This is a genomic window from Aeromonas sp. MdU4 (assembly GCF_041929505.1).
Taxonomy (GTDB): Bacteria; Pseudomonadota; Gammaproteobacteria; order Enterobacterales; family Aeromonadaceae; genus Aeromonas.
On the sequence record NZ_JBHFMW010000008.1, the window covers coordinates 55,120 to 105,007 of the forward strand.

Sequence of the window (49,888 nt, forward strand, 5' to 3'; positions counted from 1 at the left end):
ATGTCAAAGAGCCAGGCTGAAGCTTGGGCTCAGAACCCCGAGGGAAGCGACATTAACGGGCGGCCCGGAGAGTTTTCGGCGCTGCATTGGGCATTGCAGGCCCAGAAGTGGGCGCAGGCCATCACATCACAGCTTGTTTGGGCCGGTCCTTGGAACGCATCAGCAGGTGCGCCGATAGCGCCAGCGCCCCATCAAGGGATCCCGTTTTATCGGATCTCACATCCCGGGGTCATCGCCAGCGAGTCCTATGTGGTAGGGGATTACCTGCACTGGGATCCTACGACTCTTTCCTGGTTCAAAATTGATGGCACCGATGCGGTGATCTCCATTAATGGTATGACCGGTGCTGTCGTGCTGAGTGCGGCGGATGTCGGTGCTCGGCCTGCCAGTTGGGTTCCCGGGTGGGCGGATATCGCGAACAAACCGGTGACCATGCCGCCGTCCGAGCACAACCATCCTTGGTCTCAGCTTTCGAATATCCCTGTTTACGCTTCACGTTGGCCCACGATTGCAGAGATTGATGCGGCAGCCGCTAGTCATACCCATGCCTGGTCACAACTGACGGGTATCCCAGCTTATGCGGCCCGTTGGCCTGCGTGGGGTGAGGTGACCGGTAAACCTGACTTTGCGGCAGCAAGCCACCGTCACGTATGGGGACAAATTGATCAGGTCCCTGTGACGGCTTCCCGTTGGCCCAGCTATGCCGAGGTCACGGATAAACCTGATTTTGCTCCAGCCAGCCATACCCATCCCTACATGGCAGATGGTGGTAGCTATAACACGCTGTACCTGAACAGCTGGTTCCGCTCGACCGGTAACACAGGCTGGCTCAACGAGACCCATGGTGGTGGTATTTATATGGAGGATGCTACCTGGGTGCGGACCTACGGTGGCAAGAAATTCAATGTCACCAATACCGATAGTGACGCGTTGAATACTGCAGGTGGTGTTTATGCCGGAGGAAACGGCAATTTCAACGATGTCTATATCCGCTCTGATCGCCGCCTCAAATCCAACATCACACCTATCACCGATGCTCTTGCCAAGTTGCAACAGCTCACTGGCAATCTGTATGACAAGGCTGGCCAGCGGGAAGCTGGGCTAATCGCTCAGGAGCTGGCAGAGGTTCAGCCAGAATCAGTCTTTTTGAACAAGGATGGCACCTTATCTATCGCTCACGCCGGGGTGTTGGCCTTGTTGGTTGAGGCGGTGAAAGCCCTTGATGAGAAGTTGGAGGTGTTCAGTGGCGGTACCCGATAAACCGTTTTGGCTATCTGCGGCTTATAGCGAGTTTGGGGGGGATCGGTGGTCTTCCAATATTTTGAGCAAGGCGGGGCTATCGCTTCCCCGGTTTGCTGGTGAGCTGGCAGGTAAGAGCTCGTCTGTTGTTCTGAACTTAACTATCGGCGAATACAGCCCAGGTTATGAGACAGAGCTTGGGTATCGGCGAGGACAAATGGGGGCAATCTCGATAGGCCAGTATGAAGGCAAGAATATTAACGCGATCAGCTGCTACGACGATCTGCCGAACAAGCTCTATTTGTTTGTTGAGGGGGACGCGGGGAAATCCATTCGCGTCACTATTTCTGGTCTGGGTACTGCCGTTATCTCGTCGGGTTCAGGCACGTTCAACTCGATTTACAGCTATTTCAATGCAATGCGTGGTTCAGTTGTCCAGGTGACGCTGGCTGCCGCATAAGGAGTCAACATGAGTAACCGAGTCACCCGATATTTCTTCCGTATCGTGGTTTCCGTCGACCAACTTGCAAATACTTTATTGGGTGGCCGGCCGGATGAGACCATCTCGGGCAACGTAGGCTACAACGCAAAACAGGGAAAACGTTGGGCGCTGAGAACGGAGATGGTTATCAATTTTCTATTGCGCAGCCCTACCCATTGTCGTGACAGCATTGAGTATGATGAGCGGAAAATTCCACTCAGGAATGCTTGGTAAGCGAGCCCTTAGCATAACCCCAACATAGCCCTGCTCTCACGAGTGGGGCTTTTTCGTTTCAAGAGGGTGAGGAAGCACCATGACCCTGATCGACATTGTGACCATGCGCGGGATGGTACCGCGGGTGGCAGACCACCTGTTGCCTGATGAAGCGGCCACCTTGGCACAGGACTGTCATTTCGATCGTGGTGTCGTCGCCCCATTGATGAGTGACAAGCGGGTGGGTGTGACGTTGCCTCTGGTACCTCAAACCCTGTTTCACTACTACGGCGATCGCTGGTTTGCCTGGGACAAATTGGTCGAGGTGATGCGTTCACCCATCGCACAGGATCAGTACAACCGGGTTTATTACACCGACGGTGAATATCCCAAGCTGACGTATGACGCTATCGCTACCGGCGGCACGCAAAAGCCTACTGCCTGGTACCGACTTGGTGTTCCGGTCCCGGCGACACCTCCGAATATGCAGTCAGTCACGCCACCGAGCGGCAGCAAGGATGATGACCCTACCGATGATGAAACGCGTTTCTATGTCGAGACTTATGTCACTGGCTTGGGGGAAGAGGGCCCCCCGGGGCCTGCCAGCGGGAAAGTCACCATTACCATCCCAAACTCCACCGTGCTGGTGGGATTGTCTCCAGCCCCAACCAACAACAGCAATATCACCCGGCGCCGGCTCTATCGATCGGTATCTGGTGGTGGGATGGCGGATTACCTGCTGGTTGCCGATCTTCCCATTGCGAGCGTGACGCACAGTGACAGTAAGAAGGATGGTGAGCTTGGACCGGTGCTTGAGACCTATGGCTACATCATGCCCCCGGACAAGATGCGCGGTATCTGCCAGATGGCCAACGGCATCTGTGCCGGGTTCATTGGTAATGCGGTGCTGTTTTCCGAGCCGTTTTTGCCTTACGCCTGGCCGGAAAAGTACAAGCTGACCACTGAGCATGACATTGTGGCCATCGTCGCTATCGATACAGCCTTGGTTGTGGGCACTAAGGGTTACCCCTATCTGTTTCAAGGTGTATCTCCCTCCGCCATAACTGGCCAAAAGCTCTCCTCGGTCCAACAGGCCTGCGTCAGTGCGAGGTCTATGGTGGCACTGGATGGTATGGTTCTTTACGCAGCGCCTGATGGACTGATTGGTGTGGGGGCCGATGGTGGAACCTTGATCACCGAGGGGATCATTACCCGTGAGCAATGGCAGGTGATGAAACCTGACACGCTGCGTGCCTGGTACAGCGAAGGAAAATATGTAGCACTGACCGACAGTCATGGGTTTGTGTTCGACCCGAAATCGGGAGATCTGCGTTGGTTATCTGACCGATGGGATACCGCAGTACCAGACATGCAGCTTGATGCGTTGATGTTGGTCAAGGGCCTTGAGCTTTATCAGTGGCGGGGTGAGGCTACTACCTTGTCGATGATCTGGCGTTCAAAAGAGTTTGTGCTGCCGCCCGGCGTCAGGCTGGGTTGTGCCCGGGTGACCTGCGACTTGATCAGCCAATGTAGCTTCACGCTGATCATTGATGATGTTCGGGTATTTTCGCTTACCGAGGGTCAGATCCCAGTTGGCGTCTTCCGGTTGCCCCCCTTGCGTGGCCGACGCTGGCAAGTTGAGGTGGCCGGCACTGCGGTGATCGAGCGCATTACTCTGGGCTCCAGTATTGCTGAGGTCGCAGCGCAATGAGTAAGAGCTCCTTTCGTGCCAGCGGTACCCCACAGGGACTGACTGAAAACATGCAGATCCTGACTGGCCAGAAAGGAGACCGGCTGGATAAAGCGCTGACTCTGCGCGAAGCAGCAGCCATTGGCATGATCAACCTGCGTCGCAACAGCAGCGGTGCTGTGGTGCCAGAAGTGCCACCAGATAAGTCAACTGATCCTGTGTGGTCTGGTGTGCAACCGCCAGTTGCTCCGACGAGTGTTACCGCTGACGAAGCATTTCATACCATCACCCTAACTTGGGATATCCCAGGGTATAAAGGACACTCATACGCTGAGATATTGCGGGCAGAGGTGGACAATCCCGCCATCGCAGTGGCGATCGGTACAACTCTGGCGAATGTCTACTCTGACTCCGTAGGTAAGGGATATAGCGCCTATTACTGGGTGCGTTTCATCAACAAGAATGGACTGACAGGACCACTTCATAGCACTGCAGGCTTGAAGGCCAAGACTAGCCCTGACGTGGATGAGATCATTGCCTCAGCCACCAAGTTTGCAATCTATAACCCGGCAAACCCGAGTGCGAAAGAGATCATATTCGGGGTTACTGATGATGGCCGGGTTGCCATCAAAGAGGCGGTCATCAAGGCTGCCACCATCCAGATCCTTCACTCAGAGAAGATCACCGCCGACTACATCAAGGCAGGGGTCAGTATCAGTGCTCCCTTGATCACTGGCGGCCAGCTCGATATGGGGGATTCCTTCATGGCTGGAGGCTCTGCAGGTTTTGGCAAGGGCGGGCCATATGCTGGTTGGGGCTGGGGTTGGTACACCATGATCTACTCCGATGGCAGCCTGTTCACCAACCGCCTGCGGGCGGAGGGCGGATATGTCAAAAATATCACCCTGGGTAATTGCACGATTGAGCAAGATTGTGTTGTTAAAGGCACAGTTTACGCAGAGAAAATAGTAGGTGACGTAGTCAGGATTTATGACGCATCTGGTGGCGGAAATATAGTTATTGAAACGCAAACTTTCGCTAGGAATGTCATTTTTACAATAATTCTTAACTCTGGTTCATATTATCGAGAATGCCAGGTGATGCTTGATGGAGTAGTTATTGGCAGTGGTAGAGTTCAAGCATTCTCTATTACCAGCGGCTTTGCTCCAAATTCAAAGTCACTTTCAGTAGCTGCGCTATTGTCTGCCAATGTTGACCATACAATCAGATTTAATAGCTGGGGTGAGGGTAATGAAACATCTTCATCATGCATGGTTGTTATTGCCAAGGCGTAAACATGAACTCGGAAAAAATTAACTGTATAGCTACGGCATGTGGTGATTTAGAAATGCCATCAAGCATCGCGAACGCCATCCAAGAACGGAGGGCGTTTTTGTTTGTGCGTGGCGATGATGGCTTTGTCCTCAAGCCACTGGCTGAGAATGGCGTCACCGGTGTGCTGGTATGGGTCGGCTGGGGAACCGGCGGAGCACCGGAGAGGCATCTGCCCGAGGTGAAGCGGCTAGCGCGCATGGTCGGAGCCCGTTGGCTGCGTTTTCATTCTGCTCGCAAGGGCTGGCTCAAGCTGGCGCCAAGAATGGGGTGGGTTCGTCAACAGGATGATGCTGACGGCCTCTATGTGTTTCAGATCAGCCTGTGAGAGGTGGGTGATGGGGAAGGGTGGCTCGAATGAAATCAAGGAAACAGAGGCCCAGAAAGCTGCCGCGGGTGTGGCGATGGAACAGTGGGATCTCTACAAGAACGACCTGCAGCAGTATGAAGGCCTCTTTATGGACAAGGTCGATAACCTCAATCGCGAACAGCAATACGACAAGGTGGCTGGAACAGCAGCCCTTGGTACAGCTCAAGCCTTTGGCGAGGCTCGCTCTGGATTAGCGGACGACTTGGCTGCCGGTGGTGTAGATCCGACTAGCGGTAAGTACCAGGCAGCAATGGAAGGTTTGGAAACAGACCAAGCTCTGAGCCAGACAGACACAACCAACAGAGCTCAGTCCAGCCAGCAAGATCTCTATGTGGCAGGTCTCAAGGATGTGGTGAGTATCGGTGCTGGTCAGAAGGCAGAGTCTCTCGCCGGTATGGGCGACGTGGCTAATACCAGTTTGCGTAAGGCGATGAGCGATGCCCAAACCTCGTTTCAGGATAAGCAGGCAACGGCAGGATTGGTGGGCACATTAGCCGGCGGGGCGACCGCTTATGGGCTTGGGCAGCTGAAAGCCCCTGTTGTGGCAGGTAGCAAGAAGATCAGCCCGACCGCATCCGTGTTGCAAAACAAGGGTTACTAAGGGGTAAACGATGGGATATGCCGCAGACACTTACGCAAAGATTACCCGAGAGCAATATCAGGATTGGAAGACCCGCTTCTATCCCAAGCAGAAAGAACTGATGGAATTGGCCACTAATGGCAAGTTGCTCCAGGACCAGTTGGGGAGGGTCGATGGGAATAATGCCAACTCCCTGCGCTCGGCCCAGCAAGCCACGGCCAATCGCAATGCCCGCATGGGGGTTGCTGCCCCCTCACTTGCCAGCGACAACAGCCAAGGGCTGCGTTCGGCCTTGATGACAGCGGGTACAGAGAATGGTCTGCGTGAGCAGGAGCAGGCTCGACAGATGGGGATCTTGACCGGAGCTGATGCTGGGCTGCGTGATGCAATCAAAACGGGAGGCAAGGTCTAATGGGTTACGGAATTCTTGATATCGGCGCTCAGACGCGCCAGCAGGGGATGGCTGGCCTGCGTGATGCGGCAAGCCGAGAGCAAGAGGTTGAGATGGCAAACAAGGGCCTCAAGTCTGCTCGTAAGGCCCAGACTATGAGCGCAGTCGGAACGGGCGCCGCAGTTGGCACCATGGTCATGCCTGGCATCGGTACTGTGATTGGTGCTGGCGTAGGTTTTCTGGCTGACAGTCTGTTTTAAGGGGGTAAGTGATGGGCGTATCAGGATTGGCAGAGGGGTTCTTGGCCGGATTCAATACCATGGACCGTTATCAGCGTGGCCAAAAAGACGATGAGCGTATGGATAAGTCCATGAGCTTGCGCGATGCCATGTGGCAGAACGAGCAGGATCGGCAGCAAGTTGCTGACGAGCGCTACCAAGAAGGTATGGAGTACGGCAAGGATCGTGACAAGGTAGCCGACGAGCGCTATGACAAGCAGTTTGCACTGACGGAGCGACAAGTTAAGGCTTCTGAAGCGCGGGCGGGCGCCGCAGAACGTCGCGCCAGCGCCGGCGAAGCACGTCAGCAACAGGAGTATCAGTGGCAGCGTGAACAACGTGAGAAGCAACTGTTCCAACAGGAGAATTATCCGATTATCCAGTCGGGCTGGCAGGCTGTGGCTGAGGGTAAAGACCCCGGAGATCAATTCTGGGGCGTTGTTCGTGACAAGCGGGCAGGGTCCTACAATCCTGAGCGCTATCTGCAGCAGGGCTATGCTGAGGCCGGGAAGACCTTTGTCACCTATGCTGGCAACCTGATGCGCCAGGCACAAGAGGGCAAGCTGGACCCCTCAACGCCAGAAGGCCACGCCATGGTTAACGATCCAAAGTTTATCAAGGCGGCTGGGACCCTCTATCAGGATGAGGTCAATAAGGGGGTGGGGGACATTGACCCTGACACCGGGAAGACCATCACCGCCAAGCAGCTCCACAACATCATGATGACCCCGGACGGACGCGGGGTGCTGCTGGGGGTGGAGGTCACCTATGACGATGGCAGTAAAGATGTGCGACCGGTCACCAATAATCGGAGCTCGTCACCTGATGATCCCCCCAAAGTGATCCCCATCAACGACTTTTTGAAGCCTGCGTACCAACGAGCTGCCTTGGCAAAGCACATGATTGATAATGCAGACCAGCTGCGGGCCTCGCTTGGCCTGGTTGCAGGTCCAGATCCGGGCGGTTATAAGAAGGCTGTGACTAATCTTGAAAGCCAGCACGGGCAGAACCGGGCGCGGATCTCTTCAAGCAACACTGAGGACAAGGATATCCAACTCGAGGCTCTGGATGCCCAGCTTGAGCAGAGCAAAGCTGCTTTGGCAGACACATACGGCATGACCAGCAAGCGTGAAGACGTGACCATCAGCGCGCCCATTAAGGCGTTTGTAGGTGAGGACCCTGACCGACTGCAGTTTGTGAAAGAGGCGAACCAGCACGGTAAGCTCAATAGTCTGCTTGAGAGCCCGGCCAGAATGAACACCGCGTTCGAGATGTGGCGCCAGCAGGCCGCCAAACAGAAGAAGGCAGAGCAGGCGACGGTAACTGCCACCCGACTGCGTGACACGACGATGGACGCCTATAAGGCGATGAGTCTGGCCCAAGGGCGCCAGTAGTTGCCTTTACCCCCTCCCAGCGTTAGCATCTTCCCATAGTCGGCCAGTCTGTTTATTGGCCAGCACTCCCCCATTCAAGCCCTGAACGGTTCGCCGCTCGGGGCTTTTCTTTTGCCAAAAATCGAGGATGCCATGGATAAGCCTGGACTGCGTGATGCCCTGCCACAGCCGCAATCATCCGATACCCGTAATGATCCGTTCTGGCGCAATCTGGATAGCAGCCTGTCTGCCGCTTCTGTTGCCCAGCAGCGCCCTGTCGCCGCCTCGGCTCGCAATCTTGATGTGGGGCTTGGGGATGTAGCCCGAGGCATTGGCGCTGGCGCACTTGACCTTGTCGGCGGGATCGGTGAGCTTGCTGGTCAGGCGAGCAAGTTTGGCAAGGAGCAGGGTGGCAAGAATGCTGAGGAAGTTGCCAGTGATGGCGGTGACTACCTGGAGCAGTCACGCGCCAACATGGCTCGTAAGCTCAGCCCCGTATTGGACTTTGTGGCGGGCGCCGGGGGGCTGGCCAAATCGGGAGCAGGATCACTGACCGAGGGGATGAGCGATGATGCTAAAGAGGCAATCAACCGCCGTTTGGTCGATGAAACTCCCGAGGGGCGCCTTACCATGGGGGATGGCGCTGGTGATATCGATGTTTGGGCCATGAAGATGGCGCAGGGCGTTGGCTCTTTGGTGCCAACCTTGCTGGCCGGTGGCGTGACCGGTGTTGCAGCCAAGGCAAGCATTGGACGGGCGGTGACGGCTTCAATGGTCAAGCGTGGCGCCACGCAGCAGGTGGCCGAGGCGGTAGCAGCCAAGACCGTCTCCAAGCTTGCCACTGGTGCTGCTATCACTACGGGGGCAACTGGTTCGGTCGGTAGTGCTGGGGTGAATACCAAAGATACGGTACTGGGTATGAGCTATGACGAGCTCGCAGCCAGTGACACCTTCCGCCAAGCCTTCACACGCATCGACCAGGATCAGCAGACCCAACACCTATCCGACGATGAAAAGCTGACACTGGCCCGAGAAGAAACGGCCAACCTTGCCAGCCGTGCCACCATGAGCGACGCCAAGACCTGGGGCGCCGCTGCTATGGGCTCCATGATGGGTGACGCCATGTTGTTCAAGATGCTGGCAGGGAGGGCTGCTGCTGGCGGCATGCTTAAAGGCGCTGCCAAAGGGGCGCTGGGTGAGGGCTTTGGCGAGACCCTTGAAGAGGGCGTTCAGCAATATGCAGTGAACGAATCCCTCAACGAGGTGGCTGCGGCCGACATCGACCCGATGAAAGGGGTGGTATCGAGTGCGCTGGAAGGTGGCCTTATCGGTATGGGCACGGGTGGCGCTGTTGGTGCTGCTGGCGGCCTGCGTGGTGGTAAGCATGTTGGGGTGCAAGAACCGGGAACTGGTGACCCACTCACTGAACCCGTCTCGCCGGTAATAGATGAGGCAGCCCCTGCGGCAGATCCCATTCCCGTAGATGATCCTGCACAGGCGGCAGCGCCTGATCTGGCTGCTGCCGTGGATGATTTGGCGGAACCCGGGCTAACCAGTACCGAACAAAATCCGCTTGGCCCAAGTCAAAGCCAGTTTGATGAATTGAGGGATGTGCCTGCATACCTGCGCCAAGACGATACTGCCGAGCGCTTCCAAGGCATGGCTGAGGATACAGAGGTACAGCGCGCCTTGTCTGGTGAGTTCGGCCCGTCTGTGCAAGAGTTGGTCGCCGCCCAGATCAACAGGGGGGAGCAGGGACCAAGCCTCTACGAGCAGGCCCAGTCTGGCGCACTTGGGGTGGATCCGTTCGCTGGCAACAAAACTGCCTCCCAGGTTGCAGCAGAGGGGCGCAAACCGAAAGCTCTGAGGGCGCCAACCGAGCAAGAGCGAGAGATAGAGGTCTATCGGCAGACGGCAGAGCAGAAGCAAAAAGAGAGCTTGGCTCAACGGGAGACGTTACAGGATGCCACGTTTGAGCCAGGTATTGAGTCGCAGTATGCCGCAGAGGTTGCCACACAGGTTCGTGATCAAGCGATCGCGCGGGCTGGCAGTGAGACAGATTCGATCTTTGGCCCGCTTCAATCCTTACGCATTACCCGTAAAGGCAAGCCGTTTGCCAGTGAGAAAGAGGCTCTGCTAGCCAGTCGCAAGGGCAAGGAGACCCCGGTACCGCTTAATGGTGGCGGCTTTGGGGTGGCCGAGATTGTTGAGCTTGAGCAAGCAAGAACCACGCAACACGACGATTTCCATCCTAGCCAACCACAAGCAGAGGTGAGCAATGAGCCCGTTACCCCAATACCTTCAATCAGCAGTGAGCGACAAGGTGATCAGCATGGGGCAGGCCAACAAGCTGCAGCAGGTTCTGAGCCAGCCCCTGCCGAACTCACCGACCGAATTGGAGCCGGAGATCCGCCAGCTCTCGCTGCTGCTCTACCTGTACCAGATGGACCATCTCTTGATGACCCGACACTAACAACCCCGGCCACTGATGCCGGGGTTGTTGTTTCTGGGGCTGACACACCGGTAGCTCAGCCTAAGCCCTGGCATGAGGCCATTGATAACCCTGACGGTACGATCACCCTGAAAGGTGATCTGTCGGTGATCAAGCGCTGGGCCAAGGATACCGGCGTGAAGGTGATCCCAGGCAAAGGCGGGTTGGTTGTGGCCACGTCTTCGGCCGCCAAGGTGCGAGAGTTTGCCAAGCCTGCCGCCCGTGAGCCGGTGCAACAGATTGAAGCCGCTCGCGTCGAGGTGGCCTCAGCGCCTACCGACGCGCAGAAAGAGGCCGGCAACTACAAGAAGGGCCATCTCACGCTGCAGGGGCTGGATATCACACTCGAGAACCCCAAGGGCTCCAACCGGTCAGGTACCGATCAGGATGGCAAGGCGTGGCAATCGACCATGGCCCACGACTACGGCTACATCAAGCGCACGCTCGGCGCTGATGGTGATCACGTGGATGTGTTTATTGGTGATCAGCTAGATAGCGAGACGGTCTATGTGGTGGATCAGGTAGACCCCAAGACCGGCAAGTTTGACGAGCATAAGGTGCTGATGGGCTTTGCTGATGAGCAGGCCGCTCGGGATGGCTACCTTGCCAACTATGAAAAGGACTGGAAGGGACTGGGCGCCATCAAGGCCATGCCGATCGCGGCGTTTAAGCGTTGGCTCAGTGACGGTGATACCACTAAGCCTGTGGTTGCGGGCAAGGCCGAGCCACAGAGCAAGATCGCAGATTTTGGCGAGAAGATTGGTGGGGCACGCAAGGATACCTGGACGGCGTACCGCGACACAGTCGAAGGGGAGACCGCTGAACAGATCAAGGCATTACCTCTCTCCAAGGCGTGGCCGGTACCAGACTACGACAAGCTGATTGAGTCTGGAATGGATCGCCATGCGGTAGCAATTGCCAGGGCTGCTCGTGATGCTATCCCAGCCAAGCCTCGCGTCAGTTATAAGGTCGGTAATTGGGCGCAGGCGGTGAAGTCGCTGCGCGACCTGTCCCTTGGCCTGATGGATGGCACCCTTGATGCCGATGCGGCAAAGCGCGTGATCTCGAGCAGCGGCCTGCGCAGTGCCCATGCGATTCAGCACCGGGCAGACCTCTATGTGGCGGTCGGTCACCAACGAAGTCTGGCCGATCTCTCCCTCAGTCTGGGAAGTTACAGCCTCTATGAAGGGGTGAAGTACAACCCACCTAAGGGTATTTGGACCCTGAGCCGAGAGAGCAAGTCGAGTGTCTTCGGCAACTGGCCGCGGATTATCGCGTCAGGGGCGAGTAAGGCTGAGGTGATTGCTGCGTTCAAAGATCGCTATGACCAATTGACGCAAACGGGTAGTAAACCCAAAGCCATCTCATTTGCCATCTACAGCCGCCGTAATGGCCAAGGTTGGATCGTCGGGAAGAAGGTGGGCCGCAACCACCTAGACCTGACAGAGGCATTCGATAGCGTCAGTGATGCCAGAAAGTACCGGGATAATCACTATGACGAGCTGGTCAGCAAGCTGGAAAAGGCCAAGGAGATCCCGCATGAGCGCCGTGACACCAACCAGCCTCGTGTGGGGGAGGACATGCGGGGTGGGGCCGACGTTACCCCTGATCTGTTCGGTGAGGCATTTGGCTTTCGTGGAGTGGAGTTCGGTAACTGGGTGGAGCAGGGCCGTCGTCAGCGGGACTTGAACAATGCCTACGATGCGTTGATGGATATGGCGGCAGTGCTGGGGATCTCCCCCAAGGCGTTGTCACTCAATGGTGAGCTGGGACTGGCGTTCGGAGCCAGGGGATCTGGTGGGGTTAATCCGGCAGCGGCTCACTATGAGCATGGGAAGGTGGTGATCAACCTCACCAAGATGAATGGAGCCGGTTCGTTAGGTCATGAATGGTGGCATGCGCTTGATGGCTACTTTGCCAGAACCCGGGGACAACCAGGCGACATGATGACTGAGGCACTGGATGTGTCTTTGGCGGCCCGGGAGAGCCCATTCGTCCATCGTGGCGCTGTTCGTAAAGAGATGATCGAGGCCTTCGGTGCCGTCAACCGGGCCATTAAGCGCACCGCGCTCAAAGAGCGGTCGCGCAAGCTGGATGACAAGCGTAGCAAGGCGTACTGGACCACCGAGCGTGAGCTGAGCGCCCGGGCGTTTGAGTCGTACCTGATAGCCAAGCTGCAAGACCAGAGTGCCAGTAACGATTATCTGGCCAACATTGTCAGTGAGGCGTCCTGGGATGCAGAAGCTGCGCTGGGGATGCGGCTTGATGAGAGTTATCCCTACCCGACAGCCGGGGAGGTTCCTGCCATCCGGGCTGGTTTTGATCAGTTTTTTGACACTATTGAAGAGCGTGAGGAGGGGGAGCGCCGGATCCTGTTTTCCAAGCAGGCCATGGCGCAAGGCGACAAGCCAGCCAAGCACCTGACCCAGAAAGAGGCGGAGCTGGTCACCAAGATATGGTTCAGGCAGTACCAGGGGGCAAGTGGCATTGATGTGCAGATCCACGCTACCCAGGCAGAGCTTGAGCGGGCGCTGGGGCTCGATGCCAAAGAGGGGTTGATCCGGCGAGCGGCGTTCGATGACGATGCCAGCACTCTGCATGTGGCCGCCGACACGATTGCCAGCCCTACCCGGATGCGTGAGATCTTGCGCCATGAAGTGTTAGCCCACTACGGCCTTGCCAATGTGTTGGGCGATGGTGAATACACCAAGCTGATGAGCCGCCTGATCCAGTCCAAGAAAAACCCCAGTATGAAGGCCGTATGGGACTGGGTAGATACTCACTATGCCGACGAGGATATCGGCGTACAGGCCGAAGAAGTCGTTGCTCATTTGGCTGAGTTAGAACCAAGCGCTTGGCGCAGTGGCTGGGATCGGGTCGTTGCCTGGGTCACCAAAGCCCTGCGCTCAGTTGGTTTTGTGCCTGATGGTATAACTGCTGCTGAGGCTCGGACCCTGATCGAGGGGCTGGGCAAGAAGATGAAACGTCCCGATGCCAGCCGGATTGGGGCTGATGGCGATGGGTTGTGGTTCAGTGCTGAACGCTCGCCCTGGAAGGAGGGCTTCCCTGAGGTCATTTTGCACGGCCGGTTGGGGGATGCGACCAGCCACCCAGATTATGAGGCCGCCAAAGGTGGAGATGATGCTGCAGCTCGGAGACTGGTTCGCGAGGTGCTATCACCGGATGCGATTAGGCAGCTCAAGGAGGTGATTGGTAGTCGCTCAGCCATTGCCCTCGGGGTACACGCTGAGGAGGCCGTTAGCCGCAATGCGATCCCCAGTGCAATGGCAGATATCTTGGGCAAGGTACTGAGCATCGAAGTAGATCTGGAGATCATGCAGTCTGCCAAGGTTGGGCGCACGGCGCAGGACGGCTTTGGTCGGTTGGCAAATCAACCCGGCTTTAATGGCCCAGTCCGCAAAGACAAACCCTATCTCATTATGGATGACACCCTGACCCAGGGCGGCACCCTGGCTAACCTCAAGGGGTACATTGAGAATCGAGGCGGGGAGGTGTTGGCTACAACGGCATTGACCGGCAAGCAGTATTCCGCCAAAATCGCCATAGATAGCTCAACCCTTGAGCAGTTACGAGAACAGTATGACGGCACAGGCCTTGAAGCGTGGTGGCAAAACCGATTCGGCTACGGCTTTGACTCCCTCACCGAGTCCGAAGGTAGATATATCCTTCGTGCCAAGGATGCTGACAAAGTCCGAGATCGAGTCGCTGCGGCAGGACCGCAAGCGCCGGCACGAGGCGAACATGATAGCCCTCGAGACGATGGATCTCTCCCGCCTGATGGTCTGAAATTCAGCCAAACCAATACCGTCGCTGACAAGGCGATGGAAAAACTCAATCTGGGCCCCAAGCCTGACATCATTGATAACACCAAAGCCAACCTTGCCAAGCTGCGATCGGTAGATCGCGGAGTGGTCCAGTCATGGGTTGACCGCTTCATCAAGAAAGCCAACACCGAAGTGCTCGATGCCTTGGCTCCCATCAAATATGCAGAGCAAGCCGCAGGTATTACGGACGCTGCCGACTCTGGCTATATCGCCGCACGGATGGCCACCGGTGCTGCCTCTACCATGCAGGCGACCATGCTCTATGGCCTGCCGGAATGGAAGGATGGGGTGATCCAGCGCAAAGCCGGAACCGGTGAGAAAGATGCGTTGCTGGGGATCTTCTCTGACCTGGGGGCTGACCTGCATAACTGGCTTGGCTGGATGGCCGGTCACCGGGCTGAAATCCTGCTGGGGCAGGGGCGTGAGAACCTGCTCGATGCTAATGACATCGCTGCGCTGAAAGGCGTTGGCAAGGGCAAAGAGGCCAAATTCATCGAGGCGAAGTCCCGTTGGAACCGGCTCAATGCCGCCACGCTGGATCTGGCGCAGGAGGCCGGGCTCTTTACCGCTGAGGCGCGGGCCGAGTTCGAGAGCGAGTGGTATATCCCTTTCTTCCGAGAGTCGGAAGATGGCGATGTGATCGCTCCCTTCAAGCCGAAGGGGATCGCCAACCAGAACGCCGGTATTAAGAAGCTCAAAGGCGGTGAGGCCAACACCAACGATCTGCTCGAGAATATCTTCACCAGCACTAGCAAACTCATCGATGCCTCCATGAAGAACATGGCAGCGCAAAAGACAGTCTGGAACCTGGCGGATACCGGTCTCATCGAGGTGGTGGCCAAGCCAAACATGATGGATTGGCGGGCGCTCAAGAACGGCAAAGACCTGATCACCGTCAAGCTGGAAGGTGAGGACTACATGATCCGGGTGGAGGATCCTGACCTTTACCGCGCCATGACCTTCTTCGATCGCCAACCATTTGGCTCAATGATCAACGTGGCAGCCAAGGCCAAACGCCTGCTGACGGCGGGGGTGACCGCATCCCCCGAGTTCATGCTGCGCAACTTTTTGCGTGACTCGCTCTCCAGCTGGGTGATCAGCAAGGATGGCTTCAAGCCGGTGATCGACTCCATAAAGGGGGTGAGGAAAACCTTGGCCATGGATGGCAGCACCATCGACGTGATGTTCAGCGGTGCCAGTTTCCTTGGCGGCTACGTCAACGGCAATGACCCCACCGCCATGGCTGATACGGTGCGCAAGTCGCTGCGCCGAAAGGGGATGACGCCAGAGCAGATCGCCAGATATGAGAAGTCCATCATCCGAAATGCGGCCCACGCCAAAGGAGTAGTAGCCGACGTGTGGGAGAAGTACAACAGGCTTGGTGAGGGGCTGGAGAATGCCAACCGTGAGGCGGTCTATGACGCAGCCATCAAGGCTGGCAAGAGCCATGCCCAAGCCGCCTTTGAGTCGAAGGACTTGATGGATTTTTCAATGCTAGGGGCGGGCCGAGCAATTCAAGGCGCGGCCATGGTGCTGCCGTTCTTCAATGCCCGCCTTCAGGGGCTGGGCAAGCTGACCCGTGAGTTGCGTGACAACCCGCGCGAGATTGCCAAGCGTGCTGGCATGATCACCGCCATGTCGCTCGGCCTGCTGGCTGCCAACTGGGACGATGAGCGGTATGAGGAACTGCCTGACTGGGACAAAGATACCAACTGGCACTTCTTTATGGGTGATCAGCACTTCCGGATCCCTAAACCGTTCGAGATTGGGGTGATGTTCGGCACCATTCCCGAGCGTATGGTGCGAGCCCTTGGCGACAAGGACACCGGCGCTCAGTTTGGCAAGGCGGTGGCTCGGGCGATCGGCGATACCTTTGCCCTCAATCCTACCCCCCAACTGGTCAAGCCGATGGTGGAGGCCGCCTTCAACTATGACAGCTTCCGAGGTGGTCCCATCGATGGCCCTCAGGATTTGGCTGTGCGTGCCGAGGCCCGCTACAACGAGCAGACCAGCTTGCTGATGCGCGAACTGGGCGATCTGTCAGGCTTCTCACCCAAGCAGTTGGAGCACCTGCTGATCGGCTACACCGGCACTATGGGCAGCTATGTGATGGCGGCGGCAGACGGGTTGATCCGCGCGGCCCGCCCTGGTGAGTCAGCCAGCTGGCGTGCCGACGAGATCCCTTTGGTGAAGGCCGTGTACCGCGGTACCGGGCCAGCCAAGTCAACCCAACACATGCAAGAGTTCTACCGAATGCTCAGCGAGGTGAATCAGCTCAAACGCACTGTTGATCAGTACCGTAGTGAAGGGTTAACCGATAAGGCCAACGTATTGTTGGAAGAGCAGGGAGGGATCTTGAAGGCCCGACGTAGCTTGAGTCGAACCCAGCAGCAAGTTCGGGTGGTTCGCAACAAGATAGAGCTTCTCCAGCGTGACAAGACCCTGGGCGCCGAGGAGAAGCGCCGGCGCATTGATGAGTTACTAGCACGCAGAAATGACCTGGTGTTCCAAGCGGTAAACCATAACCGGCAAAACTGGGAGTAGCGCAATTGCGGCCCTGGTTGAGTGGTACTCACGGGGATAGGGTGGAGGCTTTAACCAGTGAGGACTCGACCATGTGGATACTGCTTGCGCTCGTATGTATGGTGCTGGCGCTCAAGACATTTAGTTTCAGCTTCACGCTGGCATTGATCCCGTTTGCCTTGGGGTGTTTGTGCTTTAGCCAATCCGATCGAGAGAGCCTAGACAACTTTATGGCCTTCGGCTTCATGCTGATCCTGATAGGTTTTGTTGTGCTAATTGTTATTAGTTTCTGGTGATATTTCGATCACAGTTTTGACAAAGAGAGAGGGGGAATGGAGAGGGGTGGTTGATTTTAATACTCCGCTGGAGTGAAAGGTGATAGCGTCCCTTCTGTACTGTATGTGCATACAGTGTTTTCACAGTCGAGAGATTGAGAGGCAACACGGGGGGCCACAGGATGGAATTAATACTGGCGGAACTTGACGCGTATCTTGAGGACGTAGATCTAACTCTTCAGGATCGGGAGGCAATCGCGCGTATTTTGGAACGACTTCGCGATGAAGCTACCGCGTTATGACATGACGGAATTCAAAATTGGCCCGCCACTGTGCGGGTTTTTCTATGTGCGCTGTCCAGGTCTGAGATGTGTTCAATTGATGCTATGCAAAAACGGTGAAAACTATGGGTCATAAATGGGTCATATATGGGTCAAGCTTTCGACCTAACAGATTGGATGTGTGACATCGACATTATCATTATCCATTGATTATTAAGCGTTTTAGCTAACAGAGTTGATTTGTTATCATGGCTCAGGGTTTGGCTTCAAGATGCCCTTCTAAGGCATAATATCCTGTAGAACCAACCTTTTATGCTTTCATTTTTTGCTCGTGGGTTATATCTGGGTCAACAAAACCCGGTTTCTCAGCCAGTTCATCCCTGTCATCGGGATTGTCGTTGCTAACCTACTGAGCATACATGGTGCGGTTCATCCCCAATCTTTATGGCCAGGTTGCTTGGCAAGGTTGGCTGGGTGAGCTCCCGCCATCAGAAGCATTGAGGCATAGCTGTGGCGCAGCTGACACGTTCCCTATGTGTCAGCTGCGCTTTTTGTTATGAGGCAAGCTCGGCAGGCCCTTAGGAAGCTTCTGCTGACAGCTCGGATCGCACCTCTGATGCCGCACGAAGTATCGGCAGTCCCATCATTGCAATCACCACCATCGATAGCCCGGATGCAATGGCCACGCCGAAGCCCGCGCGCGCACCATAGGCATCGATAACCAGGCCAGCCAGTAGTCCGCCAAGCGCAACACCGATGCTGATGCCTGTCGTCATCCAGGTCAGTCCTTCGGTGAGCCTGGCAGCGGGCACCACAATAGTGCCAAGAGTCATGACAATCACCATCGCCGGTGCGAACGAGCAGCCGGAAATTAAGATCATCACCGCCATGATGTAGACGTTCGGTGCGAGGATTGGCAATAGGGCCGTTCCGGCGGTGACCACGATCCAGAACAAGAACTGCTTCTCCATTGGCAGGGCAATCCTCAATGCGCCAAAAGTCAGCCCCGCCACCAGTGAACCCAGGGCATAAGCTGCCAGGATGAAACTGGCTGCCGTTGGCCAGCCTTGTTCATTGGCGAATGCGACGACGGCAACGTTGGTTGTACCGCCGATCACGCCCATAGCCAGAAGCGCCAGAATGATGATGCGAAGGCTCGGGATCTGTAAGATTGACTCTCTTTTTCCTCCGGTGTGTTTCGCCAGGACGACCTTTGGCTCAGTTTGTCGTTGCCGAATAAAGACGGTCACGCCAATAGCGAGTAGTAAGGTCGCGGCAAGTGGTCCAGCTTCAGCGAAGGCACTGGTACTCAAGATGATGGCAAGAGGAGGGCCAATAATAAAAACGATTTCAGTCAGGACGGTGTCCAGGGAAAATGCGGTATGCAGTTGTGGCTTGCCACGGAAAAGCTCTGTCCAGCGGGCCCTCACCATCGCTGGCATACTCGGCATCGAACCTGCCAATACGGCAAGGATAAACAGAAATGGCGTTGATGCTTTCATATAGGCCGCAATCACGAGCAATAGCAGCATACCAATGCTGAAGGTGGTCACCAATGGCAGTACCCGGCTCTGGCCATATTGATCTACCAATTTTGATACCTGCGGACCTAACAGCGCATTGGTGAGCATAAAGGTGCCAGAGACCGCGCCTGCCAGCCAATAGAGATGGCCTTGTTGTACCAGCATGGTAATGATGCCAATGCCCATCATGGCATTTGGCAGACGGGCAATTGAACTCGCGATCACCAATCCCTTGACACCGGGCGTGGTCAAAATTTCGCGATAGGGGTTAGCCATAATATCTCCATGTTGTAATGCGCTGATGAAAAACGTCCTGTAGTCCTGCTGATTTGTCGTGGTGAAATTCACGGTCGTGCTTTTTGCCAATTGCGGGTTAGCTGACAGAAAGGAGCAGGAGATAGTGGTTATCCTTCCATACAATCATTTGAAAGTTCGTTTTGCCAGAGAATAATTCTTAAGCGTTGACGCTGATTACGTGATGATCCGAACGCCCCATCATGGGGGCGCCGGTCTGGATTGGTCCGCCACTGTGCGGACGTTTTTTTGGGGTTCTCACTGTGCTGGTATTGGGGCATGGGCCGGTGTTCGCCAGAGAGAATTGATGGTATGCAGCTACGGCGAACGCTATCGCTCAGGTGGGGCAACTGCGTCATGGGTGATATTCGCCCATCCACTTCACGATGGCTTCACATTGGGATGGAGAATGGGTGACTCGTTCAATTCAAGATACAGGAGTGGCTGATGATAACGCGTATAGGTGCTGTGCTGGCGGCCATGGGAGTGCTCTGTCTGGTGGCCTTTGAACTGATTGGTTCTACCGTTGATGAGAATGGCCTGTTGCATGAGCCGTTTGCCTTGATCCCCATCGGTTTGTTGTTGCTCGGTCTGGCGTTCTTGTTGCTGCTACCCGGGCTGATCAAGCGCGTGTGGTTACGCTGCAACGGGCATAAATAAGGTGTTCGAGGGGGTGGTGTTGACGGTGCTACGGGATGCCTGAACTTGAGCTAGGCATCCCGCGGATTACCACTGCGCAGGAGGGATGTAACCATGCATCGAGATGATCAAAGGTGCGCTCTGTGATCTCATCGGTCTTGAGTCAGGTTGGGCAAAAAACCAGACACGTTGTCAAACACTCTTCGCCATCTTATTTGGCGTTGAGAAACAGCTCTTCAATCGACATCGGGGTGTTGAAGTAGTGCGTCACGGCATTGGCAAGATAGGGCAGCAAGTCATGCCCCCGGATCTCGTCCGCCAGGTGGCTATCCGGCTCTGCCTTGAAACGGGGGGCATGCACGGTTTTGCCCTGATCCTCGAGGAACCGGGCAATCCCTGCTGCTGATGCCGTCGCCCACTGGCGATGGGGGGTCAGGGAGGCAAATTTCAGCAAGGGTTCAGCGGGGTTATCAATCATCTGCAGGTTCATCTCAAGCTCCTCGGTAATGGAGTCCACATCATACGGTTCGACCCTGAATGAATCCTTTACAGGCAGCAAAAACGATCAAGGCTATCGACTATTCCGGTTTGGCGGGAATGGGCGGGATCGGCATAATGGCGGCTTGCCGTATTGAGGAGATTGTATGAAATATATTGGAGCCCACGTCAGTGCGGCCGGCGGGGTGGAGAATACCATCGCCCGCGCCCAGGCCATCGGGGCCAACGCGTTTGCCCTCTTTACCAAAAATCAGCGTCAGTGGCAGGCGGCCCCCTTGTCGGATGCCACCATCCGCGCCTTCAAGGCGGCCTGTGACAAGGCCGGTTTTCTGCCAGAGCAGATCCTGCCCCACGACAGCTATCTCATCAATCTGGGTCACCCCGATCCCGATGGTCTGGCCAAATCCCGCGATGCGTTTCTCGACGAGATGAAGCGCTGCGAGCAGTTGGGGCTTTGCTATCTCAACTTCCACCCCGGCAGCCATCTCAAGCAGATCCCCGAAGCGGCCAGCCTCAAGCTGGTGAGTGAGTCGATCAACTGGGCGCTGGAGCGCAGTACCGGGGTGACGGCGGTGATCGAGAACACTGCCGGGCAGGGGACCAACCTCGGCTGGTCGTTCGAGCACCTCGCCACCATCATCGAGGGGGTGGAGGACAAAAGCCGGGTCGGGATCTGCTTTGATACCTGCCACGCCTTTGCCGCTGGCTACGATCTGCGCACTGCCGAGAGCTGCGCTGCCGTCTTTGCCGAGTTCGATCAGACGGTGGGTTTTCACTATCTCAAGGGGATGCATATCAACGGCGCCAAGTGCACCTTTGGTAGTCGGGTCGATCGCCACCACAGCCTGCGGGAAGGCAATCTGGGGGAGGCGGTATTCCACCACATCATGAATGACGATCGTTTTGATCGCATTCCGCTGATCCTCGAGACCATCGATGAGTCCATCTGGGGTGAGGAGATCAGCTGGTTGCGCAGTCTGGCTAAGTGATCGTCAGCGAGCAAATCAAAGAGAGGGAGCCGTGGCTCCCTCTCTGCTTTTTGCTTTCCGCGATTGGCGTACTGATTGGCCCGAGATGAGCTGGGCATTACTCCGGGCTGATCACTTCGGCATCGTTCACCTGAGCGCGACAGAAGTGAATAAAGTGACGCAGGGAGGCGGAGTGGTACTTCTGCTTGTGCCAGATGAGGGAGAGCTGACGCGGGAAGCGGCGGGTGAGGGGGAGGGCGATCAGGCGGCCATCTTTCAGGCGATCAGAGACCGCAAGACGGGAGATGAAGGAGATGCCGAGCCCCTTCTCTACCGCCAGCATCACCGCTTCCAGAGTATTGAGTTCAAGCCCTGCCTGCCAGTTGGGCAGGGCAGGCTGGATCTGCTGGATAAACTGTTCGCGACTGCCGGATTGCAGTTCGCGCAGCACCCAGGTTTCACCACCCAGTCGGGAGAGGGAGAGATCCACCTTGTTGGCAAGGGGGTGGCCGGGCTGGGCGACGACCAGCATCTCATCTTGCAACCAGGGCTCGGTGATGAGGTCGGGGTGGTGATTTTCACCCTCGATCAGGGCCAGATCCAGCTCGAAGTTGGCCAGCGCATGGCAGAGCAGATGGGTGTTGGTGATGGTGACCTTGGGGGGCAGCCCCAGCTCATGTTTGCTGGTAGCGAGCAGGGTGGGCAGCAGATAGTTGCCGATGGTCTGGCTGGCCCCCAGGCGTAACTGGCCACTCGGCTCGGCATCGGGGCGAAACAGATTCTCGATATCCTGCATCCGGGTCAGCAACTCTTCGGCAGCCGGTTGCAGCAGACGTCCCTCGTTGTTGAGCTGCAATCTGGGGTGAATGCGGTCAAACAGCGGGGTGGCGAGCTGGCGCTCCAGCTCCTGCAGTGACTGGGAAACGGCCCCCTTGCTCAGAAAGAGCTCGTTGGCGGCAAGCCCGAGATTACCGTAACGGGCGATGGTGGCGAACACTTTCAGCTGCTGCAGGGTCAGTTTCATGGTGTTTGGTATTCCTGAATGATTGATTTAATTCATTTAGATATCGTAAACGATACGCGGCCATTATCCTATCGCCATAGTCATCAATAGAAAGGTGTCATCATGATCGCAAGAACCCGTAAATCCCTGGCTGCCGCCCCAACCCCCATGGCGGGTCTGGCGCTCGGCATCGCCAGTCTTGGTTGGTGTTGGGAGAATGCTGGCCAGTTCGATGGACGCATGCAGCTGTTGGGCGCCGCCGTTGCCGCCGTGCTGCTGGTGATCCTGACCTTCAAGTTCCTGCTTCACCCCCGTTTGTTGCTGCAAGATCTGGCTCACCCTGTAGTGGGCAGCGTGGTACCGACCTATGCCATGGGCACCATGGTGGTCTCAAAAGCGCTGGGGATGCTTGCGCCGCAAGCAGGTGAGGCCCTCTGGCTGTTTGCTGTCGCGGTTCACTTGTTGTTCCTGGCCACCTTTATCTGGCATCGCGCCAAAGAGTTTGAAATTCACCACATGGTGCCGAGCTGGTTCGTGCCGCCGGTCGGGATCATCGTGGCTGACGTTGCCTTCCCGGGTGGTCAGTTTGCATCGCTGGCCAACGGTCTGCTCTGGTTCGGGATCGTCTGCTACGGTCTGATGCTGCCGCTGATGCTCTATCGCCTGATCTTCAGCCATGAAGTGCCGGATGCAGCCAAACCGACCATCGCCATTCTGGCGGCTCCTGCCAGCCTCTCTCTGGCCGGTTACCTGACCGTCAGCCATGAGCCGTCGCTGCTGCTGGTGGCTGTGCTGCTGGGGATCGCTATCCTGATGACCGGCATCATCTATCTGGCCTTCATCAAACTGCTGCGTCTGCCCTTCTCTCCGGGTTATGCCGCCTTCACCTTCCCGCTGGTGATTGGTGCCACCGCCCTGTTCAAAGTGGCCCATCTGGTTGAAGGGTTTGCGCAAGCGGCCCACTATGTGGAGCAGATCAGACTGCTGGCCCACTTCGAGCTGGGGGTGGCCACCGTGATCGTCGGCTATGTGGCACTGCGTTACCTGATGTTCTTTCTGCCGCAGCGTGACGCTCAAATGAACAACGGTATGGCCCGTCAGGGTGCCCATCGTTAACAGCTGACAGAGTGACATCGCGACATTGTCAAGCAGTACGCTCCGGGAGCGACGGGATAAGCGACCGGTCATATGATGGATGGACCAAGAGCCGCCACGCCGGTCGAATGGTAAGCAAAATGCCCCGCACTGCGGGGCATTTTTTATCGATCTCTGATGTGGCCTTGATGTCGGGCCGTTATTGATGAATTTAACTGGTATTACCTGTCAGGACGACTACAATGCAGCACCACTTTTTTGCTCGATCCCGATACATGTCCTCCCAAGACCCCGTATTTGACTCCTCTTTTGAAGCTCGTTTTCTGCATCCCCGCTACTGGTTCAGCTGGTTGGCACTCGGCGTGCTGATGTTGCTGGCCTTTGTGCCGGTGCGATTGCGCGACCGTTTGGCCGAAGCCTTGGCGCCGCTGGTGTTTCGTATCTCGAAAAAACAGATCTATATCGCCAGAACCAATCTGGAGATCTGTTTCCCACAGAAGAGCCCGGCAGAGCGCGATGCCATTGCACTGACCTCAATCCGGGTCGGCCTCAAGAGCCTGCTGGGATTTGGCGAGTTCACCATGCGCAGCCAGCGCTATTTGATGAGCCGGATGCAGGTGAGTGGTTGGGAACATATCGAGGCTGAGCGTGCCGCCGGTCGTCCGGTGATCCTGGTGGTGCCCCACACCTGGCCAGTGGATGCCGCCGGTTACTACTTCACCCAGCGCGGGGTGCCCATGTGCACCATGATGAAACGGGCGCGCAATCCGGTCTTTGACTGGCATCTCAACCGGGCGCGGGCCAAAAATGGCTGTCGCGTTTATGAGCGCAGCGCCGGGATCAAGGCGGTGATCAGAACCATCAAGAGCGGACGCAGCTTCTTCTATCTGCCGGATCAGGATCATGGTCGCGAGAAGAGTATCTTCGCCCCCTTCTTTGGCTACCCCAAGGCAACCCTGCCTGCCTTGCCCCGTCTGGTGCAGGTCAGTGGTGCCAAGGCGGTGCCGCTGCTCGCCTGCTATGACGAAGAGAATCACTGCTACCGGTTGGAAATTGAGGCACCGTTCGACAACTATCCCACCGAGGATGTGATGGCCGATACCTGCCGGATGAACGACATGGTGCAGCAACAGCTGACCCGTCATCCTGGTCAGTACATGTGGTTTCTCAAGATATTTGATACCCGTCAGGATCAGGAGGGGCATGATGGCCTCTATGAGGCGGGTATTCAGCGGATCCGTAAAGGGTTGTCCCCGCACGAGTGAGTACCGCTTTTCGTTCATTAAAATGGCCCCAGGTGGGCCATTTTTTATGCCAACTCGTCTGAACAGCCCCTTGCCGGTCCGGTAGCCATGGCCGCAGGGTAGAAAAAAATGTCAGGATAACTACAATAACCGTTTGTTTTTGATGACTTGATGGCCGCCATGTCCTCGTTAGATCCGGTATTTGATACCTCATTTCATATTCGTCTGTTGTATCCCAAATGGTGGGGTAGCTGGTGCGCGCTGGGTCTGCTCTCTCTGCTGGCATTTACCCCGGCAAGGCTGCGGGATCGCTTTGCCGATCTGGTTTCGCCAACCTTGCTGCGCTTTTCGAAAAAGCAGGCCTACATCGCCGATACCAATCTCAAAATATGCTTTCCCGCTCTGGATGACGCCGCTCGGCAGGCGCTGTTGCTCAAGTCGATCCGGGTCGGACTCAAGACCTTTATGGGCTTTGGCGAGCTGACCTGGCGCAGTCCGGCGCACCTGATGCGCAACATCAAGGTCAGTGGCTGGGAGCATATCGAGGCGGAGCAGGCTGCTGGCCGCCCGGTGATCCTGGTCGTCCCCCATACCTGGGCAGTCGATATGCTGGGCCGCTACTTTCCGCTACAGGGGATGAGCATGTGCACCATGATGAAGAGCCCGAAAGATCAAGTGTTTGACTGGTACATCAATCGTGAACGGGCCAAAGGGGGCAAGGTGTATGAGCGCAGTGTCGGCATCAAGCCTGCGATCAAGTCGATCCGTGCCGGCGCCAGCTTTTTCTACCTGCCTGATCAGGATCACGGCCGCGAGGCGAGTGTGTTTGTTCCCTTCTTTGGCCACCCCAAGGCAACGCTACCCGCGCTGCCCAAGTTGGTAAAACTGACCGGCGCCAAAGCGGTGCCTATTTTTGCCAGCTACGACGAGGATCAAGGGTGCTATTTGCTAGAGATCGAGCCGCCGTTTGACCCCTATCCCACCACTGATCTGCTGGCAGACGTCAATGCTATGAATCGGGTGGTGGAGAGGCAGGTCGCCCGTCATCCCGAGCAGTACATGTGGTTTCTCAAAATCTTCGAGACGCTGGAACACCAGGAGGGGAATGACGGCCTCTATGAAGCGGGTATTCAGCGGATCCGTCAGGGCTTGCCGCCCGAACCTTGAAAGTTGGCCCGCTTGCGGGCCATGTTTGTTGCTATCGGGTACAGGTCGGGATGGCTTGTTACCGGTGGTTTTTCAGGCAGGCGGGTGGACAAAAACAGGTCAAAAAGAGGATAACTGGGTGTCATACGAAAGGGATAGGCAGGTGAGCGTGCGCGAAGCTATCTTCGAGAGCGGAAATAGGGTAAAAGGGCGGCCATGAAAATTCCAAATCGAATCCAACCTTTGGTTGATGACGGCCTGGTCGATGAGGTCGTCAGCCGGTTGATGAGCGGCAAAGAGGCCGACGTCTATGTGGTGCGTTGCGGCGACGAGATCCGCTGCGCCAAAGTCTATAAAGAGGCCTCCAAGCGCAGCTTCAAACAGGCCGTGGTCTATCAGGAGGGGCGCAAGGTGCGTAACAGCCGCAGCGCCCGCGCCATGGAGAAGGGCTCCAAATACGGTCGCAAGCAGCATGAAGAGGTGTGGCAGAACACCGAGGTTGACGCCCTGTTCAAGCTGGCGGCGGCCGGGGTGCGGGTCCCGCAGCCCTATGTCTGCCTCGATGGCGTGCTTTTGATGGAGCTTATCACCGATGAGGATGGCAATGTCGCGCCACGCCTCAACGATGTGGCCCTGACCCCCGAGCAGGCGGTCATCGATCACCACAAGGTGATCCGCTATGTGGTACGCATGCTCTGCGCCGGGCTAATCCATGGCGATCTTTCGGAGTTCAACGTGCTGGTGGATAGCCAAGGTCCCGTTATCATCGACTTGCCCCAGGTGGTGGATGCCGCCGCCAACAACCAGGCCAAGGCGATGCTGGAGCGGGACGTCAACAACATGCGCAACTACTACGGCATGTATGCCCCCGAGCTGCTCAACACCCGTTATGCCCAGGAGATGTGGGCCCTGTTTGAAGATGGCAAACTCACCCCCGAGAGCGAGCTGACCGGCCACTTTGAAGAGAGCCGTGCTGCCATCGATCTCGATTCGGTGCTGCACGAGATCGAGAGTGCCGAAGAGGAGGCCTATGCCCGCCAAGCCCGGATGAAGGCAGAGCAGGAAGACAGTTACTGAGGGTTTGCTACTCTCGCCACCAGAGCGCCTTAGGGGCGCTCTTTTTGTTGCCGGGCTTTATTTCCGGGAGCGACCTGTCGGATCGGACAGGGGCAATATTTGGAACATCTCCAGCCAGCGGCGATCTCCTGGATGGAAGCGTCGTCCCAGCGATACCCCGCCAGCCGTCGCAATCACCTTGCGGGAGGCCAGATTATCTTCGCCACAGCTGATCAGCACCGGCTCGCTCAAAATGTGTTGCTGTACCCAGCCCAGCAGCATCGCGGCTGCTCCTTCACCACGGCGGGAGGGGCGGGTTTCGTAACCGATATGGCCCAGCCACTGGCGGGTGGCCTCATTGTCACCGTGGCGCAGGCGCAAGGTGGCGAGGATCTCCCCGGCATCGAGGGCAAAATAGGTTGTGGTCGCCAGGTAGCCGCTGGGCAGGTTGTGCCCCCGGGCGTGATCCAGCAGGCCCTCTAGCCAGCTGTCCGGATCAAATTGCGCAACCTGATAGAGTGGCAATCCGGCTTCGGCACACTCGGTGACATAGCGGCGATAGGCGGCGGCATCGGCCAGTCGGGCTGGGCGGCATTCGAAGCGGGTCTGCGTTGGCTGGACTCGCACAGAGAGGGTTGCTTCGGCCATTTAATCTGCTGCCACGACAGGCAGTGCCATGACGTTGGCCTCCCGGCCGAGATGCGCCAGCAGGCGGCGCACGTCGTCGAGGCGGATAAGCAGGGTGGCGGTATTGACCAGCGGGTGGCACTGCACCCGCTCGGCCCGCCAGATGGTCTCGTCCACCACCAGCTCCACCGCGTTCTCCCTGTCGCGCACCATAGCGAGCAGGGTGACCGAGCCCGGGGTGAGGCCAAGCACGGCCTCCAGCCGCTCGGGCGAGCCAAAACTCAGCCGTTTGACCCCAAGCTTTGCCGCCAGAGCCTTGAGATCGACCCGGCTCTCTTCCGGACTGACGACCAGAAACAGCCGTTCGCTTTTCGGGTCGCGCAAAAAGAGGTTTTTGGTCTTGGCTGCGGGCAGGTTGGGCAGTAGACGGCTGGCCTCCTCACAGGTGAAGACGGGGGGATGATCGAAACGCTGGTAGGGAATGGCCAGCTGATCCAGCAGAGAGTAGAGCGCCACCATGGCCTCCTGATGTCGGGTGAAGAGTGGGATGTTGAATGAATAGCGAGTCGCCAACGGCAGTAGTTGCCACACTGGCCGAGCTTACCAGTTTGCAGCGCTCCTCGCAGCTTGAGGTGGCCATTGCGGCTAGGCGTGCCAATTGCAGCAAAGCACTGTATGAACGTACAATACTCCCATCTCCATGTTGATCCCGATGACTTGCATGACCGACAACCCGCCCATCCCATCCATTACCCCGCCGTGCGACGGCTTTATCCTGACCCGTCACGGGCGGGATGTGCGCGGCCGCAACGGGCATGCCGCTAGCACCGAGATCGTGATGTGGCTCTGGAGTGCGCAGGGTCCGGTGCGGGTGGTGGTGCCGGGGCAGGAGCCGGTATTTTTTCTGCCGCAGAGCCATATGGCGGAGGCCGCGGAGCTGTTCAAAGGCGCCGGGGTGAGCGGGCGGTTTCGCCGCCTGCCGATGCACACCTTCGACGGTCGCCCTGTGGTGGGCTGCTATTTTGCCACCCTGAGTGCCTTTCATCGCGCCATCGAGCTGTTGCTGATCCGTGGCTTGGAGCACTTCGAGGCGGATATCCGGCTGCCGGAGCGTTTTTTGATGGAGCGCTTCATCACCGCTGGCGTGCGTTTCGATGGCCGGACGGTGCAGAAGGGAGGCAAGCAGGGCTACTGGGAAGTCAACGAAGCACGCTGCGCGCCGCAGGCGGTGACGCCAACCCTCTCCTGGGTGTCGCTGGATGTGGAGTGCGCCATGGACGGTGCTCTCTTCTCGGTCGGTCTTTACAGCGAGCAGGATGCGCGGGTCATCATGATTGGTACCCCGGAAGCGGATGCCGACAGCTGGGGCACCTTGGTCGAGTGGGTGGCGGACGAGAGTGCCCTGCTGAGTGCGCTGGAGCGCTGGTTCAGCCTGCACGACCCCGATCTGGTGATTGGCTGGAACGTGGTCAATTTTGACTTTCGTCTGCTGCTGCGCCGCGCCGAGCTCAACAAGCGCCGCCTGCGGCTGGGGCGAGGGCGCGAGCTCTGTTTCTGGCGCTCATCCCGCAACGATCCCCAGACCGGCAACGTCATCATCCCCGGGCGCATGGTGCTCGACGGCATCGACACCCTCAAAAGCGCCACCTGGCAGTTTGCCAGCTACAGTCTGGATGCGGTCGCGAGCGAGTTGCTTGGCCGTGGCAAGGATATCGAGGATGTGGCCAATCGGGGGGAGAAGATCACCGAGCTGTTCCACTCCGACAAGGAGGCGCTGGCCCGCTACAACCTGGAAGATTGCAAGCTGGTGTGGGAGATCTTCGACTACTGTCACCTCATCCCCTTTGCCATCGAGCGTGCCTCCCTCACCGGCCTTGAGCTGGACCGGGTGGGGGGCTCGGTGGCGGCGTTTACCAACCTCTACCTGCCGCGACTGCACCGCGGTGGTTACGTGGCCCCCAATCTGCCTGCCGATAGTGGACTGGCGAGTCCCGGCGGCTATGTGATGGACTCCAAGCCCGGTCTCTATCGCCACGTGCTGGTGCTCGATTTCAAGAGCCTCTATCCCAGCATCATTCGCACCTTCTGCATCGACCCCATGGGGCTGGTGGAGGGGCTGCAACACCCAGAACACGCCATTCCCGGCTTTCGCGGTGCTATGTTTTCCCGCGAGCGGCACTTCCTGCCGGATCTTATCGCCACCCTGTGGGCGGCGCGGGATCGGGCCAAGGCGGCCAGCAACAAGGCACTCTCCCAGGCTATCAAGATCATCATGAACTCCTTCTACGGCGTGCTGGGTTCGGGGGGCTGCCGCTTCTATGATCCGCGACTTGCCTCATCCATCACCCTGCGCGGCCACAGCATCATGCAGCAGACCCGCGAGTGGATTGAGGCAAAGGGGTTCGAAGTGATCTATGGCGATACCGACTCCACCTTCGTCCATCTGGGTCGTGAGACCAGCCCGCAGCAGGCCGAACAGATTGGCCGCGAGCTGGCTACCATGATCAACGACAACTGGACTTCGCTGATCAGGCGCGAGTTCGACCTGCCGAGCTATCTGGAGATCGAGTACGAGACCCACTACCGCCGCTTTCTGATGCCGACCATTCGCGGGCTGGAGAAGGGGAGCAAGAAGCGCTATGCCGGGCTGGTTGGCAAGGCGAGCGAGGGGCAGGAGGGGGGTGAGCAGCTGGTGTTCAAAGGGCTCGAATCGGTGCGCACCGACTGGACCATGCTGGCCAAGCAATTCCAGACCCGCCTCTATGAGCTGGTGTTTCACGATGAAGATCCCAGCGGCTATGTGCGTACCATGGTGGATGAGACCCGGGCTGGCCTGCACGACGATCTGCTGGTCTATCGCAAGCGGCTGCGTCAGAAGCTCGAGGAGTATCAGAAGAATGTGCCGCCCCATGTGCGGGCGGCACGGCTGGCGGATGAGGAGAACCTGCGTCGCGGTTTGCCCCTGCGTTATCAGCATCGGGGCTCCATCGCCTATCTGATGACCCTCAATGGCCCCGAACCGCTGGAGTACCGGCGCAGTGCTATCGATTACGAACATTATATCGACAAGCAGTTGCGGCCCATCGCCGACGCCATCCTGCCCTTTATCGGCGAGTCGTTTGACCGGATCTGTGGCCAGCAGCTGGATCTTTTCTGATTGGTGCAAGATGGCCCTTTACTTCCCATGAATACTGGATAAAAATACAGTTATAAATCATGGAGAAGTTTCCTATGCGTCTTGAAATCATCATCGACAGAAAACATCAGATCCCGACCTCGACCATGGAGGCGCTGCGTCAGGAGTTGCTCAAGCAGCTTGGTGAAAAATTCCCCGATATCCATGTTCGGGTTGCGCCGGGCAGTGCCATGGCCCTGACCGTCAGCCGTGCCAGCAAGGAAGACAAAGAGTTGGCCGAAGCCATGGTGCAGGAGGTGTGGGAGAACGCGGATAGCTGGATGCCGGAAGAGAATGTTGCCTCCTGATCCCACACGGTCAGTGGATAATTCTGGTGTTGGATAATGGTCAGCGGATAAACGGGCATGCCCGCTAACGCGCCGCATATCCCCGGATAACAAAAAACGCAGCCACTTGGCTGCGTTTTTTGTGGGTGGCGCAAAGCGAGTCGTGGTTTTTCTGGCACTGGATAGTGCAATGTCTGTTACAACCCCGCCCAGCTTTTCAGGCTCTGTTGTTGGACCCGGCGGTCAGCCTCGCTGATCTCGCCTTTGGCACGCAGATCCTTGATGGCAAGTGGCAGGGCTGCGCGTACCTCGTCGCTGTTCATTCCCGCTTTGAGGGCCGGGTGGTAGGCGAGCTTGAGCAGTACATAGTCGAGGCCGGTCAAGAAGCTGTCGATGCTGTTGTCATTGAAGATGGAGGGGAAGACTTTGTCCGAGTCGTTCGGCAGCCCCATCACCTGGGTAAACTCCTCCACCACGCAGTCGAGAAAGCGCCCCTTGGCCCGGCTGTAGTCCACCGGAATGATGATGGTGGCACTGCTGATCTCGTGCTGCTGGTTGGTGGCAAAGTGGCCGATGCAGAGCCCCTCCTTGAGCGCGGCATTGACCGAAGGGGTATTGCCCATGGTGCGCTTGGCCCAGCCCTTCATCCGCTGGTAGTCGGTCATGATGAGGGTGAGGTTGGGCTTGCTGGTCACCATGCTGATAGGGTGGCCGGTGATGCGGGCGAGGTGGGCTGCTTGTACTTTGACTGCCTCCGCCTGCAGTGGCTTGTCCCCCGACTCGTTGATGAGTTGCAGCCGTACCGGTTGCTGCCAGCGGGTAAAACGGGGGTGAGCCGTTTCGTGATATTCCCGCTCCATGGCGATGGCCATAAAGCTCTCGGTGATATAGCTGTCGCTCTGCCAGCGCTCAGCCGCCTGGGAGAAGAGGGGGCAGAGCGCGAGCAGGCCAAACAGTGCACCCTGCCAATGGGGTCGGTCTCTTTTCCCTGCCGGGTTGCGAGGGGCGGTTGGGGGCATCTCTCCTCCTTGATACGAGATGGCGGTTAGCGGCTGGCCTTGTCGATATCGCGCCAAGTGAGCCAGAGCCTCAGATCAAACTCCAGTTGATGATAGTCCGGCTCCATGTGCTGGCAGAGCTGATAGAAGCTCTTGTTGTGATCCTTCTCTCTGATGTGGGCCAGTTCGTGCACCACGATCATCTTGAGAAAGGGCGTTGGCGCCTCTTTGAACAGGGCGGCGATGCGGATCTCGTTCTTGGCTTTGAGCTTGTTACCCTGCACCCGGCTGATGTAGGTGTGCAGGCCGAGGGCATCCTTGATGACGTTGATCTTGCCATCGAATACCACTTTTGACAGGGGCGCCGAGCTTTTGAGGTAGCGGTTCTTCAGCTCCATGGTATAGGCGAGCAGTGCCTTGTCGCTCTGGATCGGGTGGCTTTCGGGGTAGCGTTTGGCCAGCATCTCGCCCAGCTTGCCTGCCGCAATCAGCTGCTGTACCTGTGCCTTGAGGGGGTCGGGATAGCCGCCCAGATAAGTCAGTTCCGCCATGGTGTTACTCGTCACATCAAAAAGAGCGTCATTGTAGTTATCTCGGGCGGGCTTGCCTACTGGGGGCCGTCGCTGCAAGAGGCTCTGGCGCAATAAAAAGGGCGGCCATTGCAACAATGGCCGCCCTGTGGGGCGCGATGGACGCTCAGCGTCGACGATAGAGACCCGGATCGACCTCTTCGTAGTGGCTGGTCAGGTATTGATAGAAGGCAAGATGGGAGGGCGAGCTCGGTTTTTTAAGCTCCTCGCTCACCCGATCCGGCTTGGCGATGATGAACTTCGGGCTCTGGCGCTGGATATCGGCCAGCACCCGCTCGCGTACGTCATAGGGCGGATTGACGTTGGCAAAGAAGAGGTAGGCGGAAGCCGGCTGGCGATCGGTCCAGAGATAATATTGTGGCTGGATGCCATCGACCCAGATCTTGTCGCTCGGGCTGGTCTCTGCCTTGATCCGATCAACCCGTACCTGTGCGGCCGGATTGAAAGGGCGGCCCTTGAGGGTCCCTTCCCAGGCGTTGTTGAGCAGCAGCAGCAGCATGGCCAGTGTGGCCAGCCAGGGGGTGGCACGGCGAACATCCCAGGCTCGCCAGAGGGGGATGAGGATCAGCACCGGCAGTGCCCACAGCAGGCTGGTGCCGAGCACCTCGTTGACCCGTTCGAGGGACCACTCCTTGGTGCTCCAGCCGAAGACCAGCTGCTGGGCCAGCAGCCAGCTGGCGGTCAGCACCACCAGCGAGATGCAGAGCAGGCCGATGGCATCGGCCTGCTGTTCGCTGCGATCCAGCAATACCGCCAGCGGCAGCACCGCCAGTTGCAGATAGAGCACGTCGTAGTGATCGAAAACATGGCCGGAGACCGAGTTGGCGATCAGGGTAAACAGTACGCCAAACAGGGTCGCCAGCAGGGCGGGCAGATACCACTCCTGACGGCGGCTCAGCATCAGAATGATGAAGGCGGGCAGCAGCATGACCAGGCCGGTGCGCAGCAGGCCGACGGCGCCGACCATGGGAGAGAAGCCGTTGCCGTAGCTCCCCTCGAAGAAGATGTCGAAGGCGTAGTATTTGAAGGCTGCCAACAGATCATGTTGCTGGAAGTAGGCGTAAAGCGGGCCGCCAATCAGCGCCAGACCAAGCAGGCTGGAGATCAGCAGCAGGATGGCATCGCGCCACTTCTCGTGCAGGCACCAGTGGCAGAACAGCACCAGATACCAGGCGCCCCAGAAGGCGCCATTGTTGGTGCGCATCCAGGCGACGATGGCGAAGGTGAGGGCGGCCACCAGCGCGGGCCACCAGCGAAATCCCTTGTCCAGCAGCAGGGTGATAAAGGCCCACTGGGCGATGAGGGCGAGGTGGAAGGTCCAGTCTTCGGTCATGTTGCCGTAGTAGTAACGGGTACCGTAGAGGGCCAACACCGCCAGCATGGCACCGAGACGCGCCTTGAACGAGAGACCAAGCTGGGCAAATGCCTGCCAGCTGGCCAGCAGTCCGAGCCAGCAGAGCACCCACTCCAGCGCCCAGATCCCGACAAATCCCCCCAGACCGTAGCCCAGCGCATCGAGGGCGAAGATCATCGGCCCCTTGATGTCGATCATGTCGCGATAGAGCACACCCCCTTCACTCCACATCTTGCCCATCACCGCGAACAGCGAGGCATCAAAGCCCGGCGCCATGGCGTGAACAAGTGGGTTGCGCAGACAGAAGAGCAGCGCCAGCAGGGCGGTCAGTAGCACGATGGCTGGCTTGATGCCCGGGTTGACGCGAGGGGGAGTGAAACGGATGGAGTGATTCATGAAGTCGCCTGTTCCTGCAGCTGGTCTTGAAAGCGGGCCTATCTTGCCGAGCTAGTGAGTACGATGCAATGGGGTGGGCCCGTGTGGGACAAATATTCTCGAAAAAGCCCGGTTCCTGAAGGGAACCGGGCGCTGGCTGCGGCAATATTGGCCGTCAGGGGGATGTGGCAAAGCCATTTCCCCTCAGCATCATCTGATGTACTCAACCAGAGGCGGCTGCGCTGCCAGTGTGGGCAGGTGGCGAGCCCAGCGGATAAAGGCGTCGGCCAGGGTGATGCCGAGCTCCTGATTGTGTTGGGTCAGGGTACGAGTCAGCGCGGTGTAGCCCTCTTTGCCGGAGGCGGTATAAGCACTCGACACCCCGCGATAGATCTGCTCGTTTTCCACTGCTTGCCACTGGCCGGGGGCATGCTCCCATTCAAGCCGGGTGATGCGCTGACCCTTGGGCCGATCGGCCTGATAGGTGAAACGCACCCCCGCTGTGTAGGGGAAGCTGCCGTTGCCATTACCGATGACACCGTTGTTGGTGGCGTTGTCGATGGCGTTTTCCAGCGCTTCCGCCAGCTCGTGGCCATGGACCCGATAGAGAGTCAGTGGGATGGCAAAGGGGAGCAGGCGACCGGCGATATCAGCCTCGCTTAAGGGGCCAGGCTCCAGCGAGCAGCGCACGCCACCGGCGTTGTGCAGGGCAAAATCGACCTCACCTACCTGTTCACGGGCGGCGGTCAGCATGGCGCGGGCCACCAGCGGGGCTAGCTGGCTGCCGTGTGGCAAGGTGGCATCCGGCAGCCGCTGATGGGGCAATGGTGCCGCCAGCTGGGTGACGATGCGCATTGTCATGGTCTCGATCTCCGGCCGGTAGCGTTTGGCCAGATGCTGCTCAAGCCGTGCATCCGGCTCGCAGAAGGTGAGCCCGACGGGTGGCGTGGAGGCAAACGGCCAGGGCTGCCAGGGTAGCCACTCCAGCTGACCCTGACTCTGCACGACGCGGCCTGCTTCATCGAAGGTAAGCTCGCAGACACCGAGGCAGAGGGCGCTATGGCCAGCGTGCAGGATAGCCACCCCGTTGCTTATCAGGGGATATCTGCCTTCGCTTGGCAGACCGAGGGGGGCGAGATCCCCCAGCAGGCTGTGGGTATGGCCGCCGATGATGAGGCTGAGCTCGGGGAAGCGCTCGGCCAGCTGCTTGTCCTGATCCAGCCCGAGGTGGCTCAGCAGCACGATGTGGTGGATCCCTTCCCCCTTGATCTCCCGCAGCACCCGGGTGAGGGTGTCGGCCACCGTATGGAAACGGGTGTGGGGATCCGGATTGGCGATGGCGGCCATCTGGGCCAGGGTGATGCCGAGCAGCGCAAAGGGAACCCCATCGATCACCCGGCGATGCCAGGGTTGATGGGCATCGTAGAGGTGGGGGATATCCCACAGGCGAAGAGGCGTGTCGGCTGGCTCCTGGCTGTTGTCCAGATTGGCGGCCAGCACCGGAAAATCGAGTTGGCGCAAAAACTCCACTAGCGGACCGTTGCCCAGATCGAACTCATGGTTGCCGAGCACCATGGCATCGGGAGCCAGCATGGCGAGCAGGTCGGCGTTGGCGCGCCCTTTGAACCGGTTGAAATAGAGAGAGCCCTGAAAGGAGTCGCCACCGTGCAGAAATAGACAGCTTTGGCCAGTCGCTGCGGCTTGTTCACGCAGTTGGGTCAGGCGGGTCAGGATCCGGGCATAACCGCCGCACTGGGTACGCCACTGGGCTTCACCGACAGGGGAGAAGCTTATCGGCGCGCCATCGAAGTGGGAGTGGCAATCACTGAAATGGGCAAGTTGAACCGTAATACTCATCTCGGTCCTCCTTAGGGGAAAAATGAGCACCGAGTCTACTGCAAAGGGGGGGGATGATACCAGCCCGGCAGGATGCCGGGCTGGCTAAAGGTTAGGCGGGAACCATGATCTGGGTGGCGATGATCACGACCAGCAGACCGACACCCACCGGCAGGGAGGTACGTTTGACCACCTCGAACGGCGAGAGTTTACCCATCCCCGCACAGGCGACCACGACACCGGAGACCGGTGAAATGGTGCGACCCAGGTTGGAGGCTTGCAACATCGGGATCACCAGATAGGCTGGATTGATGCCAAGGCTGGTGGCCAGGTTGGGGATCAGCTCCACGAAGGCGTAGAAGGGGGCGTTGCCCGAGCCGGTGGTGAAGGCGGCCAGCGTGGTGATCACCACCAGTGACAACATCATGATCACGCCGCCCGAGCCGAGATCCTGCGCATGGGTCAGCAGGGTGTCGATAAAGCCGATGGTCATCAGACCCTGGGCGAAGACACCGGCACCGACCAGCAGCATGACCACACCGGCGAAGGCGTCAGCCATGTTGCGCCAGCAGACCTGCAAACCGTCCAGCAGCTCCTTGCCATTGCGGATACGGATGAGTTCCAGCAGGCTGGCCAGCACCATGCACATGACGATGATGGTGACGATATCCAACTGCGGGCCCCATTTGCCGTCAAATACCAGCACCCCGATGATGGGGGTGAACGGCAGGATGGCGTAAAAGGCAGGCGCGGTAGTCACCAGATCACCCGGGGCAACCGGCTCGTTATGCTCGCCAGATTTCTGGTCAAGGTAGCGCTGCCAGAAGAAGTGGGTGACCGCCATGCAGGCGATGGCCACCAAGGAGATTGGCAGGGTCAGTTTGAAGGCAAAGTCCAGCAGCGGCATGTTGGCGGCCTGAGCGGCCATCACCACGTCACCTGAAGTTGGGGCCAGAATGATGGCGGCCGGTGAGGCGCACACGGCTGCCGCTGCGCCACGGGAGATCCCCATGTTGACCATCAGCGGGAACAGGGTGGCCATCAGCAGTACGCCCAGACCGGTCGCGGAGCTCACTGCCAGCGACATGGCACAGGCGACCAGATAGGCAGCGACCAACAGGATGTAAGGGGATTTGATAATGCCAAGGGGTTTGCTGGCCAGTTTGACCAGAATGGTGTTAGCGCCGATATGGCTCATGTAGCCGGCGAAGCCGCACAGCACCATGATCAGCATCCCCAATCCACCGCCACGGTCATTGAGCAGGAAGCGGATATATTCGAAGATATCGGTCGCAATGTAACCGGTACTGACGACCTTGCTCGGCAGCACGGCTTTGCCCATCAGCGCGGTGGCGACCAGCAGCAGCAAGCCGCCGCTCAGCAACACCCCGGTCGCTGAGTATCCTTTAAAAATGGCACGGCCCACCACCAAGGTGACCAGGGTGCCAACAATGAGTTCCAGCATAAGTTGTCTTCTGGTTGAATGAGAGTGGAGGGAGTCTATTACTATAGGGGTAGGCTGGCGACTTCAAACCAGATGTTGTGTGAGCTAAATCAACGTTTCCCCCCGTAAACAGAATTAAAGAAAGGTAAATGCGCTTTACCCAGCGACTTTGACTGCCTAGGCTCGCTATTATTGGTTGTCTTTTGAGGCTTTTATGTGGCTATTGGCGATTTAATAGGCATTAAACGCTGTGTTTTTCTATTTTCATTGCTGTTTTTACCTACCCACGCATTTGCGATGAAAAATGATGGTTTTCATCAAACTGGTCCCCATCAGGCCGTTGCCATGCGGCTACTTATGGCCCCACACTCTTACGGGGTGCTGGTGGTGGCCGAAAGCGAGCAACCCCGCTTTGCCGCACTGGTATCCAAAACGACGGAAGCGAGCTGTTTGACCCGTCACGCCATCCGGGTTGATGGGGTGGTGCTGCTGACCACTCCCCGGTTTTACGTCAAAAAGGGAAAACGGGGCCTTTGCGAGCTGTGGCTCAAAGAGGGAGCTGATCAGAATTTTTTTGCCACTCGACTTAAAAATGATCATTTTATTCAGATAGATGGTCACGACATTAATGTGAAAAACTTCCACCTCGATTGGCAGCGCATCAGTCGGGGTGCTCAATAAAAATACAGTTTCTGCCTTGTGCCATACTCTGCTCACGCAACCTGTGAGCGTGCTCTTATTTCTGGGTACATCATTGTATTGCGCCGCCTCGTAGTCACACATAGGCTATATCCGTCATCTGTGTGGCGGTGGATTTCGCCAAGGTTGGTACTCCGCCCGTGCAATCAAGGAAGGTAGTCTGGCATGGTCAGCAAGTTCTATGGAGTCGTAGTGGGGGCCGGATTATTGCTGCTGCCCCTGATGGGTCAGGCTCAGCCAAGCCGACCACAAGTGGTGCCAGAGTCCCGCATCAATGTCCGCTTTTATGAGGTCAATGCAACCAGTCCGGACCAGCTTGCCCGTGCGATTGCCCAGAGTGCCCCCAAAGTGAATGGCAAGCCCGTACTCGGGAAAGCGAGCTATCAGCTCGATTGGCAGCTTGACACCGAGCAGCAGCAGGGGCTGTGCCAGTTCACCAAGGTGACTGTAACGACCCGTGCCATGGTCGAACTGCCCCGCTGGCGCCAGCGTGTGGGCAGTGGTGAAGGGCAGAGCAACGCGGTCGATCCGGCCCGTCAACGCTGGGCTCGTTTACTGGCCAGCATGTTCGACTATGAATCCCGCTTCAAGGAGATGGTGCAGCAGGGGGCCAATCAGGTAGGCGGCGCGATTGCTGCCTTGCCAGCCCACAGCGACTGTCAGGCACTGCGTTACGCCGCCTGGGCGGCGGGGCAGGGCGAGCTTGCGAAGATCCGCAGTCGAATGGCCGATTTTCAGCGGCAAACCCGTTATGGTGAGCAGCTCGGTGTTCACTGGCCCAGATAGTCTGACTGGCGCCATCTCATCTATAAAAGAGAAGAGCATAAAAGAGGCCGCCCCAGTGGGCGGCCTCTTTGTTTCAGGTGGCGCATTATGCCAGTGACTTGCCCTTGAGCAGCTTGCGCACCCAGTATCGCGCCGGGTGCAGCGCCTCCAGCAGATCGGCGGCCAGCGGCAGGGGATCACCACAGATCTCGCTGGCGAGCAGCTCGCCACAGAGTGGCGCCGAGCAGAGACCCCGCGAGCCGAGCGCCCCCAGCACATAGAGGCCGGGGTAAAGAGGCAGCGGTTGTGCGTTGTGCTGATCACGCTGCAGATGCGCATAGTGATCCGCCAGGCTTGCCAATCTGGCGATAGGTCCCACCACTGGCAGGTGATCCCGACTGGCGCAGCGCACCCCTACGCGGGCCTCATTGTCACTCACATCCACTTTAGCGGGCCAGGCTTGCTGCGGCAGACAGGCTTGCAGCCGTGTCTGATTCTGGATTTGCTCTTCGGCCCGATACTCAAGGCTGCTCTGGTTGCGGCCATAACTGGCGCCGATACAGTGCTGCTCGTTGTGCATCGGGGTGAGGTAGCCATCGTAGCAGAGCACGGTCTTGAGCTGACGCAAGCTGGCAGTGGTCGGCACATGGCTCACCTGACCGCGCACCGGATAGAGCGGCAGTTCGGCAAAGGGGAGCAGAGCCGGTAACTGGTGACCGGCTGCGACCACCAGATTGGGTGCCTGCCAGTGGCGGCCATCCTGGCTCTCTACGTGCCAGCCATCGGCCTGCTCGGCAACGGCGCTCACCCGGGTGTGGAACTCCACCTCAAGCAGGCCGCTAGCCTGCGCCTCTTGCAGGGCGGCGCGGGTGAGATCGGCTGGACAGAGCCAGCCCCCCAGCGGGTAGCTGACTCCTTCATGACCACTGGGCAGGCCAGCGACCGTTTCGGTCTCTACGGCGGTAAGGGGCTGCATCAGCTCGGGCGGGAAGGGGCCCTGACTCATTTTGGTCAGCTTGGCACGGGATTTGTCGTCATAGCCCAGTTGCACCACACCGCACAATTCGAAAGCAACGGGATGGCGCTCGGCCAGCATCAGTAGCCGTTGGCGGGCATAGCCAAAGGCTTGCGAATAGAAGCGCGACAGTGCATCGTGCTCGCCGTTCAGCAGCGGATAGAGCGCGCCCTGGCGGTTGCCGGAGGCACCGGTGGCCGGTTCGCCATCTTCACACAACAGCGTCACCTTGCGGCCCCGCTCTACCAGCGACAGTGCGGTCATGGCCGAGGCGATGCCGCCGCCGATGATCACAATCTCGCCATCCCTGCCTACCGGACGCGCATAGTGGTTAGCGATCGTCTGCGCGGGCACCTTGTCACAGCGTTCACCGATCAACATGGCCCACTTGGTGCCGTGGCCCTTGGTTTTCTTCATGGCAAAACCGGCGGCAATCAGGCCGCGGCGCACAAAGCCGGCACAGGTAAAGGTGGAGATGGTCGCATTTTCGCGAGCGAGACGGGCCAGACCATCAAACAGCGCTTGGGTCCACATCTCGGGGTTCTTGGCCGGGGCAAAACCATCCAGATACCAGGCGTCGACCAGACCCTCTGCCCGGTGCGGTACCAGCGGCAGCATATCCTTGATGTCGCCAAACCAGAGATCGAGGCGGATACGGCCACCCGCAAAGTGCAGGCGGTGGCAGCCGGATACCGGCAGCGGCCACTGGGCGATGAGATCCTTGCTCAAGTGGTCAAGTTCGGGCCAGGCCGCCAGGGCCTTGCGCAGATCGCCTTGGGTCAGGGGATATTTCTCGAAACTGATGAAGTGCAGACGGGAGCCGTTGCCGGATTGGGGCGCCTGTTCCAGGAAGGCTTGCATTGTCGCCAGAAAGTTAAGACCGGTGCCGAAACCTGTTTCACCTATCACGAAACTGTCACTATCGTGGTGCGAAAATCGCGCAGGTAGCCGGTTTTGCTGCAAAAAGACGTAGCGGGTTTCACTTAGACCGTTATTATTGGAAAAGTACACATCCCCGAAGTCACTGGAGACAGGAGTTCCCGCCTCATTCCAATCCAATCGGGCATGATGTAAGGATGTTTGACTCACGTTTTCCTCGGCTCGCGTCACAAAATCGCGGGCATTCTACGTGAAAGCAGACCAGTTTGGCAGCCGAAAGCGGGTAGACTTGGCGCCAGTTTTTCCAGACGAGATGAATTAATGAGAAGAGCAGTGATCACCGGTATCGGCGTCATCTCCAGTATCGGCAACAACAAGGAAGAAGTGCTGGCCTCCCTGAAAGCAGGTAAATCCGGCATCACCTATTCCGAGCAGTTCGAGCAGCACAACCTGCGCAGCCGTGTCTGGGGTAACATCAAACTCGAGCCGTCTGAACTGATCGACCGTAAAGTCATGCGTTTTATGGGTGACGCTGCGGCCTACGCCTATCTCTCCATGCAGCAGGCCATTGCAGATGCAGGTCTGGCGGAAGATCAGGTTTCCAACGAGCGTACCGGCCTGGTGGTCGGTTCAGGTGGTGCTTCCGGCAAGAACACTTCGGAGTCTGTGGACATCGCCCGTGAGAAAGGGGTCAAGCGTGTGGGCCCTTACATGGTGCCGCGTACCATGTCTTCCACCACCTCTGCCTGCCTGGCGACTCCGTTCCAGATCAAGGGTGTCAACTACTCCATCAGCTCTGCCTGCGCGACCTCTGCTCACTGCATCGGTCACGCCATGGAGCTGATCCAGCTTGGCAAGCAGGATGTGGTCTTCGCAGGTGGCGGTGAAGAGCTGGACTGGACCTCAACTATCCAGTTCGACGCCATGGGCGCCCTCTCTACCAAGTACAACGACACGCCGGAAAAAGCGTCCCGTACCTATGATGCAAACCGCGATGGTTTCGTTATCTCCGGTGGCGGCGGTATCCTGGTGATCGAAGAGCTGGAACATGCGCTGGCCCGTGGTGCCCACATCTATGCCGAGCTGACCGGTTACGGTGCTACCTCCGATGGCTATGACATGGTTGCCCCGAGCGGTGAAGGCGCCGTGCGTTGCATGAAGATGGCGATGCAAGGGGTTGGCAAGGTTGACTACATCAACACCCACGGCACCTCCACGCCGGTTGGCGATACCAAGGAGCTGGAAGCTATCCAGACCCTGTTTGGTACCAACGGTCCCAAGATCTCCGCGACCAAGGCAATGACTGGCCATGCGCTGGGCGCCGCCGGTGTGCACGAAGCGGTTTACTCCCTGCTGATGATGGAACACGGCTTTATCGCTCCCAGCATCAACATCGAGACCCTGGACGAGAAGGCTGAAGGTCTGCCCATTGTACGCGAGTACGAAGTGGCCGAACTCAATACCATCATGTCCAACAGCTTCGGCTTTGGCGGTACCAACGCCTCTCTGGTGTTCAGCAAGTTCAAAGCCTGATCATCCGGTTGATATGAAAAAAGCGCCTCAGGGCGCTTTTTTTGTCTTCGGGATCTGCCATCAAGCGTCGCAGAGCAGAGCAGAGCAGAGCAGAGCAGAGCAGAGCAGAGCAGAGCAGAGCAGAGCAGAGAGTAGCCGTCGTGGGTAGGGAGTGTGTTTGTGGCAAGAGGTCTGCACAGATGGCCAGTGTGACGGGAATGACCCCGCCCGGTTATTATGGTGAAAAACAGACAGCAAGAAGGGGAGCCATGCTCCCCTTCGTTATTGGCGTGCTGTGATGCTGCTGGCTAGAACCAGAAGCCGATGATAAAGGAGCCAGCCAGGGTCAGCATGACGTTGGCCACCGCATAGGTGCCGGCGTAACCGAGCGCCGGAATGGAGCTGTTGGCGGCCTCGTTGACCACATCCATGGCCGGAGCGCAGGTACGGGCACCGGTGATGGCACCGAGCAGCAGCGCCGGGTTCATCTTGAGCACCCAGACGCCGAACAGATAGCCCACCAGCACCGGCAAGGTGGTGACCAGCATGCCGGAGAAGAGCACCACCATCCCCACTTCGCTGAGGTGGTCGAGGATGCCGCCACCGGCTTTCAGACCCGTGCTCACCATAAAGACGGCGAGACCGAGATCCTTGGCCAGCCGCAGAGCGCCCGGCGGCACATAACCGACCGTCGGGTGGTTGGCCCGCAGGTAACCCATCAGGATCCCCGCCAGCAGCAGTCCGACCGCATTGCCGAGGCCAAATTCGATCTGGCCAAACACCAGCGAGACGGAGCCGATCAGCAGGCCGAGCACGAAGAAGGTGGTGAAGGCCACCAGATCTGTGGTCTGGCTGTGGATGCTGATAAAGCCGATCTTGTTGGCCAGCAGTTTAACCCGCTGCTTCTCGCCACTGATCTGCAGCACGTCACCTTTTTGCAGCATGATATTGCGATCGAACGGCATCTCGATCTGGGAGCGTACCACTCGGTTGAGGAAGCACCCTTTCTCGGTGAGGTTAAGCTCCACCAGATGACGGCCGACCACGGAGTCGTTCTTTACCACGATCTCTTCGGTGACGATCTGCAGATCCAGCAGGTTGCGGTCAAACACCTCTTTACCGTTGCGGTAGTTGACGTCCAGCTTCTCGTGGCTCTCGGGATAGCCGACCAGCGCGATCTCGTCCCCTTCCTGAATGACGGCATCGCCATCGGGGCTGGCCAGAATACCGTTGCGGCGGATCCGCTCCACATAGCAACCGGTATGGGGATAGATGCCGGTCTCCCGCAGAGTGCGGCCGCCGATCCAGGCTGCCAGCTCGGGGCCTACCCGATAGGCACGGATGATGGGCAGATAGGTCTTGCGACTGTCGCTGTCGGAGAGCCCCCGTTCACGGGCAATCTTCTGCGCTTCGGTATTGAGGTCGAGTCGTGCCAGTGAGGGAAGGTAGCGTACCACCAGCATCAGGCCGACCAGACCGACCAGATAGGTCAGGGCGTAGCCGATGCCCATGTTGTCGAGCACCGCCTGCATGTCGGTCTGATGGGGCAGGTTGAGCAACCCGCTGCGCAGGGCATCCTGAGCACCGACCAGCGCGGGTGTGGAGGTGAGGGAACCCGCCAGGATCCCCGCTGCCATCCCCGGCCCCAAATGGAAGAACTTGGCCAGTCCCACCGTCAGCAGCAATGCGGTCAGCAAGATCACCAGGGTCAGGGTGATGTAGTGGATGCCATCGCGCAGGAATACGCTGAAGAAGTGAGGGCCCGCCTCGATCCCCACACAGAAGATGAACAGCATAAAGCCGACGTTTTCAGTGGTGGCCGCAAATTCGAAGCCCATCTGACCGAACAGCAGGGCGGTGAACAACACACCAATGGTGTTGCCAATCTGGAAGTTGCCAAGACGAACTTTGCCCAGCAGCAGGCCGAAGGCCAGTACCACGAACAGCAGCAGAGAGTCGCTTTGATGTAGCAGTGTCACGAAATCTATGGTCATGCCCGGAAAAACCGAGGAAAAAAGTGGGGCCGATATTGTGCCGGATCTGGCCCCAATAAAGAAGCACAAGGGACCGATTAATCGGAAGTAATCGGACGCTATTTACAGCCCTGGCGGCGGGATAGGGGGGCTACCTGATGAAAGCAGGGGATTTTTGCTGCCGCTGCCGTTGTCAATTAGTGAAATATACTGCTCGCAACGGAAGCGGTTGGGGGTTGGGCAATATTTTAGATTCTGCTGTATAGCCGGTTGCCGGGGATCAGTTTCAGCAGATTCAACCGAAGGTGGTGAGCGGTGGCAAACAGTCAAATTACGATGGCGTTTGCCCACTCGCCCACGGGAAAAGGGCTGGCAAAAAGATATCTTGGAAAGGTGCCAATATGACCTGTTTGATCTCTGAGGTAGGGGGGGCGGTAAAACAGCATAAAATCAGGTTGGCTGGCAAAACAGGCTCCTGCCGGTCGCGATGACGGGCTATCCCGCGTCCTGACAGGGATTGCATCACTTACCCACAGAATCTGTGGATAACCCTGTTTATGAATCTTGTTCATGGGCCGCAAAGCCGCGCCAGTACTGGGGTGCAAGCGCTGTTTAAAAAATACCGCATGAAAAATGTTTGTATAAAAATCAAATAGTTAGATGTGACAGGAGAAAACTCTGTCGGGCAGAAGCGGGTAACAAAAGGGAGCGTCAGCAGCAAGAGGGATCTTGTGCATTAAAATCTGCGAAGGAGGGCACTAAAGTGGATAACTTGCACCGAGATGGTGAGGAATTGGCTCCCCCGACTGGACTTGAACCAGTGACATACGGATTAACAGTCCGCCGTTCTACCGACTGAACTACGGGGGAACATCAGGCAAGGAGGGGCACTATACAGAAGCCGTTCAGCTTGGTCAAGTCGTTCTCCGCTGATGGCGTGGGTGTACCGTTGCCAGCCCCTCGGTTACACTGCTCTACTTGCTGTTTTGTGTCGGGAGTGTTCATGAGCAAACTGTTCAAACTTGCCAGCCAGTTTCAACCCGCCGGGGATCAGCCCGCGGCGATTGCCCAGTTGCTCGATGGCATCGAGTCTGGCCTTGCCCACCAGACCCTGCTCGGGGTGACCGGCTCGGGCAAGACCTTCACCATGGCCAATGTCATCGCCACCCTCAATCGCCCGACCATGATTTTGGCCCCCAACAAGACCCTGGCTGCCCAACTCTATGGCGAGATGAAGGAGTTCTTCCCCGACAACGCGGTGGAGTATTTCGTCTCCTACTACGACTACTACCAGCCCGAAGCCTATGTGCCGACCACCGATACCTTTATAGAGAAGGATGCCTCCATCAATGATCACATCGAGCAGATGCGATTGTCGGCCACCAAGGCGCTGCTGGAGCGGCGCGACGTGGTGATCGTGGCCTCGGTGTCGGCCATCTATGGTCTGGGGGATCCGCAGGCCTACCTCAGCATGATGCTGCACCTGAAAGTGGGGGATGTGATCAACCAGCGGGATATCCTGCGCCGTCTCGCCGAGCTGCAGTACACCCGCAACGACATGGCCTTCCAGCGCGGCACCTTCCGGGTGCGCGGCGAGGTGATAGACATCTATCCTGCCGAATCGGACAAACTGGCGCTGCGGGTGGAGTTGTTTGATGAAGAGGTGGAGCGGCTCTCCCAGTTCGATCCCCTGACCGGCGCCATCGAGCAGACGGTGGTGCGCTACACCATCTACCCCAAGACCCACTATGCCACCCCGCGCGAGACCATCCTGGGGGCCATCGAGCATATCAAGGAGGAGCTGCGCAGCCGCCGCGAGCAGCTGATGTCCTTGAACAAACTGGTGGAAGAGCAGCGCATCAGCCAGCGCACCCAGTTCGACATGGAGATGATGCAGGAGTTGGGATATTGCTCCGGCATCGAGAACTACAGCCGCTATCTCTCCGGTCGGGCGCCGGGGGAGCCGCCGCCGACCCTGTTTGATTACCTGCCGGGGGATGGCCTGCTTATCATCGACGAATCCCACGTAACCGTGCCGCAGATTGGCGCCATGTTCAAAGGGGACCGATCCCGCAAGGAGACCCTGGTGGAGTATGGTTTCCGGCTCCCTTCGGCGCTCGATAACCGGCCGCTCAAATTCGATGAATTCGAGGCACTGATGCCGCAGACGGTGTTTGTCTCGGCGACTCCCGGCCCTTACGAGCTGGAGAAGTCAGGTGGTGACGTGGTGCAGCAGGTGGTGCGCCCCACCGGCCTGCTCGATCCGGAGATCGAGGTGCGTCCGGTGACCACTCAGGTGGACGATTTGCTCTCCGAGATCCGCAAGCGGGTTGCCATCGAGGAGCGGGTGCTGGTCACTACGTTGACCAAACGGATGGCGGAAGATCTGACCGAATATCTGGCGGAGCACGGGGTCAAGGTGCGCTATCTCCACTCCGACATCGATACAGTCGAGCGGGTGGAGATCATCCGCGATCTGCGTCTCGGCAAGTTCGATGTGCTGGTGGGTATCAACCTGCTGCGGGAAGGTCTCGATATGCCGGAGGTGTCGTTGGTGGCCATTCTGGATGCGGATAAAGAGGGCTTCCTGCGCTCTACCCGCTCGCTGATCCAGACCATCGGTCGGGCGGCGCGCAACCTCAACGGCAAGGTTATCCTCTACGGCGATACCATTACCAACTCCATGAAGGTGGCAATCGAGGAGACCGAGCGGCGCCGTGCATTGCAGCATGCTCACAACCTCAAGCACGGCATTACTCCCAAAGGGCTCAACAAGTCGGTGGGGGATGTGATGGACATGGGGGGCAGCCGCAGTGCAGGCAAAGCGGGCAAGGGGGGGCGCAAGGCCGCCGAACCGCAAGGGGAGTACCATGTTCGCTCTGCCAGCGAGATTGCCAAAGAGATCAAGCGGATGGAGGAACAGATGTTCCAGCATGCCCGGGATCTGGAGTTCGAACAGGCGGCGGCACTGCGGGACCAGATCCAGCGGTTGCGCGGCGAGCTGATCGAGTCATGAGCCGCAAACGCGGGCTGATCTGGCAACGACTGCGCCGTCTCTATCAGGGCTTTCGCCACCCAGGAACCCCTTGGTGGGCGAAGGGGCTGGTGATCCTTATCCTGCTCTATGGCATCAGCCCGGTGGATCTCATCCCCGACGTGGTGCCCTTGCTGGGCTGGTTTGATGACGTGACTCTGCTGCTGGTGTTGCTGTGGGGCTGGGAGCGCTGTTTACCTCCCACGGTACGCCAGGATCTGGAGGCGCTGACTTAGCGGCACAGTGTCTGCCCGCATACGATCTTCTCGTGCCATGGCTCTTGTTTTCTCTCGGGATGACACCGATAAAACGGTTTCATTTCAGAGGGACTCCTGCGGGAAGAAAAAGAGGCTGGGCCAGTGATTGTGAGCCGCCTGGCATTGGCGTAGACTCCACGCCGTTCACTTTATGGGTATGGAAAAAATGGATCTGATCCTGTTTGCAATCGACTTTATCCTGCACGTTGATGTGCACTTGAAAGAGCTGTTCGAGAATTATGGTGTCTGGGTTTACGCCATCCTGTTTCTCATCATCTTCTGTGAAACCGGGCTGGTGGTAACGCCATTCCTGCCGGGTGACTCCCTGCTGTTTGCCGCTGGTGCGCTCACCGTCGGCAGTGTGCTGGATGTGCATACCCTGGCCGGTGTGTTAATCATCGCCGCCGTGTTGGGTAACGTAGTCAACTACACCATTGGTCACTTCTTTGGCGAGCAGCTGTTCCGTAACCCGGACTCCAAAATCTTCCGTCGCGACTATCTGGACAAGACCCACGCTTTCTATGCCAAGCATGGTGGCAAAACCATCATCATCACCCGTTTCCTGCCCATCGTGCGCACCTTTGCGCCGTTCGTGGCCGGCATGGGAGCCATGACCTATCCACGCTTCCTGGCCTTCAATCTGGTGGGTGGTCTGCTGTGGGTGCTGTCGTTCGTCTATGCGGGCCACTTCTTCGGTAACCTGCCGGTGGTGCGTCAGAACTTTACCCTGCTGATCTTCGGCATCATCGGCATTTCGCTGTTGCCGATGGTGATCGGAGCGGTCAAGGCCAAGATGAGTGCTGCCAAAGCGGATTGATCCTTACCTGCGATAATGAAAAAGGGCGGGGAGTGTGACTCCCCGCCCTTGTTGTATCTGCTTCTGGAGCGGATTAGCGCGCCAGCAGGATACGCAGCATGCGGCGCAGCGGTTCGGCGGCGCCCCACAGCAGCTGGTCACCCACGGTAAAGGCGGCCAGATATTCGGGACCCATATTGAGCTTGCGCAGACGACCGACCGGAATGCTGAGGGTGCCGGTGACGGCAGCCGGAGTCAGCTCGCGGGCGGTGATGTCGCGATCGTTGGGGATCACTTTCACCCAGTCGTTGTGGGCAGCCAGCAGGGCTTCGATCTCGGCCAGCGGCACATCCTTTTTCAGCTTGATGGTGAAGGCCTGGCTGTGGCAGCGCAGGGCGCCGATCCGCACACAGAGACCATCCACCGGAATGACGGCGTTCTCGATACCCAAAATCTTGTTGGTCTCGGCCTGACCTTTCCACTCTTCACGGCTCTGGCCGTTGTCGAGCTTGGTGTCGATCCAGGGGATAAGGCCACCGGCCAGCGGCACGCCGAAGTTGTCCACCGGCAGGGTGCCGGAGCGGGTCTTTTCGGTGATCTTGCGCTCGATATCGAGAATGGCGGAGGCAGGGTCGGCCAGCTCGACCGCAACTTCGTCACGCAGCATCCCCATCTGGGTAACCAGTTCGCGCATATGGCGGGCACCGCCACCGGAGGCAGCCTGATAGGTGGCCACGCTGACCCACTCCACCAGATCGGCCTTGAACAGGCCACCGAGGGCCAGCAGCATCAGGCTGACGGTGCAGTTGCCGCCGACGAAGGTCTTGATGCCGTCGTTCAGGGCATGCTCGATGACGTCACCGTTGACTGGATCCAGAATGATGACGGCGTCTTTCTCCATCCGCAGGGAGGAGGCGGCGTCAATCCAGTAACCCTGCCAGCCAGCGGCTTTCAGGCGCGGATAGACATCCTTGGTGTAGTCGCCCCCTTGCGCCGTGATGATGATCTCCTGCTTGGCCAGTGCCTCGATATCGAAGGCGTCCTGCAGGGTACCGGCATCGACGCCGAAGTTGGGCGCGGCTTCACCGGCCTGGGAGGTGGTGAAGAAGGTAGGTTGAATATGGGCGAAATCCTGCTCTTCCTGCATCCGGCTCATCAGAACCGATCCCACCATGCCACGCCAACCGACCAAACCTACTTTTTTCATATTGTCCTACCCTGGATTGCTGCTAAAGAAACTCGCGGTGACACCCGTAACCTCTTGTCTGGCGACGCCCGTTTACAAGCGGTTTACAGGCCATTTAAAAATATGCGCTGCGAAAAATGCGTCTGTCCACATTACGGATTGTGACGGCGGGCGCAAGTCGAATTGCGCAATATTCTGTGCCGTTCGCTGCAATAAGCGGCAACAGCGCGACGAGGGACAAAATAGGGGGGGGGGAGG

Annotated in this window: 39 protein-coding genes and 1 tRNA gene (1 of these 40 cut by a window edge); 26 read left to right on the plus strand and 14 right to left on the minus strand. The window is 58.0% G+C overall.

Annotation, left to right across the window (positions count from 1 at the left end; translation table 11 throughout):
- The 12 genes from ACE1BR_RS05400 to ACE1BR_RS05455 all read left to right on the plus strand — a co-directional run.
- Positions 1-1,260, plus strand: partial view of a tail fiber domain-containing protein gene (locus ACE1BR_RS05400; RefSeq protein ID WP_374868273.1) — the 3' portion only. The gene continues 1,173 nt to the left of window position 1, outside the view; 1,260 of the gene's 2,433 nt are visible here — the last part of the coding sequence; its start codon lies off the left edge, out of view; it ends in the stop codon at positions 1,258-1,260.
- Entirely contained in the window at positions 1,244-1,699 is a 456-nt protein-coding gene (locus tag ACE1BR_RS05405; protein WP_374868275.1) for a hypothetical protein, read from the plus strand. Before ACE1BR_RS05400 ends, ACE1BR_RS05405 begins: the two co-directional genes overlap by 17 nt.
- Positions 1,700-1,708: 9 nt before the next feature.
- Positions 1,709-1,954 (plus strand): hypothetical protein, encoded by a 246-nt coding sequence (locus tag ACE1BR_RS05410; protein ID WP_374868277.1) that lies wholly within the window; start codon positions 1,709-1,711, stop codon positions 1,952-1,954.
- A gap of 79 nt (positions 1,955-2,033) precedes the next feature.
- Complete coding sequence (locus ACE1BR_RS05415; protein WP_374868279.1) at positions 2,034-3,644, plus strand: hypothetical protein; 1,611 nt, start codon at positions 2,034-2,036, stop codon at positions 3,642-3,644.
- Between the two features lie 50 nt (positions 3,645-3,694).
- Complete coding sequence (locus ACE1BR_RS05420; protein ID WP_374868281.1) at positions 3,695-4,918, plus strand: hypothetical protein; 1,224 nt, start codon at positions 3,695-3,697, stop codon at positions 4,916-4,918.
- A 53-nt stretch (positions 4,919-4,971) separates the two neighbouring features.
- Positions 4,972-5,283 carry a hypothetical protein gene (locus tag ACE1BR_RS05425; protein WP_374868283.1) on the plus strand — a complete coding sequence of 104 codons (312 nt, stop codon included), beginning with the start codon at positions 4,972-4,974 and terminating at the stop codon, positions 5,281-5,283.
- A 10-nt stretch (positions 5,284-5,293) separates the two neighbouring features.
- A complete protein-coding gene (locus ACE1BR_RS05430) occupies positions 5,294-5,926 on the plus strand; it encodes a hypothetical protein (RefSeq protein WP_374868407.1) in 633 nt (210 codons plus the stop codon).
- 10 nt (positions 5,927-5,936) lie between these two features.
- Positions 5,937-6,317 carry a hypothetical protein gene (locus ACE1BR_RS05435; protein ID WP_374868285.1) on the plus strand — a complete coding sequence of 127 codons (381 nt, stop codon included), beginning with the start codon at positions 5,937-5,939 and terminating at the stop codon, positions 6,315-6,317.
- Positions 6,317-6,556, plus strand: coding sequence for a bacteriocin (locus ACE1BR_RS05440; protein ID WP_374868287.1), 240 nt, complete (start codon positions 6,317-6,319; stop codon positions 6,554-6,556). Before ACE1BR_RS05435 ends, ACE1BR_RS05440 begins: the two co-directional genes overlap by 1 nt.
- A gap of 59 nt (positions 6,557-6,615) precedes the next feature.
- Entirely contained in the window at positions 6,616-7,968 is a 1,353-nt protein-coding gene (locus ACE1BR_RS05445; protein WP_374868289.1) for a hypothetical protein, read from the plus strand.
- Positions 7,969-8,100: 132 nt separating this feature from the next.
- Entirely contained in the window at positions 8,101-16,827 is an 8,727-nt protein-coding gene (locus ACE1BR_RS05450; protein WP_374868291.1) for an LPD38 domain-containing protein, read from the plus strand.
- A 71-nt stretch (positions 16,828-16,898) separates the two neighbouring features.
- Positions 16,899-17,102 carry a hypothetical protein gene (locus tag ACE1BR_RS05455; RefSeq protein WP_374868293.1) on the plus strand — a complete coding sequence of 68 codons (204 nt, stop codon included), beginning with the start codon at positions 16,899-16,901 and terminating at the stop codon, positions 17,100-17,102.
- Positions 17,103-17,940: 838 nt separating this feature from the next.
- On the opposite strand, the gene ACE1BR_RS05460 is transcribed toward ACE1BR_RS05455, so the two are convergent.
- The gene (locus tag ACE1BR_RS05460) at positions 17,941-19,161 is read right to left on the minus strand and encodes an MFS transporter (RefSeq protein ID WP_374868295.1); all 1,221 of its coding nucleotides are present in this window, start codon (positions 19,159-19,161) and stop codon (positions 17,941-17,943) included.
- Positions 19,162-19,626: 465 nt separating this feature from the next.
- Here ACE1BR_RS05460 and ACE1BR_RS05465 point away from each other — a divergent pair, with 465 nt between their 5' ends.
- Positions 19,627-19,839: a DUF3955 domain-containing protein gene (locus tag ACE1BR_RS05465; protein WP_374868297.1), complete on the plus strand. Its 213-nt coding sequence runs from the start codon at positions 19,627-19,629 to the stop codon at positions 19,837-19,839.
- Positions 19,840-20,029: 190 nt separating this feature from the next.
- Here the strand turns inward: ACE1BR_RS05465 and ACE1BR_RS05470 are convergent, their stop codons facing one another.
- Positions 20,030-20,308, minus strand: a complete 279-nt coding sequence (locus ACE1BR_RS05470; protein ID WP_374868299.1) for a hypothetical protein — start codon at positions 20,306-20,308, stop codon at positions 20,030-20,032.
- Positions 20,309-20,462: 154 nt separating this feature from the next.
- Here ACE1BR_RS05470 and nfo point away from each other — a divergent pair, with 154 nt between their 5' ends.
- On the plus strand, positions 20,463-21,305 hold the full coding sequence (gene nfo, locus ACE1BR_RS05475) for a deoxyribonuclease IV (RefSeq protein ID WP_374868301.1): 843 nt from the start codon (positions 20,463-20,465) through the stop codon (positions 21,303-21,305).
- A gap of 97 nt (positions 21,306-21,402) precedes the next feature.
- Here nfo and ACE1BR_RS05480 read toward each other — a convergent pair whose 3' ends face one another.
- Positions 21,403-22,308, minus strand: a complete 906-nt coding sequence (locus ACE1BR_RS05480; protein ID WP_374868303.1) for a LysR substrate-binding domain-containing protein — start codon at positions 22,306-22,308, stop codon at positions 21,403-21,405.
- A 102-nt stretch (positions 22,309-22,410) separates the two neighbouring features.
- Here ACE1BR_RS05480 and ACE1BR_RS05485 point away from each other — a divergent pair, with 102 nt between their 5' ends.
- From ACE1BR_RS05485 to ACE1BR_RS05500, 4 genes are all read left to right on the plus strand, one after another.
- On the plus strand, positions 22,411-23,403 hold the full coding sequence (locus tag ACE1BR_RS05485) for a TDT family transporter (RefSeq protein WP_374868305.1): 993 nt from the start codon (positions 22,411-22,413) through the stop codon (positions 23,401-23,403).
- A gap of 254 nt (positions 23,404-23,657) precedes the next feature.
- Positions 23,658-24,647: a lauroyl-Kdo(2)-lipid IV(A) myristoyltransferase gene (lpxM, locus tag ACE1BR_RS05490; protein WP_374868307.1), complete on the plus strand. Its 990-nt coding sequence runs from the start codon at positions 23,658-23,660 to the stop codon at positions 24,645-24,647.
- Positions 24,648-24,797: 150 nt separating this feature from the next.
- The gene (locus ACE1BR_RS05495; protein WP_374868309.1) at positions 24,798-25,793 is read left to right on the plus strand and encodes a lauroyl-Kdo(2)-lipid IV(A) myristoyltransferase; all 996 of its coding nucleotides are present in this window, start codon (positions 24,798-24,800) and stop codon (positions 25,791-25,793) included.
- A 195-nt stretch (positions 25,794-25,988) separates the two neighbouring features.
- Entirely contained in the window at positions 25,989-26,849 is an 861-nt protein-coding gene (locus ACE1BR_RS05500) for a PA4780 family RIO1-like protein kinase (RefSeq protein WP_374868311.1), read from the plus strand.
- A gap of 57 nt (positions 26,850-26,906) precedes the next feature.
- On the opposite strand, the gene ACE1BR_RS05505 is transcribed toward ACE1BR_RS05500, so the two are convergent.
- Positions 26,907-27,476, minus strand: a complete 570-nt coding sequence (locus ACE1BR_RS05505) for a GNAT family N-acetyltransferase (RefSeq protein ID WP_374868313.1) — start codon at positions 27,474-27,476, stop codon at positions 26,907-26,909.
- Positions 27,477-27,974, minus strand: a complete 498-nt coding sequence (locus tag ACE1BR_RS05510) for a prolyl-tRNA synthetase associated domain-containing protein (protein WP_374868409.1) — start codon at positions 27,972-27,974, stop codon at positions 27,477-27,479.
- Positions 27,975-28,167: 193 nt separating this feature from the next.
- On the opposite strand from ACE1BR_RS05510, the gene ACE1BR_RS05515 reads away from it, so the two are divergent.
- Together ACE1BR_RS05515 and ACE1BR_RS05520 are read left to right on the plus strand one after the other, a co-directional pair.
- Complete coding sequence (locus tag ACE1BR_RS05515) at positions 28,168-30,612, plus strand: DNA polymerase II (RefSeq protein ID WP_374868315.1); 2,445 nt, start codon at positions 28,168-28,170, stop codon at positions 30,610-30,612.
- Between the two features lie 74 nt (positions 30,613-30,686).
- The gene (locus tag ACE1BR_RS05520) at positions 30,687-30,938 is read left to right on the plus strand and encodes a DinI family protein (RefSeq protein ID WP_005352362.1); all 252 of its coding nucleotides are present in this window, start codon (positions 30,687-30,689) and stop codon (positions 30,936-30,938) included.
- Between the two features lie 176 nt (positions 30,939-31,114).
- Here the strand turns inward: ACE1BR_RS05520 and ACE1BR_RS05525 are convergent, their stop codons facing one another.
- The 5 genes from ACE1BR_RS05525 to dcuC form a co-directional block, all read right to left on the minus strand.
- Entirely contained in the window at positions 31,115-31,936 is an 822-nt protein-coding gene (locus ACE1BR_RS05525; protein WP_374868317.1) for a DUF2927 domain-containing protein, read from the minus strand.
- 26 nt (positions 31,937-31,962) lie between these two features.
- Positions 31,963-32,466, minus strand: coding sequence for a M48 family metallopeptidase (locus ACE1BR_RS05530; RefSeq protein ID WP_374868319.1), 504 nt, complete (start codon positions 32,464-32,466; stop codon positions 31,963-31,965).
- A gap of 145 nt (positions 32,467-32,611) precedes the next feature.
- Positions 32,612-34,255, minus strand: coding sequence for a hypothetical protein (locus tag ACE1BR_RS05535; protein ID WP_374868321.1), 1,644 nt, complete (start codon positions 34,253-34,255; stop codon positions 32,612-32,614).
- Between the two features lie 189 nt (positions 34,256-34,444).
- A complete protein-coding gene (locus tag ACE1BR_RS05540) occupies positions 34,445-36,091 on the minus strand; it encodes a bifunctional metallophosphatase/5'-nucleotidase (RefSeq protein WP_374868323.1) in 1,647 nt (548 codons plus the stop codon).
- Positions 36,092-36,182: 91 nt separating this feature from the next.
- On the minus strand, positions 36,183-37,535 hold the full coding sequence (gene dcuC, locus ACE1BR_RS05545) for an anaerobic C4-dicarboxylate transporter DcuC (RefSeq protein ID WP_374868325.1): 1,353 nt from the start codon (positions 37,533-37,535) through the stop codon (positions 36,183-36,185).
- Between the two features lie 195 nt (positions 37,536-37,730).
- On the opposite strand from dcuC, the gene ACE1BR_RS05550 reads away from it, so the two are divergent.
- Together ACE1BR_RS05550 and ACE1BR_RS05555 are read left to right on the plus strand one after the other, a co-directional pair.
- Positions 37,731-38,195: a hypothetical protein gene (locus ACE1BR_RS05550; RefSeq protein WP_374868327.1), complete on the plus strand. Its 465-nt coding sequence runs from the start codon at positions 37,731-37,733 to the stop codon at positions 38,193-38,195.
- A 183-nt stretch (positions 38,196-38,378) separates the two neighbouring features.
- Entirely contained in the window at positions 38,379-38,999 is a 621-nt protein-coding gene (locus ACE1BR_RS05555) for a DUF922 domain-containing protein (RefSeq protein ID WP_374868329.1), read from the plus strand.
- Positions 39,000-39,084: 85 nt separating this feature from the next.
- Here ACE1BR_RS05555 and mnmC read toward each other — a convergent pair whose 3' ends face one another.
- Positions 39,085-41,103, minus strand: coding sequence for a bifunctional tRNA (5-methylaminomethyl-2-thiouridine)(34)-methyltransferase MnmD/FAD-dependent 5-carboxymethylaminomethyl-2-thiouridine(34) oxidoreductase MnmC (gene mnmC / locus ACE1BR_RS05560; RefSeq protein ID WP_374868331.1), 2,019 nt, complete (start codon positions 41,101-41,103; stop codon positions 39,085-39,087).
- Between the two features lie 90 nt (positions 41,104-41,193).
- Here mnmC and fabB point away from each other — a divergent pair, with 90 nt between their 5' ends.
- Entirely contained in the window at positions 41,194-42,405 is a 1,212-nt protein-coding gene (fabB, locus tag ACE1BR_RS05565; protein ID WP_374868333.1) for a beta-ketoacyl-ACP synthase I, read from the plus strand.
- A 287-nt stretch (positions 42,406-42,692) separates the two neighbouring features.
- On the opposite strand, the gene ACE1BR_RS05570 is transcribed toward fabB, so the two are convergent.
- Positions 42,693-44,378 (minus strand): aspartate:alanine antiporter, encoded by a 1,686-nt coding sequence (locus ACE1BR_RS05570; RefSeq protein WP_374868335.1) that lies wholly within the window; start codon positions 44,376-44,378, stop codon positions 42,693-42,695.
- A 773-nt stretch (positions 44,379-45,151) separates the two neighbouring features.
- Positions 45,152-45,227 (minus strand) — tRNA-Asn (locus tag ACE1BR_RS05575).
- 133 nt (positions 45,228-45,360) lie between these two features.
- Between ACE1BR_RS05575 and uvrB the strand changes: the two genes are divergently transcribed.
- The 3 genes from uvrB (at position 45,361) to ACE1BR_RS05590 (ending at position 48,465) form a co-directional block, all read left to right on the plus strand.
- Positions 45,361-47,373 (plus strand): excinuclease ABC subunit UvrB, encoded by a 2,013-nt coding sequence (gene uvrB / locus ACE1BR_RS05580; RefSeq protein ID WP_374868337.1) that lies wholly within the window; start codon positions 45,361-45,363, stop codon positions 47,371-47,373.
- Entirely contained in the window at positions 47,370-47,627 is a 258-nt protein-coding gene (locus tag ACE1BR_RS05585; RefSeq protein ID WP_374868339.1) for a YkvA family protein, read from the plus strand. The genes uvrB and ACE1BR_RS05585 overlap by 4 nt, the downstream gene beginning before the upstream one ends.
- 187 nt (positions 47,628-47,814) lie before the next feature.
- Positions 47,815-48,465, plus strand: coding sequence for a DedA family protein (locus ACE1BR_RS05590; RefSeq protein ID WP_374868341.1), 651 nt, complete (start codon positions 47,815-47,817; stop codon positions 48,463-48,465).
- Between the two features lie 73 nt (positions 48,466-48,538).
- Here the strand turns inward: ACE1BR_RS05590 and asd are convergent, their stop codons facing one another.
- The gene (asd, locus tag ACE1BR_RS05595) at positions 48,539-49,651 is read right to left on the minus strand and encodes an aspartate-semialdehyde dehydrogenase (RefSeq protein WP_374868343.1); all 1,113 of its coding nucleotides are present in this window, start codon (positions 49,649-49,651) and stop codon (positions 48,539-48,541) included.
- Positions 49,652-49,888 lie beyond the last annotated feature (237 nt).

What these genes read in the sequence shown, in the direction of transcription:
- ACE1BR_RS05410 (WP_374868277.1), top strand. Translation starts at nt 1,709, where the DNA reads ATGAGTAACCGAGTCACCCGATATTTCTTCCGTATCGTGGTTTCCGTC.
- ACE1BR_RS05415 (WP_374868279.1), top strand. Translation starts at nt 2,034, where the DNA reads ATGACCCTGATCGACATTGTGACCATGCGCGGGATGGTACCGCGGGTG.
- ACE1BR_RS05420 (WP_374868281.1), top strand. Translation starts at nt 3,695, where the DNA reads ATGCAGATCCTGACTGGCCAGAAAGGAGACCGGCTGGATAAAGCGCTG.
- ACE1BR_RS05425 (WP_374868283.1), top strand. Translation starts at nt 4,972, where the DNA reads ATGCCATCAAGCATCGCGAACGCCATCCAAGAACGGAGGGCGTTTTTG.
- ACE1BR_RS05430 (WP_374868407.1), top strand. Translation starts at nt 5,294, where the DNA reads ATGGGGAAGGGTGGCTCGAATGAAATCAAGGAAACAGAGGCCCAGAAA.
- ACE1BR_RS05435 (WP_374868285.1), top strand. Translation starts at nt 5,937, where the DNA reads ATGGGATATGCCGCAGACACTTACGCAAAGATTACCCGAGAGCAATAT.
- ACE1BR_RS05440 (WP_374868287.1), top strand. Translation starts at nt 6,317, where the DNA reads ATGGGTTACGGAATTCTTGATATCGGCGCTCAGACGCGCCAGCAGGGG.
- ACE1BR_RS05445 (WP_374868289.1), top strand. Translation starts at nt 6,616, where the DNA reads ATGGACCGTTATCAGCGTGGCCAAAAAGACGATGAGCGTATGGATAAG.
- ACE1BR_RS05450 (WP_374868291.1), top strand. Translation starts at nt 8,101, where the DNA reads ATGGATAAGCCTGGACTGCGTGATGCCCTGCCACAGCCGCAATCATCC.
- ACE1BR_RS05455 (WP_374868293.1), top strand. Translation starts at nt 16,899, where the DNA reads ATGTGGATACTGCTTGCGCTCGTATGTATGGTGCTGGCGCTCAAGACA.
- ACE1BR_RS05460 (WP_374868295.1), bottom strand. Translation starts at nt 19,161, where the DNA reads ATGGCTAACCCCTATCGCGAAATTTTGACCACGCCCGGTGTCAAGGGA.
- ACE1BR_RS05465 (WP_374868297.1), top strand. Translation starts at nt 19,627, where the DNA reads ATGATAACGCGTATAGGTGCTGTGCTGGCGGCCATGGGAGTGCTCTGT.
- ACE1BR_RS05470 (WP_374868299.1), bottom strand. Translation starts at nt 20,308, where the DNA reads ATGAACCTGCAGATGATTGATAACCCCGCTGAACCCTTGCTGAAATTT.
- nfo (WP_374868301.1), top strand. Translation starts at nt 20,463, where the DNA reads ATGAAATATATTGGAGCCCACGTCAGTGCGGCCGGCGGGGTGGAGAAT.
- ACE1BR_RS05480 (WP_374868303.1), bottom strand. Translation starts at nt 22,308, where the DNA reads ATGAAACTGACCCTGCAGCAGCTGAAAGTGTTCGCCACCATCGCCCGT.
- ACE1BR_RS05485 (WP_374868305.1), top strand. Translation starts at nt 22,411, where the DNA reads ATGATCGCAAGAACCCGTAAATCCCTGGCTGCCGCCCCAACCCCCATG.
- lpxM (WP_374868307.1), top strand. Translation starts at nt 23,658, where the DNA reads ATGTCCTCCCAAGACCCCGTATTTGACTCCTCTTTTGAAGCTCGTTTT.
- ACE1BR_RS05495 (WP_374868309.1), top strand. Translation starts at nt 24,798, where the DNA reads ATGGCCGCCATGTCCTCGTTAGATCCGGTATTTGATACCTCATTTCAT.
- ACE1BR_RS05500 (WP_374868311.1), top strand. Translation starts at nt 25,989, where the DNA reads ATGAAAATTCCAAATCGAATCCAACCTTTGGTTGATGACGGCCTGGTC.
- ACE1BR_RS05505 (WP_374868313.1), bottom strand. Translation starts at nt 27,476, where the DNA reads ATGGCCGAAGCAACCCTCTCTGTGCGAGTCCAGCCAACGCAGACCCGC.
- ACE1BR_RS05510 (WP_374868409.1), bottom strand. Translation starts at nt 27,974, where the DNA reads ATGGTGGCGCTCTACTCTCTGCTGGATCAGCTGGCCATTCCCTACCAG.
- ACE1BR_RS05515 (WP_374868315.1), top strand. Translation starts at nt 28,168, where the DNA reads ATGACTTGCATGACCGACAACCCGCCCATCCCATCCATTACCCCGCCG.
- ACE1BR_RS05520 (WP_005352362.1), top strand. Translation starts at nt 30,687, where the DNA reads ATGCGTCTTGAAATCATCATCGACAGAAAACATCAGATCCCGACCTCG.
- ACE1BR_RS05525 (WP_374868317.1), bottom strand. Translation starts at nt 31,936, where the DNA reads ATGCCCCCAACCGCCCCTCGCAACCCGGCAGGGAAAAGAGACCGACCC.
- ACE1BR_RS05530 (WP_374868319.1), bottom strand. Translation starts at nt 32,466, where the DNA reads ATGGCGGAACTGACTTATCTGGGCGGCTATCCCGACCCCCTCAAGGCA.
- ACE1BR_RS05535 (WP_374868321.1), bottom strand. Translation starts at nt 34,255, where the DNA reads ATGAATCACTCCATCCGTTTCACTCCCCCTCGCGTCAACCCGGGCATC.
- ACE1BR_RS05540 (WP_374868323.1), bottom strand. Translation starts at nt 36,091, where the DNA reads ATGAGTATTACGGTTCAACTTGCCCATTTCAGTGATTGCCACTCCCAC.
- dcuC (WP_374868325.1), bottom strand. Translation starts at nt 37,535, where the DNA reads ATGCTGGAACTCATTGTTGGCACCCTGGTCACCTTGGTGGTGGGCCGT.
- ACE1BR_RS05555 (WP_374868329.1), top strand. Translation starts at nt 38,379, where the DNA reads ATGGTCAGCAAGTTCTATGGAGTCGTAGTGGGGGCCGGATTATTGCTG.
- fabB (WP_374868333.1), top strand. Translation starts at nt 41,194, where the DNA reads ATGAGAAGAGCAGTGATCACCGGTATCGGCGTCATCTCCAGTATCGGC.
- ACE1BR_RS05570 (WP_374868335.1), bottom strand. Translation starts at nt 44,378, where the DNA reads ATGACCATAGATTTCGTGACACTGCTACATCAAAGCGACTCTCTGCTG.
- uvrB (WP_374868337.1), top strand. Translation starts at nt 45,361, where the DNA reads ATGAGCAAACTGTTCAAACTTGCCAGCCAGTTTCAACCCGCCGGGGAT.
- ACE1BR_RS05585 (WP_374868339.1), top strand. Translation starts at nt 47,370, where the DNA reads ATGAGCCGCAAACGCGGGCTGATCTGGCAACGACTGCGCCGTCTCTAT.
- ACE1BR_RS05590 (WP_374868341.1), top strand. Translation starts at nt 47,815, where the DNA reads ATGGATCTGATCCTGTTTGCAATCGACTTTATCCTGCACGTTGATGTG.
- asd (WP_374868343.1), bottom strand. Translation starts at nt 49,651, where the DNA reads ATGAAAAAAGTAGGTTTGGTCGGTTGGCGTGGCATGGTGGGATCGGTT.